At 60.7% G+C, this 53687-nt stretch carries 59 protein-coding genes (1 of these 59 running past the window's edge); 28 read left to right on the top strand and 31 right to left on the bottom strand.

What is annotated here, in order from left to right:
* The first annotated feature begins 346 nt into the window (after positions 1–346).
* From CRO46_RS19040 to CRO46_RS19030, 3 genes are read left to right on the top strand one after another with little or no spacing between them, the layout of a single operon-like run.
* A complete protein-coding gene (locus CRO46_RS19040) occupies positions 347–1330 on the top strand; it encodes a tripartite tricarboxylate transporter substrate binding protein (RefSeq protein ID WP_097109377.1) in 984 nt (327 codons plus the stop codon).
* Between the two features lie 52 nt (positions 1331–1382).
* On the top strand, positions 1383–1862 hold the full coding sequence (locus CRO46_RS19035) for a tripartite tricarboxylate transporter TctB family protein (protein WP_097109376.1): 480 nt from the start codon (positions 1383–1385) through the stop codon (positions 1860–1862).
* A gap of 3 nt (positions 1863–1865) precedes the next feature.
* Positions 1866–3386, top strand: coding sequence for a tripartite tricarboxylate transporter permease (locus CRO46_RS19030; protein ID WP_097109375.1), 1521 nt, complete (start codon positions 1866–1868; stop codon positions 3384–3386).
* Positions 3387–3659: 273 nt separating this feature from the next.
* Here CRO46_RS19030 and CRO46_RS19025 read toward each other — a convergent pair whose 3' ends face one another.
* The 3 genes from CRO46_RS19025 to CRO46_RS19015 form a co-directional block, all read right to left on the bottom strand.
* Complete coding sequence (locus tag CRO46_RS19025) at positions 3660–6092, bottom strand: PAS domain S-box protein (protein WP_097109374.1); 2433 nt, start codon at positions 6090–6092, stop codon at positions 3660–3662.
* Between the two features lie 558 nt (positions 6093–6650).
* Positions 6651–7295: a Rho termination factor N-terminal domain-containing protein gene (locus CRO46_RS19020; RefSeq protein ID WP_097109373.1), complete on the bottom strand. Its 645-nt coding sequence runs from the start codon at positions 7293–7295 to the stop codon at positions 6651–6653.
* Positions 7295–7639 (bottom strand): DUF3140 domain-containing protein, encoded by a 345-nt coding sequence (locus CRO46_RS19015; RefSeq protein WP_097109372.1) that lies wholly within the window; start codon positions 7637–7639, stop codon positions 7295–7297. Before CRO46_RS19015 ends, CRO46_RS19020 begins: the two co-directional genes overlap by 1 nt.
* Positions 7640–7822: 183 nt before the next feature.
* Here CRO46_RS19015 and CRO46_RS19010 point away from each other — a divergent pair, with 183 nt between their 5' ends.
* Positions 7823–8566: a helix-turn-helix transcriptional regulator gene (locus tag CRO46_RS19010; RefSeq protein WP_179759125.1), complete on the top strand. Its 744-nt coding sequence runs from the start codon at positions 7823–7825 to the stop codon at positions 8564–8566.
* Positions 8567–8670: 104 nt separating this feature from the next.
* Here CRO46_RS19010 and CRO46_RS20035 read toward each other — a convergent pair whose 3' ends face one another.
* The 3 genes from CRO46_RS20035 to CRO46_RS19000 all read right to left on the bottom strand — a co-directional run bounded on the left by CRO46_RS20035 (position 8671) and on the right by CRO46_RS19000 (position 10280).
* Entirely contained in the window at positions 8671–8949 is a 279-nt protein-coding gene (locus CRO46_RS20035; RefSeq protein ID WP_179759124.1) for a hypothetical protein, read from the bottom strand.
* A gap of 125 nt (positions 8950–9074) precedes the next feature.
* A complete protein-coding gene (locus CRO46_RS20280) occupies positions 9075–9200 on the bottom strand; it encodes a hypothetical protein (protein ID WP_280176276.1) in 126 nt (41 codons plus the stop codon).
* Between the two features lie 168 nt (positions 9201–9368).
* Positions 9369–10280, bottom strand: a complete 912-nt coding sequence (locus tag CRO46_RS19000; RefSeq protein WP_097109370.1) for a transglutaminase-like domain-containing protein — start codon at positions 10278–10280, stop codon at positions 9369–9371.
* Between CRO46_RS19000 and CRO46_RS18995 the strand changes: the two genes are divergently transcribed.
* From CRO46_RS18995 to tgt, 9 genes are all read left to right on the top strand, one after another.
* Complete coding sequence (locus CRO46_RS18995; protein WP_097109369.1) at positions 10279–10506, top strand: hypothetical protein; 228 nt, start codon at positions 10279–10281, stop codon at positions 10504–10506. The two genes, CRO46_RS19000 and CRO46_RS18995, sit on opposite strands and share 2 nt — an antisense overlap.
* A 152-nt stretch (positions 10507–10658) precedes the next feature.
* Complete coding sequence (locus CRO46_RS18990) at positions 10659–10871, top strand: hypothetical protein (protein WP_097109368.1); 213 nt, start codon at positions 10659–10661, stop codon at positions 10869–10871.
* A gap of 121 nt (positions 10872–10992) precedes the next feature.
* Positions 10993–11133: a hypothetical protein gene (locus tag CRO46_RS20030; protein ID WP_179759123.1), complete on the top strand. Its 141-nt coding sequence runs from the start codon at positions 10993–10995 to the stop codon at positions 11131–11133.
* Between the two features lie 34 nt (positions 11134–11167).
* Positions 11168–11428, top strand: coding sequence for a DUF1488 family protein (locus tag CRO46_RS18985; RefSeq protein ID WP_097109367.1), 261 nt, complete (start codon positions 11168–11170; stop codon positions 11426–11428).
* 85 nt (positions 11429–11513) lie between these two features.
* Positions 11514–12011 (top strand): pantetheine-phosphate adenylyltransferase, encoded by a 498-nt coding sequence (gene coaD / locus CRO46_RS18980; RefSeq protein WP_097109402.1) that lies wholly within the window; start codon positions 11514–11516, stop codon positions 12009–12011.
* 95 nt (positions 12012–12106) lie between these two features.
* Positions 12107–12673 carry a peptidylprolyl isomerase gene (locus CRO46_RS18975; protein ID WP_097109366.1) on the top strand — a complete coding sequence of 189 codons (567 nt, stop codon included), beginning with the start codon at positions 12107–12109 and terminating at the stop codon, positions 12671–12673.
* Positions 12674–12709: 36 nt separating this feature from the next.
* Positions 12710–13225 carry a peptidylprolyl isomerase gene (locus CRO46_RS18970; protein WP_097109365.1) on the top strand — a complete coding sequence of 172 codons (516 nt, stop codon included), beginning with the start codon at positions 12710–12712 and terminating at the stop codon, positions 13223–13225.
* Positions 13226–13294: 69 nt separating this feature from the next.
* Positions 13295–14371: a tRNA preQ1(34) S-adenosylmethionine ribosyltransferase-isomerase QueA gene (gene queA / locus CRO46_RS18965; protein ID WP_097109364.1), complete on the top strand. Its 1077-nt coding sequence runs from the start codon at positions 13295–13297 to the stop codon at positions 14369–14371.
* Positions 14368–15522, top strand: a complete 1155-nt coding sequence (gene tgt, locus CRO46_RS18960) for a tRNA guanosine(34) transglycosylase Tgt (protein WP_097109363.1) — start codon at positions 14368–14370, stop codon at positions 15520–15522. The genes queA and tgt overlap by 4 nt, the downstream gene beginning before the upstream one ends.
* Before the next feature lie 257 nt (positions 15523–15779).
* Here the strand turns inward: tgt and CRO46_RS18955 are convergent, their stop codons facing one another.
* From CRO46_RS18955 to CRO46_RS18915, 9 genes are all read right to left on the bottom strand, one after another.
* On the bottom strand, positions 15780–16112 hold the full coding sequence (locus CRO46_RS18955) for a hypothetical protein (protein WP_097109362.1): 333 nt from the start codon (positions 16110–16112) through the stop codon (positions 15780–15782).
* A 175-nt stretch (positions 16113–16287) separates the two neighbouring features.
* Positions 16288–17664, bottom strand: a complete 1377-nt coding sequence (locus CRO46_RS18950; RefSeq protein ID WP_097109361.1) for a sensor histidine kinase — start codon at positions 17662–17664, stop codon at positions 16288–16290.
* Between the two features lie 8 nt (positions 17665–17672).
* On the bottom strand, positions 17673–18494 hold the full coding sequence (locus tag CRO46_RS18945) for an alpha/beta fold hydrolase (RefSeq protein WP_097109360.1): 822 nt from the start codon (positions 18492–18494) through the stop codon (positions 17673–17675).
* A 928-nt stretch (positions 18495–19422) separates the two neighbouring features.
* Positions 19423–19905 (bottom strand): transcription elongation factor GreA, encoded by a 483-nt coding sequence (greA, locus tag CRO46_RS18940; RefSeq protein ID WP_097109359.1) that lies wholly within the window; start codon positions 19903–19905, stop codon positions 19423–19425.
* Between the two features lie 198 nt (positions 19906–20103).
* A complete protein-coding gene (locus tag CRO46_RS18935) occupies positions 20104–20538 on the bottom strand; it encodes a DUF4864 domain-containing protein (protein WP_097109358.1) in 435 nt (144 codons plus the stop codon).
* Positions 20539–20708: 170 nt separating this feature from the next.
* Positions 20709–21746 (bottom strand): alcohol dehydrogenase catalytic domain-containing protein, encoded by a 1038-nt coding sequence (locus CRO46_RS18930; RefSeq protein WP_097109357.1) that lies wholly within the window; start codon positions 21744–21746, stop codon positions 20709–20711.
* 9 nt (positions 21747–21755) lie between these two features.
* Positions 21756–22721, bottom strand: a complete 966-nt coding sequence (locus tag CRO46_RS18925; protein ID WP_097109356.1) for an NADPH:quinone oxidoreductase family protein — start codon at positions 22719–22721, stop codon at positions 21756–21758.
* Positions 22722–22727: 6 nt separating this feature from the next.
* Positions 22728–23954, bottom strand: coding sequence for an acyl-CoA dehydrogenase family protein (locus tag CRO46_RS18920; protein ID WP_425479323.1), 1227 nt, complete (start codon positions 23952–23954; stop codon positions 22728–22730).
* A 57-nt stretch (positions 23955–24011) separates the two neighbouring features.
* The gene (locus CRO46_RS18915) at positions 24012–24671 is read right to left on the bottom strand and encodes a TetR/AcrR family transcriptional regulator (RefSeq protein WP_097109354.1); all 660 of its coding nucleotides are present in this window, start codon (positions 24669–24671) and stop codon (positions 24012–24014) included.
* Between the two features lie 187 nt (positions 24672–24858).
* Between CRO46_RS18915 and CRO46_RS18910 the strand changes: the two genes are divergently transcribed.
* From CRO46_RS18910 to mmsB, 7 genes are all read left to right on the top strand, one after another.
* Positions 24859–25692 (top strand): SDR family oxidoreductase, encoded by an 834-nt coding sequence (locus CRO46_RS18910; protein ID WP_097109353.1) that lies wholly within the window; start codon positions 24859–24861, stop codon positions 25690–25692.
* Position 25693: 1 nt separating this feature from the next.
* Positions 25694–26719 carry a phosphotransferase family protein gene (locus tag CRO46_RS18905; protein ID WP_097109352.1) on the top strand — a complete coding sequence of 342 codons (1026 nt, stop codon included), beginning with the start codon at positions 25694–25696 and terminating at the stop codon, positions 26717–26719.
* 2 nt (positions 26720–26721) lie between these two features.
* A complete protein-coding gene (locus tag CRO46_RS18900; RefSeq protein ID WP_097109351.1) occupies positions 26722–27498 on the top strand; it encodes an SDR family NAD(P)-dependent oxidoreductase in 777 nt (258 codons plus the stop codon).
* A gap of 113 nt (positions 27499–27611) precedes the next feature.
* Entirely contained in the window at positions 27612–29111 is a 1500-nt protein-coding gene (locus tag CRO46_RS18895; protein ID WP_097109350.1) for a CoA-acylating methylmalonate-semialdehyde dehydrogenase, read from the top strand.
* Between the two features lie 44 nt (positions 29112–29155).
* Positions 29156–30304 carry an acyl-CoA dehydrogenase family protein gene (locus CRO46_RS18890; protein ID WP_097109349.1) on the top strand — a complete coding sequence of 383 codons (1149 nt, stop codon included), beginning with the start codon at positions 29156–29158 and terminating at the stop codon, positions 30302–30304.
* Positions 30301–31323, top strand: coding sequence for an enoyl-CoA hydratase/isomerase family protein (locus CRO46_RS18885; RefSeq protein ID WP_097109348.1), 1023 nt, complete (start codon positions 30301–30303; stop codon positions 31321–31323). The genes CRO46_RS18890 and CRO46_RS18885 overlap by 4 nt, the downstream gene beginning before the upstream one ends.
* Positions 31324–31368: 45 nt before the next feature.
* Complete coding sequence (gene mmsB, locus CRO46_RS18880) at positions 31369–32223, top strand: 3-hydroxyisobutyrate dehydrogenase (RefSeq protein ID WP_097109347.1); 855 nt, start codon at positions 31369–31371, stop codon at positions 32221–32223.
* A gap of 88 nt (positions 32224–32311) precedes the next feature.
* Here mmsB and CRO46_RS18875 read toward each other — a convergent pair whose 3' ends face one another.
* Together CRO46_RS18875 and CRO46_RS18870 are read right to left on the bottom strand one after the other, a co-directional pair.
* Positions 32312–34651: a methyl-accepting chemotaxis protein gene (locus CRO46_RS18875; protein ID WP_097109346.1), complete on the bottom strand. Its 2340-nt coding sequence runs from the start codon at positions 34649–34651 to the stop codon at positions 32312–32314.
* A gap of 428 nt (positions 34652–35079) precedes the next feature.
* The gene (locus tag CRO46_RS18870) at positions 35080–35496 is read right to left on the bottom strand and encodes a hypothetical protein (RefSeq protein WP_097109345.1); all 417 of its coding nucleotides are present in this window, start codon (positions 35494–35496) and stop codon (positions 35080–35082) included.
* A gap of 292 nt (positions 35497–35788) precedes the next feature.
* On the opposite strand from CRO46_RS18870, the gene hmgA reads away from it, so the two are divergent.
* The 6 genes from hmgA to maiA all read left to right on the top strand — a co-directional run bounded on the left by hmgA (position 35789) and on the right by maiA (position 41764).
* Positions 35789–37120 carry a homogentisate 1,2-dioxygenase gene (gene hmgA / locus CRO46_RS18865; RefSeq protein ID WP_097109344.1) on the top strand — a complete coding sequence of 444 codons (1332 nt, stop codon included), beginning with the start codon at positions 35789–35791 and terminating at the stop codon, positions 37118–37120.
* Positions 37121–37291: 171 nt separating this feature from the next.
* Positions 37292–38302, top strand: coding sequence for a fumarylacetoacetate hydrolase family protein (locus CRO46_RS18860; RefSeq protein WP_097109343.1), 1011 nt, complete (start codon positions 37292–37294; stop codon positions 38300–38302).
* Positions 38303–38311: 9 nt separating this feature from the next.
* Positions 38312–39262 (top strand): MBL fold metallo-hydrolase, encoded by a 951-nt coding sequence (locus CRO46_RS18855; protein WP_097109342.1) that lies wholly within the window; start codon positions 38312–38314, stop codon positions 39260–39262.
* 49 nt (positions 39263–39311) lie between these two features.
* Positions 39312–40919: an FAD-dependent oxidoreductase gene (locus tag CRO46_RS18850; protein ID WP_097109341.1), complete on the top strand. Its 1608-nt coding sequence runs from the start codon at positions 39312–39314 to the stop codon at positions 40917–40919.
* A gap of 3 nt (positions 40920–40922) precedes the next feature.
* Entirely contained in the window at positions 40923–41117 is a 195-nt protein-coding gene (locus CRO46_RS18845) for a DUF2783 domain-containing protein (protein ID WP_097109340.1), read from the top strand.
* A gap of 5 nt (positions 41118–41122) precedes the next feature.
* Positions 41123–41764 carry a maleylacetoacetate isomerase gene (maiA, locus tag CRO46_RS18840; protein WP_097109339.1) on the top strand — a complete coding sequence of 214 codons (642 nt, stop codon included), beginning with the start codon at positions 41123–41125 and terminating at the stop codon, positions 41762–41764.
* A gap of 5 nt (positions 41765–41769) precedes the next feature.
* Here maiA and CRO46_RS18835 read toward each other — a convergent pair whose 3' ends face one another.
* From CRO46_RS18835 to CRO46_RS18805, 7 genes are all read right to left on the bottom strand, one after another.
* The gene (locus CRO46_RS18835; protein ID WP_097109338.1) at positions 41770–42363 is read right to left on the bottom strand and encodes an NAD(P)H-dependent oxidoreductase; all 594 of its coding nucleotides are present in this window, start codon (positions 42361–42363) and stop codon (positions 41770–41772) included.
* The gene (locus tag CRO46_RS18830) at positions 42363–42944 is read right to left on the bottom strand and encodes an NAD(P)H-dependent oxidoreductase (RefSeq protein WP_097109337.1); all 582 of its coding nucleotides are present in this window, start codon (positions 42942–42944) and stop codon (positions 42363–42365) included. Before CRO46_RS18830 ends, CRO46_RS18835 begins: the two co-directional genes overlap by 1 nt.
* Before the next feature lie 10 nt (positions 42945–42954).
* The gene (locus tag CRO46_RS18825) at positions 42955–44352 is read right to left on the bottom strand and encodes an FAD-binding oxidoreductase (RefSeq protein WP_097109336.1); all 1398 of its coding nucleotides are present in this window, start codon (positions 44350–44352) and stop codon (positions 42955–42957) included.
* A 3-nt stretch (positions 44353–44355) separates the two neighbouring features.
* Positions 44356–45678 (bottom strand): cytosine deaminase, encoded by a 1323-nt coding sequence (locus CRO46_RS18820; protein ID WP_244577964.1) that lies wholly within the window; start codon positions 45676–45678, stop codon positions 44356–44358.
* A complete protein-coding gene (locus CRO46_RS18815; protein ID WP_097109335.1) occupies positions 45679–46533 on the bottom strand; it encodes an ABC transporter permease in 855 nt (284 codons plus the stop codon).
* A complete protein-coding gene (locus CRO46_RS18810) occupies positions 46520–47305 on the bottom strand; it encodes an ABC transporter ATP-binding protein (protein ID WP_097109334.1) in 786 nt (261 codons plus the stop codon). Before CRO46_RS18810 ends, CRO46_RS18815 begins: the two co-directional genes overlap by 14 nt.
* A gap of 69 nt (positions 47306–47374) precedes the next feature.
* Entirely contained in the window at positions 47375–48376 is a 1002-nt protein-coding gene (locus CRO46_RS18805) for an ABC transporter substrate-binding protein (protein ID WP_244577963.1), read from the bottom strand.
* Positions 48377–48664: 288 nt separating this feature from the next.
* On the opposite strand from CRO46_RS18805, the gene CRO46_RS18800 reads away from it, so the two are divergent.
* Together CRO46_RS18800 and CRO46_RS18795 are read left to right on the top strand one after the other, a co-directional pair.
* Positions 48665–49054: a RidA family protein gene (locus CRO46_RS18800; protein ID WP_097109332.1), complete on the top strand. Its 390-nt coding sequence runs from the start codon at positions 48665–48667 to the stop codon at positions 49052–49054.
* A gap of 19 nt (positions 49055–49073) precedes the next feature.
* Positions 49074–49868 (top strand): creatininase family protein, encoded by a 795-nt coding sequence (locus CRO46_RS18795; RefSeq protein ID WP_097109331.1) that lies wholly within the window; start codon positions 49074–49076, stop codon positions 49866–49868.
* A gap of 47 nt (positions 49869–49915) precedes the next feature.
* On the opposite strand, the gene CRO46_RS18790 is transcribed toward CRO46_RS18795, so the two are convergent.
* The 7 genes from CRO46_RS18790 to CRO46_RS18760 all read right to left on the bottom strand — a co-directional run.
* Positions 49916–50278 (bottom strand): hypothetical protein, encoded by a 363-nt coding sequence (locus CRO46_RS18790; protein WP_097109330.1) that lies wholly within the window; start codon positions 50276–50278, stop codon positions 49916–49918.
* Between the two features lie 326 nt (positions 50279–50604).
* A complete protein-coding gene (hmuQ, locus tag CRO46_RS18785) occupies positions 50605–50919 on the bottom strand; it encodes a heme-degrading protein HmuQ (protein ID WP_097109329.1) in 315 nt (104 codons plus the stop codon).
* Positions 50920–51114: 195 nt separating this feature from the next.
* Complete coding sequence (locus CRO46_RS18780) at positions 51115–52077, bottom strand: energy transducer TonB family protein (RefSeq protein WP_097109328.1); 963 nt, start codon at positions 52075–52077, stop codon at positions 51115–51117.
* The gene (locus tag CRO46_RS18775; RefSeq protein WP_097109327.1) at positions 52074–52478 is read right to left on the bottom strand and encodes an ExbD/TolR family protein; all 405 of its coding nucleotides are present in this window, start codon (positions 52476–52478) and stop codon (positions 52074–52076) included. Before CRO46_RS18775 ends, CRO46_RS18780 begins: the two co-directional genes overlap by 4 nt.
* A gap of 8 nt (positions 52479–52486) precedes the next feature.
* The gene (locus CRO46_RS18770; protein ID WP_179759122.1) at positions 52487–52831 is read right to left on the bottom strand and encodes a biopolymer transporter ExbD; all 345 of its coding nucleotides are present in this window, start codon (positions 52829–52831) and stop codon (positions 52487–52489) included.
* A 31-nt stretch (positions 52832–52862) separates the two neighbouring features.
* Complete coding sequence (locus CRO46_RS18765) at positions 52863–53504, bottom strand: MotA/TolQ/ExbB proton channel family protein (RefSeq protein ID WP_097109325.1); 642 nt, start codon at positions 53502–53504, stop codon at positions 52863–52865.
* A protein-coding gene (locus CRO46_RS18760) for a hypothetical protein (RefSeq protein ID WP_097109324.1) crosses the window boundary here: on the bottom strand, positions 53501–53687 show its end. The gene runs 254 nt beyond the window's last position; 187 of the gene's 441 nt are visible here — the last part of the coding sequence; its start codon lies beyond the right edge, outside the window; it ends in the stop codon at positions 53501–53503. The genes CRO46_RS18765 and CRO46_RS18760 overlap by 4 nt, the downstream gene beginning before the upstream one ends.

Raw genomic sequence — 53687 nt, 5'->3', positions numbered from 1 at the left:
CCACGGCCCGCGAGCCGATCAACAGGCCGGATACATATGAGCGATTTCCGAAATCGTGCCAATTTCTCGATTGCGAACAGCAGCCGGCACATACATGGGGCCGAAAGCACCACTTGCGCGGGGAGGGGACCTTTGCTGCGGCTCTTGGAAACAAAACATCATCGAAGAGCGGACATTTCCGACCTCGTCCAACCCATCCCTGCCACCCGCAAGGGGCAAGTCCCGTCATCACCGAACGACGAAAGCGGATGGATCTGCCCCTGCCTCCGGCCTTCCGACCATCCCCGATATCTGGTTGCAAATCGGCCACCCGGTCATATGATGGAGACCAGATAGGGAGGAAGCTATGAAACTGTCCAAAATCTCGGCATTTGCGCTTGCGGCAATGATCTCTTTCGGTCCTGGTGCTGTCACCGCACAGGAACGGGAACAGGTGATGGACAAGGTCCATTTCCTTATTCCCGGTGGCGCAGGCGGCGGTTGGGACGGAACCGCCCGCGGGGTCGGCGAAGCACTCGTCAATTCCGGCCTGGTCGAGACCGTGACCTTCGAAAACATGTCCGGCGCCGGCGGTGGCAAGGCGCTCAATTACATCGTCGAGAATGCGCAAAGCAACGAAGGCACGCTGATGGTGCATTCCACGCCGATCATCGTGCGGGCACTAAACAAGACCGTAAACATGGGATACCGGGACGTCACCCCGGTCGCCGGCGTGATCGGTGACTATGCCGCCATCGTCGTAGGCAAGGACAGCCCCTATCAGAGCTGGGACGAGCTTTACGCCGCCTATCAGGAAAATCCGGGCGGTGTGGCCATCGGCGGTGGATCGTCGCCCGGCAGCATGGACCATCTTGTCCCGGCGGCCATCATGCAGGCGGCAGGCAGCGATCCGCTGGACATGCGCTATGTCGCCTATGACGCGGGTGGCAAGGCCATGGCGGGGTTGCTGTCGGGTGAGATCGCAGCACTCTCCACCGGCCTGTCCGAAGCCATCGCCCTGTCTGACGCGGGCGAGGTTCGCATCCTTGGCGTCACCGCGCCAGAACGTGTCGATGCGGCCCCGGATGCGCCCACCTTTACCGAACTCGGCGTCGACATGGAGTTCATCAACTGGCGCGGCTTCTTCGCAGCCCCCGGTCTGTCCGATGAAAAGCGCGCGCAGTATGCAGATCTTCTCAAGGAAATGACCACGACGGAAGCCTGGGCCACGGTGCGCGACCGCAATGGCTGGATCGACATCTACAACGCGGGTGACGATTTCACGAACTACCTGGCCGCGCAGGAAGCGGACATGGAAAAGCTGATGAAAGACATGGGCTTTATCCAGTAAGGCGGTCTAGCCTGCTACCGGCCGGATCTCTTTGAGCAAGAGGTGCCTGTTCATGACGCTTGACCGCGTGATCGCGTTGTTCATCCTGCTGGCCTGCCTGGTATACGGCTATTCGGCGTTGTTCATCATGGATGCTCAGATCGCACCGTTCATGGCGCGCAACCCGGTCTGGCCGTCGTCCTTTCCAAAGCTTCTGGCGATCGGCGGGGTGGTTTTTGCCCTGCTGGTCCTGGTCTCACCGCACAAGCCGAAGGACGATCCTGACATCGATCTGTCGCGCTGGTCCGACTACAATTACGGGCAGGCCATCGGCCTGCTGGCATTGATGCTGGCCTATGCCGTGCTGCTACTGCCGCTCGGCTTTCTCGCCTCCACCTTCCTGTTCCTGATCCTGGGCAGCCTGATCCTTGGCGAAAGGCGCTGGGTGACGATGATCCTTGCCGCCGGCATCGCCAGCCTCGGCATCTGGTACCTGGTGCAGGAGGTGCTTGGCATCTTCCTGCGCCCCCTTCCAGCAATGTTCGGAACCTGAGCCATGATCGAAGGCATCCTCATAGGCCTGTCGACCGCGTTTACCCTGACCAACATCCTCATGGTATTCGGCGGGTGCCTGATCGGCACCTTCATCGGCATGTTGCCGGGCCTCGGCCCGATGTCGATCATCGCCATCATGATCCCCGTCGCCATCACGATCGGCGATCCGTCGGCGGCGCTGATCCTGCTTGCGGGGGTCTATTACGGCGCCATCTTCGGCGGTTCGACCTCCTCGATCCTGATCAACGCACCCGGCGTCGCCTCGACCGTCGCCTCCAGCTTTGACGGCTACCCGATGGCGCGCGACGGCAAGGCGGGCAAGGCGCTGACCATCGCCGCCATCGCCAGCTTCTGCGGCGGCACCATCGGGGCCATCCTGCTGATGGTTTTCGCGCCGATGCTGGCCTCGGTCGCATTGCTGTTTCATTCCGCCGAGTATTTTGCCCTAATGGTCGTCGGCCTGTCGGCCATTGCGGCATTTGCAGGCACAGGCAACGTCGCCAAGGCGATGCTGATGACGATTGCCGGTCTGATGCTTGCCACAGTCGGCACGTCGGCGCTGTTCAACGCGCCGCGCTTCACCGCCGGCATGATGGAACTGCAATCCGGCATCGGCTTCATCACGCTGGCCATGGCGATGTTCGCCCTGCCGGAAGCGCTGTATCTCGTGCTTGATCCCGCCCGCTCGAAGCGATCGAGCGGCAACTCCAAGATCACCGAGTTGCGCATCAACCGCGAGGAGGCACGCCAGATCGCGCCGGTTATCGGCCGCCAGTCGGTCCAGGGCTTCTTCATCGGTGTCCTGCCGGGGGCGGGGGCGACAATCGCGTCGTTCCTCGGCTATGCGGTTGAGCGCAACATTGCCTCCGCGGAGGATCAGAAACAATTCGGAAAGGGCTCCGTCAAAGGCCTCGCAGCCCCCGAAAGCGCCAATAACGCGGCTTCCACCGGGTCATTCGTGCCTCTGCTGACGCTCGGGATTCCCGGCTCCGGCACGACCGCAATCCTGCTCGGCGCATTGCTGGCGCTCAACGTCACCCCCGGCCCGCGCCTGATGGTGGACCAGCCCGAGATTTTCTGGTCGGTGATCATCTCCATGTATCTCGGCAATCTGGTGCTTTTGGTCCTGAACCTGCCGCTGATCCCCTATATCGCCAAGATCCTTTCGGTGCCGCGCAACTTCCTGATTCCCTTCATCCTCTTCTTCACCCTGATGGGGGCCTATATCGGGCAGAACAATTCGACGGAGCTCTTGCTGCTGGTGGCGTTCGGGATCATGGCGACGATTTTGAAATTCGCGGACTTCCCGCTTCCACCGTTGCTGATCGGCTTCATTCTTGGCGGCATGCTTGAAGACAATTTCGCACGATCCATGCAGCTCTATGACGGAGCGAGTTTCATCTACCAGCGGCCGATGACCCTGCTCCTGCTCATTCTCGCGGCGGGACTTATCGTGTTTCCGGTCCTGCGCAATTGGCGTGCCCTTTCCAGGCAGCGCCGCGGCGTGTCCACGCCGGATTGATGGTGCCCGCCACATAACCCTTGTGGCGCCGCACCGCCCGAAGCCACAGCACCTGCAATCGGCGTTTGATAACGGCTAATTCCACCGCCAGGCCATAGGCCAGGGGCGGGCCGGACAGCCGGTGGTCCAACCTCGGTGGATCAAGTCGAGCGGGTGCCGCCACCGGCGGCAGTGCACCCCTTCGCTGCACGCCTCAACCGGTTTCGCCACGTGGAAAAGGGAGCGATCCACACGCCACTCAAAGGAGAAATCCCCGAGCCCGAGACACGGCCGTCAATCCGCATCGAGACATTTCCGCAGAGCGAGCTCCAGATCCCGCTCATTATAGGGTTTGATCAATCCTGTGAGCGGCCGCCCGAGATCGCTGCGCTCGGTATATTCACGTGGATCGGCACCAGAGGCGATAATGACCGCGATGTCCGGATAAGACGCCGTCACACGGCGCACCAGATCCATTCCTTGCCCGTCAGGAAGGCCAAGGTCGGCGAGCAAGACATGAAAATCATCCTTGCCGAGGCATTCTGTGGCCTCAGCTATGCTGCCGGCTTCGACCACTTGGCAACCCATGTCGGCCAACATATCCGCAGTCGCCATGCGGATCAAAACCTCGTCTTCCACGAGCAGGACCCGCAAGCCCCTTTGCAGCGCATGCGCGCCATTGACAATGTCGGCGTTTCCTTCGCTGACTTGTTCCCGGGATACCTGGCTTGCCGGCCGGCTCAGTATCTCGTGTATCTTTTGGGCCAGGCGTTCGCGGGTGTAAGGCTTGCTTAGCAGGTCAATTCCGTCATCCAGACGCCCGGCATGGACGATCGCATTTTGCGTGTAGCCGGATGTGAAAAGCACCCCGAGTTCTGGAAGAAGCTCCTTGGCCTTTCGGACAAGCTCGGGGCTGCGCAGGGTACCGGGCATGACCACGTCGGTGAAAAGGACATCGATTTTCACTCCGCTGTTCACGACAACCAGCGCGCTGTCGGCAGTCTCCGCCGTAAGCACAGTGTATCCCAGATCCCGCAGCACATCGACGGCTGCTTCCCTGACGGCAGCATCGTCCTCGACGATGAGAACCACTTCTCCGTGCCCCTTGGGCGTTTCAGTCGTTGGCCTCGCCTGCTGGCTTTGGTCGCTTTCGCGCGTCCTGCGGAGATACACCCGAACCGTGGTGCCATGACCTTCTTCGCTGTAAATCTTGATATGACCACCCGATTGCTTGATGAAACCATACACCATGCTCAGGCCGAGCCCGGTTCCTTCCCCTGTTGGTTTGGTTGTGAAAAACGGATCGAAAACCTTATCGATGATCTCGGCGGCGATCCCGGTGCCGGTATCGGTTACTGCCACCATGACGTATTGCCCCGCGACAACTTCCGGGTGCGCCTCCGCATAGGCTTCATCCAAGGACGCGTTTCCGGCCTCAATAGTAAGCTTGCCTCGATGATTCATCGCATCCCTGGCGTTGATTGCCAGGTTAAGGATTACATTCTCCAATTGCACGGGATCGACAAGGCAGTTCCAAAGTCCCCCCGCTATCACCGTTTCAATTTCGATCGCTTCACCGAGAGTTCGCCGCAGCATGTCGTCCATCCCACGGAGAAGCCGCCCTACGTTGCTCGGTTTGGGTTCAAGAGGTTGCTGGCGTCCGAATGCCAGAAGCTGAGCGGTGAGTTTTGCTCCCCTCGATACACCGGTCATCGCGTTCTCAGCGAACTTTCTGTTTGGGTCGTTTACCGGCAACCCCTTCACCAGAAGCTGGAGGTTGCTGCCAATCACCTGAAGGAGATTGTTGAAATCATGCGCAACCCCCCCGGTCAGTTGTCCCACGGCTTCCATCTTCTGAGATTGCACCAGCTGTGCCTCAAGGAGGTCTCGCTGAGCCAAGGCTTCCTCTACTTTCGCATTTAGCGCCTTGGTGAACTCAGCTTCGGCATTGCGGGCTTTCAATACATCGGAAATATCCCGAACTTCTATGACTGTGCCCACAGTTTTCCCGCTTCCGTCCTTCATGGGGGAGGCGGTAAATCCCACGGGATAGAAACTTCCATCCTTGTGGACAAAGATCTCCTCTCCCTGCGTTTGGTGGTCCTCCGGAAAAGCCCGGTCGATTTCACAATCTTCGATGGGAAAATGCCGTCCGTCGGGATGCGTGTGATGGATGACGTCATGAAGTGGACGGCCTTGCGTTTCCTCGAACGTGTATCCCGTGAGCTTTTCCGCTGCCCTGTTCATGAAAACGCAATGCTGCCGATCATCCATCATGAAAATCGACATCGTGGTATTGCTCAATATGGCATCAAGTCGCGCCGACACCTTCACCAGCGCGGCTGTCGTTTGTTTCTGTTTCGTGATGTCTTGGACCGCGGCGTAGAATACGTTTTCGCCATCAGTGGCAATCAGCTGCAGATGTACGAACACGTCATAGCATGAGCCATTCTTCCTCTGGTGAATGGTTTCGAATTCCAGCGTGGTCTGGTCGCCCTTGATCAGAGGATCGACCAGGCGAAGGAACTCCTGCTGTGAAAACTCGGGCTTGATGTCCCATGGCGTCTTGGTCCTCAACTCCTCCATGGTGAAGCCGAGATTCTTGCGCGCTCCTCCGTTAACCAAAGAGAACCTGAAGTCTTCCACCGAGAAGATGTAGACCTCACTTACCGCGTCTTCGACGATACGTCCCAGACGATCACTCGTCATATTTGCCACGTCTTGCATTTTTTCCCTCGTAACAGGCTGCCTTCTGACGGAAGCACCACGCGCTTTCGATTAGCAGAGAGTTCACAGATTATCTCGTGAAGAATTGGTCAGCAGGCAAAAAATATTCCCCCTCAGAAATCGGCTTTTTCGCGCTCGGTAGCCGACCGAATGTGTTCATCGTCTCCAGTCAAACGTGTTGGTATTGCAATTGTATATCTGGGGGGCAAATAAGTGATCTGGGGGGCTGAGCAAGAACTGGATCGAAGAATATTGTTTGGTTGTGGTTCATACGGGTGCAATGTCATAATTGCAGCATTCTCAGGCCAGCCGCAGCTTCGGGCCGAAAGCACCAGTGAAAACTTGCCGATATGCGGCGAGCAGGCGTTCTTTGATGAAAGCGCTTGAACCATTCGTTGCTTCGCAAAAAGCGCTCACGGCCGTATATCTGAAACTCCGCAGACTTCGCTTTGAACATCCTCGGGTCTCCCGCGAGCCCCGTTGGCAGACGCCGGGATACACGGCAATGGCAGCTCGCGGAGGCCGGGAACGTTCTGCTGTTCCGCTGCCGTCGCGAAGTCATGATTTGTTCGCAAGCGCATCGACCAGATCGTCCTTGCTCATCGACGAGCGGCCATCGATGTCCTTTTCCTGGGCCATCTCGTAAAGCTCGTCCTTCGACTTCGCGCGCAGTGCCGTGACCGAGCCCTTGCCGCGTCCGTTGTCGTCGGTTGCCGCGTCGGTCGCATCCAGCAATTCGTCCTTTGTCATGCTCGAGCGGCCTTCTATGTCCAGATCCTGCGCCCGCTCCATCAGCATGTCCTTGGTGGGCCCGTTATCCCTTATCCGGGCAACCTTCCGCTTCACGTCGTCGGGCTGGTCGACAAACTGCTCGTCGCCCTGTTTCTTCTTCTCGGTCGAGCGGGCGTATTCGTCCTCGGTGAGGATCATCCTGATCTTTCTGGGCAGGTAGCGCTCGCCGCTTTCGCCCGACTTGCCGCCGGATTTCGTGCCCCAGTCCTCCTCGGTCCATTGGTGGAGGTCGGTGTCTTCCTGGTCCGCGCCGTCATCCTCATATCCGCCACCACGTTTCTTGTACTCCTGGACCGCCAATTGGGCCTTTCGCGCCGACCACTCTCCGGGGTCGCCGCCCTTGTCGCTTTCGGTGATCTCCTGCTTCACCTTTTCCCAGAGTTCGGGATCGCTTTTCTTGGCAGACGACATCAGCTGTCTTCCTTGAGTGGGTCATGGCCCCAATTCATCAGCGAGTAGCGCCATGCTGACTCTTCTGCATTGTTGTCCGGGCCACCCTGCGACAGATGCCGTTTGATGTAGCCGACGACGGTCGCCATGTGATCCCACTGATCGTCGCTCAGATCGTCCTTGTTGGTGCGCTTGATCTTGACGATGCGGCGCCCCGATTTGTGACCGGTGCTTTCGTCGTCATCGGTATCGCCGACAGATTTTGACTCTTCCGTTTCAAGCCAGTCTTCCAGTTCCGCTGGCGCCATGTTGACGAGATCGCGCCATTCGTCCCAGATCTCGTCTTTCGATTTTGATGATGACATCTATTTCGCCTTAGAATTGCTTTTGCACGATCTTCTGACCCCTATCCCAACGTCCTGATCTCAAATCGGTTCCGGCGGCCCGGCATTTGTCCCCCGCCGCGGATGCCTGCTTTCCCATGCTGTCACAAACTGTCAGTATGCGGCGCTACGCTCGGCCATCATCATCCCATCCCGGAGTCCGTCTTGTCCCGCGCCGCCCGCCTTCTCGATCTCTTGCAAGTTTTCCGCCGGTACCGGCATCCGGTCAGTGGCGCCGCGCTGGCCGAGGAGCTCGGCGTATCGCTGAGAACCATCTACCGCGACATCGAGGCGTTGAAGGCGCAAGGGGCCGCAATCGATGGCGAGGCCGGGGTTGGCTTCGTGCTCAAGCCGGGCTTTATGCTGCCGCCGCTGATGTTTTCCGAAGACGAGATCGAGGCACTGGTGCTCGGCTCGCGATGGGTGGCAGAACGCGCGGACCAGCCCCTGGGAGCGGCCGCGCGCAATGCGCTGGTCAAGATCGGCGCGGTGCTGCCGCCAGATCTGCGCGCCGGCCTGGATGACTCCACGCTGCTGGTCGCCGGTGGGTCTCCGCTTGCCGCCGGAGAGAGCGAGTTGCCGCGCATCCGCGATGCCATCCGCCGACAGCGCAAGCTGACGATCGCCTATGCCGACGTCAATGGGGCGAGCAGCGAGCGCGTGATCTGGCCGATTGCGCTGGCGTTTTTCGACAGGGCCCGGGTGATCGTCGCCTGGTGCGAATTGCGCAATGATTTTCGGCACTTCCGGGCAGACAGGGTGATCCGCCTGGAGGTCGAAACCAACACATACCCGCACCGACGGGCTACGCTGATGAAACAGTGGCAGGCCAAGGAGGGCATAGCGTTGCGCTCCAGGCAGGAAAAAGAACAATCGATGCTGACAAGAATTGACAGCATCAAACAGTAATCTCCGGCTGTCCAGAAAGACTGGTATTCCCACCAATGACGGAGATACCTGACCTTCAACTATGTGCTGTTGCATGTCGCCGACCCTGTGGCGAGCGCCAGATTCTATTCTGACCTGCTCGGCAAGCCGGTCATCGATTCGACGCCCGGTTTTGCCATGCTGCCGTTGAGCGCGACGGTGATGCTCGGTCTCCTCTTGCCGCCGAGGCTGATCCGGACGGTCTGGCAAGGCCCGGGGCAAGCGAAATCTCGTTTGATGTCGCGGATCAGGCTGAACTTCGCCAGCGTCACCCCGGCTGGGTGGACAGGGGCCTTAGCATTCTGGTCGAGCCGGTTGAAAAACCGTTTTGCCTTATATTTGGCGCGGCAGATCCGGACGGTCATCGCGTCCGCGTGGTTGCCAGCAGCAAGAACTGACGCGCGTGCTTATTGGATCAATCATCCCGGTTCGCGGTCACACCGCGGCCGGGTTATCGCGGCCGGGACGCAAGCAAGTTTCTTTGCTGCTTTCAGCGGAGCCTGGACCAGACCGGATCGGCCGGCTCGTCCGGTGCCGCCCGACGCAGGGCACCGAAAACCAGACCACTGAAGAGCGCGATGATCGTGAAGGCAAGCAAGGCGAGAGCAACTGTCATCACATTTGTCCTTTCGTCACACCAACTCTGATGCAGACATGGTGACAAATCCTCAATGAACCGAAGCTGAATGCATTCATGGCTAACAATTGGTGTTCTGGGCGCATCGGGCCGACCGGGATCAACTGCCACCATCCTGGTCAACAGACCTGGGTTGCTTGGTACCGTTCAGTTCAGATGCACGGCGCCCGGCAGAGCTTGGCCGAAATCCGGTCTGCCGGGGCGGGGCGGCGGCAGAGTCTCAAGCATCGCATTCAGGTCCTGGACGCTGGTGCCGTCGTCAAGCTTTGTGGTCCAGACCCTGAACGAGGACAATTGATAGCTGCCGAAAGAGGTGATCATCGCCACATCAGACGCATCGGCGCCGCGCACCATCAGGATGCGGCCGATGCGGGGCACGTTGTAACGCGCGTCGATCGTGTGCCAGCTGCCGCCGAGGAAGACCTCGAACCAGGCGCAGAAATCGTCAAAGCCGGAATCGGGCACCCCGATGTCGCCGAGATAGCCGCTGGCGTAGCGGGCAGGGATGTTCATGGCGCGGCAAAGGCTGACGCCAAGATGGGCAAAGTCGCGGCAGACGCCGGATTTTTCCTCCAGCACGTCGCGCGCAGTCTTGTCGGGACGGCCGAATTTGTAGCCGAAGGTGACATGGTTGTGGACGAAAGTGCTGATTGCCTGCACCCGCGGCCATCCTTCCGGGGTGTTGCCGAAATTGGCCCAGGCAAAGTTGCCCAGGCTGTCGGAATCGCAATAGCGGCTGGCGCCGAGAAATTCGAGCGTGTCGCTGGGCAGGTCCTCGATCCGGTGTTGAAGCGCGAATGTCGGCCAGATATCGGGTGCGCCGCTGACTTCTGCGACGCAATCGGACCAGAATGTGGTGCGGCCCTGGTCGGCAACGGCGCGGGATATCCGGTTTCCGTAACGGTCGACATAGATCGAAATGGGCGTCATGGCGGTTGTTCTGACGTAGTCAGCGCCAATCAGACGGCCATTGAATTCCGTGTGGGTGGAGAGTGCCAGCAGCATCGGGACCGGTGCGGGGCAGTCGACGATGATTTCAAATCCAAATCTGATCAGCATGGCAACACCTCATGTCGTGAACTGCTGCAACGAAGTGGCCATTGCTTGGTTCCAGTGCCGGTCGCGCTATTTGCGTGCCGGGTGCACGCCTTCGGGCGCGCTCGAACACTATGACATGGCTTTGAAGTCGTGGTTCGATTCTTTTTCGCAGACGCACAATTTGTTGGCCGCGATGGTCATGAAGATGGGCGCGCCGGCAAGAATTGGCTTTGATAAAGCGCAATAAAGGCGTATGAAACAGGTGTAATAATTCAAACATTGCGTGGTTCGGCATGGCTTAGGCTGGCTGTCACCCTGTTTGCATCTCGACCAAGAATTGAAAATAATTGCCCGGGACGCACAAATTCTGCGCCGGGCGCAGATCGTATTGGAATGACCATGAGCAAGAATGTCTTCACCAAGGGGCAGCAGGTAACGCTGCAATCGCGCGTCGGGCTGTCGCCGCGCACTCCCAGGGAATTTACCGTGCTGATGCGGTTGCCGGACAATCAGGGCAAGGCCCAGTACCGGATCCGCAACGAGGAACAGGGCCATGAGCGCGTCGAGCAGGGCAGCAATCTGGAACTTGTGAGTTCCGTCAGCAACGCCTAGCGCCTGACACCGCCGTCATGGTCATGGCCAGGAACGGCGCCGAATTTTCTCTATGTCGCGTAGACCAATCCGAACAGGCCAATCCCGGCCGCCCGGATGCTCCGCCGGAACAGGACCTGTCATGGCCAAGGGCCAAATGAAGTCGAACAAGGAAGTTCGCAAACCGAAGAAGGACAAGGCCGCGGTGAAAGCCACGGCGGCGGTCGGAACCGCGGTCAAGCAGCTGGAAACAAACCCGTTTCAGAAAAAAGCCAAGAAGTGACCGCGCTTGCGCCGCAGCGGTTGCGAGCCCTGCGATGATCGGTTTTCCCAACCAGATGCGCAGTTTTGACGAGGACGCCGGCACGATCCGGTTTTCCGGCTATGACGGCGTGATGGAAGTCCGCTTCGTGCTGGAAGCTCCGGCGCTCGAGCAGATCGCCGGGCTCGCCCGTTCGCCTGATACCGCCTATCTCGAGGCTTTCGACCGCTATCGTGCGCAGATCGAAACGGCGGCCGTGCGCGCCTACAAGAAAACCCGCAAATCTCTGATCTGGTTGTCTTCGGCCGATTTCTGAGCCGGCTTGCCGGCGGTTTCGTCCAATCATCGCTTGAAGCGCTTTCGCTGTCATGACAAAAGGCCTTGCAAAGAAGGGTTTTGTCATGCGCATCGCGTTTTATCCCGGGTCGTTCGACCCCATGACCAATGGCCACATCCACGTGCTCGAGCAATCGCTGGCGCTGTGCGACCGGCTTGTGGTCGGCATCGGCGTGCATCCGGGCAAGACGCCGATGTTCTCGTTCGATGAACGTGCGGCCATGATCACCGACGTGGTGAAGGCGCAGTTTCCGCAGCGCGCTGGCGATGTCAGCGTGGTCTCGTTTCAGAACCTGGTGGTGGAAGCCGCACAGGATGCGGGCGCAACCGTACTGGTGCGCGGCCTGCGCGACGGCACCGATCTCGACTACGAAATGCAGATGGCGGGCATGAACCGGGCGATGGCGCCTGGGATCACCACCGTGTTCGCACCGGCCTGTCCGGAGTCCCGCCACATCACCGCCACGCTTGTCAGGCAGATCGCCAAGATGGGCGGCGATGTCACGCCGTTTGTCCCGGCCGTCGTGCATCAGGCACTCAAAGCGCGGCTTTCGGGAACCTAACAGCCTTCGCCGTGGCGTTGCCAAGCCCGCGGCGGTGTGTCAAACGATTGCCGCCGGCGCGACAAGCCCGGCCGCCGCACTTTAATGGAGCCACCATGCGTTCTTCCCGCCTGCTCATCGCCGCGACCCTGGCCCTCGGCCTGGCCTCGACCGCTTTTGCCAATGCCGCCGAGATGCTGACCATCAAGCTCAAGACGGGCGATGTCGTCATCGAACTTGCCGACGATGTCGCGCCTGAGCATGCGGCGCGGCTGAAGGCGCTGGCGGATGCCGGCGAATATGACAATGTCGCCTTTCACCGGGTGATCGAAGGCTTCATGGCCCAGACCGGCGATGTCCAGTTCGGCGACATGGAAAACGGCTTCGTGCCGCAGCGCGCCGGCACCGGCGGCTCCTCCGAGCCTGACCTGGCGGCCGAATTTTCCGACAAGCCGTTCGAGCGCGGCACGGTCGGCATGGCCCGTTCGCAAGATCCTAACTCGGCCAACTCGCAGTTTTTCATCATGTTTGCGCCCGCACCGCATCTCGACGGCCAGTACACCGTGGTCGGCAAGGTGGTCGAGGGCATGGAACATGTCGACCAGATCAAGCGCGGCAGCGCCAATGCCAATGGCGCGGTGGACAATCCCGACCGCATGCTCGAGGTCCGCTCCGGCAGCTGACCAGATACCCATTTCAATCTGAACAGGAGAGACGCAATGGCGGAGATCAAGGATCCCGAAAACACACTGATCATGGAAACCACCCAGGGTGAAGTGATCATCGAAATGCTGCCCGACCTGGCGCCCGGCCATGTCGCCCGGATCAAGGAACTGGCCCGTGAAGGCGCCTATGACGGCGTCGTGTTTCACCGCGTCATCGAAGGCTTCATGGCGCAGACCGGCGACGTCAAGTTCGGCAAGTCCGACGGGCCGTCATTCGATCCCCGCCGCGCCGGCATGGGCGGCTCCGACAAGGGTAACCTGAAGGCGGAATTCTCCAACATGAACCATTCCCGCGGCACCTGCTCGATGGCGCGCGCGCAGGATCCGAACTCGGCCAATTCGCAGTTCTTCATCTGCTTCGACGATGCCGGCTTCCTCAACCGCCAGTACACGGTCTGGGGCCAGGTGACGTCGGGCATGGACAATGTCGACAAGATCAAGCGCGGCGAGCCCGTCGTCGATCCCGACAAGATCGTGTCGATGAAGGTTGCGGCTGACGCCAAGGCCTAAGTCATTTTCGCGCGGAGTTCCCTGGCTTCAGGCCATGTGAGTTCCGCGCGTTTTTTGTGAGGCCCACCGATGCGCGTAGACCTTTTCGATTTCGAGCTTCCCGACGAGCGGATTGCGCTGCGCCCGGCAGCCCCACGCGACAGTGCCCGGCTGCTGCGCGTCGATGCCGATGGAAGCCTTAAGGATCTTTCGGTCTCGGACCTCGCCGGTCTGCTCGCGCCCGGCGATGCGCTGGTGTTCAACGACACGCGCGTGATTCCGGCGCAGCTTGAAGGCTTCCGCCTCCGCGGCGAGAACCGGCAACGCATTTCCGCCACGCTGCACATGCGCGCGGGCCCCGACCGCTGGAAAGCCTTTGTCCGTCCGGCCAAGCGGATCAAGCAAGGCGACCGGCTGCACTTTGGCGGTGACGGCGCCACCTGTCTTTCGGGCGTGCTCGATGCCACCGCGGGGACACGCGGCGAGGGCGGCGAGCTCGAGCTGATCTTTGATCTCTCCGGCCCGGCGCTCGACGAGGCGATCATGGCCAGTGGCCAAATCCCGCTGCCGCCCTATATCGCGTCCAAGCGCGGCGAGGACGACCAGGACCGCAAAGATTATCAGACCATCTATGCGCGCGAGGACGGCGCCGTCGCAGCCCCCACCGCGGGCCTGCATTTCACTGACGCGCTGTTTGACAAGCTCGATGCGCGCGGCATTTCCCGGCATTTCGTCACGCTGCATGTCGGCGCCGGTACCTTCCTGCCGGTCAAGGCCGACGACACCACCGAGCACCGGATGCATTCGGAAGTCGGCCATGTCAGTGCTAAGACCGCCGAAGCCCTCAATCAGGTCCATGCGCGCGGCGGCCGCGTTGTTTCCGTCGGGACCACCTCGCTGAGGCTGCTGGAAAGCGCCACGTCCGAGGACGGCACCATCCAGCCCTGGTCGGGCCCGACCGACATCTTCATCACGCCCGGCTACCGGTTTCGCGCCGTCGATGTGCTGATGACCAATTTCCACCTGCCGCGCTCGACGCTGTTCATGCTGGTCTCGGCCTTTTCCGGGCTCGAGACCATGCGCGCGGCCTACCGCCATGCCATCGACAATGGCTACCGTTTCTATTCCTATGGCGATTCCAGCCTGTTGTTCCGGAGCGCGCCATGACCGCCGAATCCGACGTCACATCCGACACCTTCCAGTTCAAGCTTCTGGCCACCGACGGCAAGGCGCGGCGCGGCGCGATCTCGATGCCGCGTGGCACCATCCGCACGCCTGCCTTCATGCCGGTGGGCACCGGCGGCACGGTCAAGGCCATGTATATGGACCAAGTCGAGGATCTCGGCGCCGACATCATTCTCGGCAACACCTACCATCTGATGCTCAGGCCCGGTGCCGAGCGGGTGGCGAAGCTCGGCGGCCTGCACGAATTCGGCCGCTGGCAAAAGCCGATCCTGACCGATTCCGGCGGCTTTCAGGTGATGTCGCTGTCGGCGCTCAGAAAGATCAACGAGCAGGGCGTCACCTTCCAGTCGCATATCGACGGCTCGCGCCACGAGATGAGCCCGGAGCGCTCGATCGAGATCCAGGGCCTGCTCGATTCCGACATCCAGATGCAGCTCGACGAATGCGTGCGCCTGCCGGCCGGCGAGACCGAAATCGAGCGCGCCATGGAAATGTCGCTGCGCTGGGCCGACCGCTGCAAGGTGGCCTTTGGCGACCAGCCCGGCAAGGCGATGTTCGGCATTGTCCAGGGCGGCGATGTCCCGAAACTGCGCGAGCGCTCGGCTGAAGGCCTCTCCAGCCTCGATCTCAAGGGCTATGCGGTGGGCGGCCTTGCCGTCGGCGAACCGCAGGAGGTGATGCTCGACATGCTCGATGTCATCTGTCCGCTGCTGCCGGCGGAAAAGCCGCGCTATCTGATGGGGGTGGGCACGCCCGACGACATGCTCAAATCGGTTGGCCGCGGCATCGACATGTTCGACTGCGTGATGCCGACCCGCGCCGGCCGCCACGGACTGGCCTTTACCCGCCACGGCAAGATCAACATCAAGAATGCCCGCCACGCCGAAGACCACCGGCCGCTTGACGAAGAGAGCTCATGCCCGGCAGCGCGCGCCTATTCCCGCGCCTATCTGCACCACTTGGTCCGCTCCAACGAGATTCTGGGCATGATGCTGATCACCTGGAACAACCTCAGCTACTACCAGGACCTTATGTCCGGCATCCGCGCCGCGATCGCAGCACAGCGCTTCGACGACTTCTCCGCCGAGACGCAAGAGCGCTGGGCCAAGGGCGACATCCCGCCGCTGGGGTAGGGCGCCGGTTGCCACCCGGCCGGCTTCGAAGTCATCGAATTGCGGAAGCACACCGTTCTTCAACCTGAACGTGATCCGCACAGGCCGCCTTCCCCTCCGTCATCCCGGCCCACGAGCCGGGATCCAGCGACCCGGCGTCCGCCGGGTCAGAGGAGTCTTCCAGCCAAAGGACTTGGGCTGGCTGGACCCCGGAGCTACGACGTCGCTGTGCTTTTCTGGATCAAGACCTGGGTAACGGCGGTCTGCTGAGCAAACCCTTACGCCGCATCGAGCGTCTTTTCGCAATGGGACGGCCCGCCCTTCGGGTCAATCCGGTCGGACACAGCGCTGATCGAGGTAATGGTGTAATCCTTGGCAACCGAAAGCTCGACCACGCAGGGCCGGCCACCGCGAAAGCCGCCGCGCCAGGTGTATTGCGTCGCGCCGAGCGCCCCGCCGCTGTCGGAAACCGGTGGTCCGTATGCGGCAAAGAAACTGCCTGCCGACTTGCCGTTCCAGCGCTTCTCAAGTGGATTGGAAGCCACCGACGCGGTGGTACAGGCCGAAACGAAAGCGGCGCTGACAACCAGAAGTGCAAGCCGGAATGTCATGGTCAAGGTTCCTCGGAGATCGCGTTGGTAAAGTGGTGAGGGCAGCGTGCACCCGCGCAAGGTCATAGCGGATTTCGCCCAAAGAAGAAATCCGGGGACATGAGAGAACTCCTTGCCACGCACATCGCGCTGCAGGCCGAAGCGAGCCAAACGTCAGTGTCCGAATGCCTGACTCTTAATCCGCTGTAATGTCGCTCAGCTTTGCTTCAAGCTTCCAACGCAGGCCATCCGGTGGATAATCAAGCGACACTTTTCCCTTCACCGAAGCCTCCACCATCCGCCGGAGCACCTTGTTCCCAAATCCTTCTCTGGTGGGGATCTGAACCGGCGGCCCGCCGCGTTCCACCCATTGGATAGAAAACCGGAGATCAGGATCTTCCCGGATCTGCCAACTGATTTTGACGCAGCCTGTGGCATTGGAGAGTGCGCCGTATTTGGCGGCGTTGGTGGCAAGCTCGTGCAAGGCCATGCCGAGGCCTTGGGTGACGTCGGGAGAAATCTTGATTTCAGGGCCGTCAATGAATATCCGGATGCCGATCATGTCGCTGAAATGTGCCAATTGCGCCGACACGAGTTCCGACAGTTCGGCGCCCTGCCAGTTAGACTGCACAAGAAGATCCTGACATGCAGCCAGTCCGAGCAGCCGCTCGGACAACCTGGTGCCAAATGTGGTTGCATCGCTGACACTTGCTGTCTGGCGGGCAACCACCTGAACCACCGAGAGCAGGTTCTTGACCCGGTGGTTGAGTTCGCCCATCAGCAGCCGTTGTTTTTCTTCCGCGAGTTTACGGTCGCTGATATCGCGGAAGATCAGCGATGCAGCGATCACGCGACCGTGGTCATCCACCATGGGCGTGGCCGTGATTTCGACTGGAACCAGTCGACCGTCCTTGTGTTGCCTTGCAGTGTCAGAGAAGGTCACATGTTCGCCGGACCTGATTTTCCTGTACTTTTCTTCCCGCTCTTGCTTCCGGTCGACGGGCACGATCAGATCGTCGACACTGCGCCCGACAGCCTCGGCCTCAGTGTAGCCGAACATGCGGGTGGCACCGGGATTCCAGGTCCGCACCACGCCGTCCAGGCCGGCGCTGACTATGCCGTCACTGGAGGCCTGTACTATCGCGGCAAGTTGCCGTGACTCATTGCGGCCTCGTCTGAGTTCCTGTTCATACTTGAACCGGTCCGTGGCGTCGAAGACGACCGTGCGGATAAGGCGCGGCAGGTCTTTCCGACCTTCGACGACCATGGAATTGAGCAGGACGTGGATCGGCTCCTTGTCGCCCCGTTTGAGCTGGCAAGCAACTTCCTTGACACCTCCCTGCATGAGAAGCAGCGGAGCGAAATGGGTCTCATAGAAAATGCGTCCAGGGACGGTCAGCAACTCCTGAAAACGCTTGCCGTTGTCGATTACATCGGCTGTCAGTCCGGTCCAGTTCAGGAAGGTGCGGTTGACCCGCACAATCGTGCCGTCTTCAAGCGTGGAAACCACACCGCAAGGCAATTCGGCGAGTATCTCGCCGGCGGTTTCCTGAACCTCGATGCGCGTTGCCATCCTATCGGTCACATTTCAGGACGTTCTGTGTTTGCATCCACGTCGAGAAACCGGCGTATTGCCGAAACTGTTTCAGCCGGCGCGCTGAGGTGTGGGCAATGTCCTGTCGCATTCATCACCACCAGCTGGCTTGCTCTCATGTTGTCCTGCAGCCATTGGCCAACGGCCACAGGCGCAACGATATCTTCGCTGCACTGCAGGATAAGGGTTGGTTGGGTCACCTTCTTCACATCCAGGCGGTGATCGGACATGTACGTCACTCTGCCGAAGTGCTGAGCGATGTTTGGATCGGTCCGGCAGAAACTGTTTGTCAGCTCTTCGGCAAGATGCGGTTTGTCCGGAACGCCCATGATAGCAGGTGCCATTTCTCTCGACCAACCCAGATAATTCGTATCGAGGAAATCGAGCAGTCCCTCGATATCTGCCGGCGTAAAGCCTCCAACGTAATCGCCATCATTTATGTAGCATGGTGACGGCGCTACCATCACCAACGACGAAAACAGGTCCGGCTGGCGAATGGCAGCCAACGCAACGGACATTGCGCTTACTGAGTGACCGACCACTATCGACCCCGACAAATCAAGCGCTTCGCAGATTTCAATCAGGTCGGTCGCATGACCTTTGAGCGTGCCGTATTTCTTGAAATCATACGCCGCGAGGTCGGATTTGCCCGAGCCGGTAAGATCATAGAGCACGATCTTGTAGTCTGACAAAAAATCCGGAGTGATCAGGCGCCACATGTTTTGGTCGCAACCATAGCCGTGCGCGAATACGAGCGGTGTGCTTCCTTCGCCGATGACAGTCACATTATTTCGCTTGAGTATATCCATGAGCCAGCCTCAGAGAATCCTGCAACGCCAAATGCGTCAAGTTCGGTCAAACAGGTGACCCTCATCGGCAACCTGCCATCATTTGCTTGTGAGCCTGTCCCGCGATCTTTTATCGAGCAGTCCCAGTTCCAAGGCCGTTTTGGTGGCATCAAACGAATGCATTTTACCTAATCTGGCGCTGGAGTAAACTGATCACCGCGCCCAGCCACCGGTTTGTGAAGCAGGGAATTCAGGCTGGTATTACTGTCGTTTTTTCCCCACCCCCCTATACCCGTGTCACACTATCCGCGCTCCCGCCGCCGGATGGAACATGAACGTGTTGGTCCAGGCGGGAGGAAGGCCTTTCGAAACATGCCGGAACGTGCGGCAGGTCGCGGGAGGAGGCGGAGGCCATCGGGGTTCCGCTGGCGGGCGGGTTCCGTTCGGGACGCGTGCAAAGCCAGCCACCGGGCCGGCTCCCGTTTCGTGGCCGCTTAAAGGCGAAAGCGCGGAGCGGGAAGTGCGGTGCGGGCCTGTGGCGGACATGCGAGGTTTTTGACCTGCAGCGTCCGTGCCGGTTCCCCGAAACCCACCTGCGCGGTCAGTCCAGGCCGTGACCGGAGCAATCCGGGCGGGATCCTGGTGGATAAGCCAGCCCCGAGACGTGCAAGGTGCCGCCTGTCGGATGCGGACATCATCCGGCGATGATCGGGCCGTGCGCAGGTTGCGCCACCCAATTCTTATTTTCCAGAGGCAAAGCCTGCGTGCGGCCCTCCGGACTTGCTGTTTCACACCTCGGCGACAGATGTCGCGCGGCAGCGTTTCCTGCTGCCCGGACGGAGCGCCCTGATAGAATGCGTGTCCGTCATCGCTCGATGAGCTCCGATTGAGCGCGAGATGCCGTCATTCAGCTGCGCTGCGCAGGTCCTCGATGCAGACTTGCCACCGGTCAGGCGATCGCAATCACCTCGAGCTCGTGCCCGCCGGCCTCCACCACATCGCCGACGGTCTTGCCCATCAGGGCGCGGGCGACCGGCGAAGCAAAGGAGAGGGTGCCGGTCTTCGGGTCGGCCTCATCCTCGCCGACAATGCGGTAGGTCTGCGGCGGCTTGCCGTCGCGGCTGTAGGTGACCGTCGACCCAAAGCCGACGGTGTCGTGGGAAATGGGATCTGGCATCACCTGCGCCGTGCGCACCCGCTCGGCAAAATAGCGCGCATCGCGCAACGGGCCCGCCTGCTGGCGCCGCTTCTCGTTGACATCGTCGATGCCGTTGGCCGCCTCGAAGGCGGCGCGCGCCCGGGCGAGCTCCGCCTGCAGCTGCGCCAGTCCACTCTCTGTCACCAAATTCGGGTGCGGGGAAATCGGCCGGTCCGGCAGTTGCGTTTCCGCTGCGGTCTCGGAACTTTCTTCCTTGGTGAAGGCGACGCTCACGAAAAATCTCCGTCTGTTGATGCCCGGTGCGCGAGGCCGATCTATCGGAACTCCGGAACGCCGATCATAGGTGGCACGCCGGCCGGCTGGCAATGCTGGCGGGTCACCATCAATGCGGATTGCAAGGTCTGGCTCCAGCGGTGAGGTTAGCGGGTGCGACAGGAGACATGATCAATCTGTGGCGCACGACGAAGTGACTCAGGTCTGGGGGCCTGCGGCGCGGATCATCTGCACGCCGTTGATCTTGAAGCTGCCGTCGGGCTGGCGTTCCAGCAAATAGAGCGCGGTCCAGTCCTGGCCGGTCGGTCCCTGGATGATCACCTCCTGGACAAAGCGCGCACCGTCCGCCGTCGCCTTGGAACGGCCGAAGGCGAAATTGCCGGGCCGGTAGACCGGCTGGTAGCCGCGCTTGACCATGTCGAAGAAACGGCTTTCGTCGGGATAGAGTTGCTTGATCGAGGGGGCGGCAAAGGAATAGGCGGTGGCCGCATCATCATTGAGGAAGGCCGCGATCTGGCTTTCGATGACGCTGCGGGCGGCGGCCCCGTCATCGGCACGCACCGAGGCCAGACTTGTCAGCACCGCAATCAGCGCTGCTGCGAGGATGAAAAGTATGCGGTGGGGATATGTCATGAGCTGGCCTCTTGCCTTTAAAAGTAGGACGGCGTTGCCGGATGGAAAGTTTCATCCCGCGATGAAAATTTCACCGGAGCTCACACGCCGCTTTAACAGTGGCAGAATATTGAATCAAAACATTAGCTTGAGATGATATGATAATGTAAAGGATTATCGCGCCAGACTGGCTATGGCACGATCATCACCTTGCCGTCACCGGTCTTGAGCGCCTCGGGCAGGTCGCGCATGACATCGGCGAGCCTGACCGTGGCCACCACTTCGGTGCGCCAGCCGCCCTTGATGAAGCGATCCTGCACCGCGCGCAGCGTCTTCAGCTTCGTGAAGATCGAGGCCTGGCGGAACCAGTTCATCAGCCAGTAGCCCTCGATCTTCTTGTTCATGAAGATCAGTTGGCCGGGTTCGCTGAGCGCCGGCGCCTCGGTGTCGAGCTTGCCGTAGACCACCCAGCGGGCGCGCGCCGGCATGGCGGTGAAGATATCGGCGGAGAGCTGGTTGGCGACCGCGTCGAGCAGGATGCGCGGCTTCTCCGACTTCATCAGCGCGGCGAGCTTCGTGGCAAACTCCGGATCGGACTGCACCAGCACGTGTTTCGCCCCGAGCTCTTTGAGATGCGCTGCCTGGCTTTCCTTGCGGATGACGGCAATCATCGCGTAACCATTGTCGCGCGAAAGCCCCGCCATCAGCTTGCCGAGCTGGGAGAAGGCGGCGGTGAAGACGAAACTCTTCGAGCCCGATGCCTTGACTATGTCGAACATGGTCCAGGCGGTGACCGGGTTGACCACGTGACCGGCCGTATCCTCGTCGCGCATGGCCTGTTTGACCACCACGCACATCGCCGCTTCGACGACGATATACTCCGCCCAGGCGCCCGAACCGTTAACGCCGCCGACAAAGGCCACGCGCTTGCCCTTGAGATAGCTCGCGTAAAGCCCCTTGCCGTCGACGACGTCGCCAACGCCCTCGAACCCCGCAGCCGCGCCCTTGATCCGCGGCTGGCCGTATTCGCCCTTGATGAAATAGAGATCGGACGGATTGACCGAGGCCATGCGGACCTTGATCAGCACCTGGCCGGAGCGGGGCTTCGGCATGGGCAGGGCACCATATTCGAGATAGGGCTCCAGCGTGTCGATTGCCGCGCCGGTACGGGTGTTGCCGTATCCGTCGTGCTTGAGGATCAGCGCATTCATGCTCGAAGGCAAAGTCATGGGAAATCCTTACGGTGACAGGATGGTCTTGCCGATGGCGCCACGGTCGAGGATGCGCTGCAGCGCCGATGCGGCCTCGGCAAGCGGGCGCTGCTCGTCGATCCTCGTCTTGATGCGGCCCTGCGCATGCCAGTTAAACAATTCGCGGTTGTTGGCGGCATAGACCTCCGGCTCCCTGGCGACGAAGGCGCCCCAGAAAACGCCGACCAGCGCATATTCCTTGAGCAGCACCAGATTGACCGGCAGCTTGGGGATTTCGCCCGAGGCAAAGCCAATCACCAGCAAGCGCCCGTTGCGGGCCATGGCGCGTGCGGCGACGTCAAAGGCGGCACCGCCGACGGGATCGAAAGCGACGTCGACGCCGCCCGGCGCATGCTGTTTGAGCGCCTCGCGCAAACCGTCATAGGGCAGGGCGATGTCCGCCCCCGCCTCGAGGCAGGCCTGCTGCTTTTCCTCGCTCGACGCCACCGCGATGACTCGCGCACCCATGGCCTTGCCGATGGAGATGGCGGCCAGGCCGGTGGAGCCTGCGGCACCGAGAACCAGAAGGGTTTCGCCTGGCTTCAGTTCCGCGCGCTGCTTGAGCGCATGATGCGAGGTACCCCAGGCGCACATCAGCGCACAGGCATCTGCGAAGCCCATGCTGTCGGGAATCGGAAACGCCCGGTTGGCCGGCGCCAGCACCTTCTCGGCATAGGCACCATTGTTGAGCAAAACCACCGCGCGGTCGCCGGGCTTGAGGTGGCTGACATCGGTGCCCACCGCCTCGACGATGCCACCTGCTTCCATGCCCGGGACAAATGGCGTCTCGGGCTTCATCTGGTAAAGCCCCTGAACCAGCAGCCCGTCGGGGTAGTTCAGGCCGATGGCCTCGGAGCGGAGCACGATCTCGTCGGGACCGGGCGCCGGGTCCGGCATGTCGCGGAACTCGAGATTGGTGAGCGGGCCGTATTCGGGGCAGACGATCGCTTTCATGGCTGGTCACACCTTTTCCTGGGTGTAGCGTTTGAGCTCGTTGCGCGCGACCTGGCGGCGGTGGACGGCGTCCGGGCCATCGGCGAGGCGGAGCGTGCGCAAATGGGTCCAGCTGCGGGCAAGCGGCGTGTCCTGGGAAATGCCCTGGGCGCCAAACATCTGCACCGCCTCGTCGGTCACCTTCAACGCCACGCGGGGGGCTATCACCTTGATCTGGCTGATCCAGGGGGCGGCGGCACGGCCATCACCCTGATCCATCATCCAGGCCGCCTTCAGGCACAGAAGCCGGGCCTGTTCGATCTCCATGCGGCATTCGGCGATGATGTCGTAATTGGCGCCGAGCTGGGCGATCTTCTTGCCAAAGGCCTCGCGTTCGAGCGAGCGCTTGCACATCAGTTCGAGCGCCATTTCCGCCTGGCCGATGGCGCGCATGCAATGGTGGATGCGGCCCGGCCCAAGCCTGCCCTGGGCAATCTCGAAGCCCTTGCCTTCGCCCACTAGCAGATTGCTGGCCGGCACCCGTACATCGGTGAAGCGAAGATGCAGATGCCCGTGCGGCGCGTCATCCTGGGTGTAGACCTGCATCGGCCGGATCTTCTCGATGCCGGCGGTGTCGGCGGGAACCAGGATCATCGAATGGCGGGCATGTTTCTTCGTGTCGTCACCGCCGGTACGGACCATGACGATGTAGATCTTGCAGCGCGGATCGCCGGCACCCGATGCCCACCATTTCTCGCCGTTGAGCACATATTCGTCACCATCGCGCACACAGGACATCGAGACATTCGTGGCGTCGGACGAGGCGACATCGGGCTCGGTCATCAGATAGGCTGAGCGGATTTCGCCGTTCAACAGCGGCTCGAGCCATTGTTTCTTGTGTTCAGCCGTTGAGTAGCGGTCGAGCACTTCCATGTTGCCGGTATCGGGTGCCGAGCAGTTGAAGGTCTCGGCACCGAGATGGGCCTTGCCCATTTCCTCGGCGAGATAGGCGTATTCGACCGTGGTCAGCCCGTCTTTGGCCTGGGTGTGCCACAGGTTCCACAAGCCGCGCGACTTGGCCTTGGCCTTGAGACCTTCGATAATTTCGGTCTGGCGGGCGGTGTAGCTCCAGCGGTCACCCTCCGAGCCGACGGCTGCGAGGAATTCCTCGTCCAGCGGCATGATTTCGTTGCGAACCATGTCGCGCACGGCCTCGAGTATGGGTTCGAGATGCTTGGTGATGCCGAGATCCATCGGCTTTGCCTGTGTCATGAAAATTCTCCTCCAACTGTGTGTGCGTGCAGATGCTGTTCAGGGCATCTCACCGCTGTAGCCAAGAAGCCGCATCGCATAGAGCACACACTCGTCCGCGACCGCTTCGATATCGTGTTCGGCCTGGCCTTCACGCGGGGTGAACCAGACAATGGGTCCGTTTATGCACATGAAGAGCGAATTGAGCGCGATCTTGATCCTGCTGTAGTCGATCGCACCTGCGGCCCTGGCGTCCTCGAGCAGCTTGCTGAAATGCTCCGAATAGGCGTCACGCAACTCTGCCAACTGCGCCAGTTCGGCGTGTTCGTTGGCGGGCATTGTACCATGCCGGAGCATGTCGACGCCCTGAATGACGACGTTCTGGAAAGCCTTGGTCCGGATGACACAGCGCACATGTGCCCCAAGCACTGCTTTGAGCCGCTCGACAGGCGGCATGTCATGCTCAAGCAGCGGTTCGATGGCTTGAAAGTTCATCATCATTCCGGTGCGGTAGACATCGAGGAACAGCTCGGCCTTGGAGGCATAGTGGTGGTAAATCCGGCCCTTGGTCGAGGAGATGCGGGCGGCGACTTCATCCAGGCTGGTCGCGGCATAGCCACGGGATTCAAAGCAAAGGGCTGCGCCCTCCATGATTTCCATGCGGGACAACTCGGTATCGCTTTGGCGACGGTACTTGGTCGATCGCGCGGCGGTCGCCATCTTTCGGCTTGCCCCTGTTCAGACGTGTGGATGCCCGGAAGACTGAGTTGAAGTTTCTTGCCATTCCGTCTTGCAGTTGGCCAAGAGTTGAACATACTATCGAGTATGTTGTCAATTATCGAGACAGCGTTATTGTCAGGGAACGGTGCGGTGGCGGAGACGCTTGAACGCAGCGGGGAGGATTTACATGAGTGAACTGAGCGACGGCTATCTGGGCAGTCTTTTCGGCGTGAGCGGAAAAACGGCGCTGGTCACCGGCGGCGCGACGGGCATTGGCCGGATGATCGCCACGGCCCTGGTCCAGGCGGGTGCGCGAGTGCTGATCGCATCGCGCAAGGGCGAGGATTGCGTCCGCGTGGCAGAGGAAATCAACGCGCTCAGCGCGCCGGGAAAAGCCGAGGGATTTGCAGGAGACGTGGGCACCGCCGACGGTGTCGTCGCGCTGGTGCAGGAGGTGCAGGCGCGCATCGACAAGCTGCACATCCTGGTCAACAATGCCGGCGTCTCGTGGGGAGCACCTTACGAGGAGTTTCCGCACGCGGCCTGGTCGAAGGTAATGTCTGTCAATGTGGCCGGGCTGTTTACGCTGACCCGCGACCTGACGCCGTTGCTGCTCAAGGCGGCGAGCGACGCCGATCCGGCGCGGATCATCAATCTCGGTTCGGTGATGGGAACCCAGCCGGCGGCTGACGGTGCCTATTCCTATTCGGCCTCGAAGGCTGCGGTGCATCACCTGACACGCATCCTGGCGGAGGAACTGGCGTCAAGGCGGATTACTGTCAACGCGTTTGCGCCTGGCCCCTTCCAGAGCCGCATGACGGCCTTTGCCACGGCGAAGGACGAACAGGTGGAGAGGGTCGGCGCCGGGGTGCCGCTCGGCCGTATCGGCGCGCCGGACGACGTGGCGGGCGCCACGCTCTATCTCTGCAGCCGTGCCGGATCCTATATCACCGGCGCCATTCTCCCCATTGATGGCGGGCTGTCGGTGCAGCACGATATCCGCCTGTTCAAGGATGCCTGACATGGAAGACCAACCTTTCGACATGGACGCCCTGGCCGATGAGCTGCACGAACTTGTGCCCGGCTTTTCCGGGTTGCACGCGGTGGAAAAGTTCAACACCGGCCAGTCCAACCCGACCTACCGGGTGGAGGCCGACAGCGGCAAGTACGTGCTGCGGGCCAAGCCACCCGGAACCCTGTTGAAATCCGCGCACCAGGTTGACCGCGAATACCGGGTGATGAAGGCGCTTGCCAAAAACAATGTTCCGGTGCCCAAGGTCTACGGATTGTCGGGCGAAGACAGTGCGATCGGCCGGATGTATTTCGTCATGGAACTCATCGAAGGCCGGATCTTCTGGGACCCGGCCCTTCCTGAGGTCAACAAGCAGGAGCGCGCCGCGATCTATGACGGCATGAACGATGTGCTGGCACGGCTTCACAGTGTCGATCCGGAAGCTGCCGGACTGGCCGATTTCGGCCGCTCGGGAAATTACTTTGCCCGCCAGATCCGGCGCTGGAGCGAGCAATACATCGCCTCGAAAACCGAAGAACTGCCGGATATGGAGCGACTGATGGAGTGGCTCTGGGACAATCTGCCCGATGACGACGGACTGGTCTCGGTGGTGCATGGCGACTACCGGCTCGACAACATGATCTTTGCACCCCACGGCGAAGAAGTGCGGGCACTGATCGATTGGGAACTGTCGACACTGGGTCATCCGCTGGCAGATCTTTCCTACCAGTGCATGCAGTGGCGGCTTCCGCACAAGAGCGGCTTTCGCGGGTTGGGTGGCCTCGACCGCGAGGAACTTGGAATACCGAGCGAGGCCGACTATGTGGCGCGCTATTCCGAACGCAGCGGTATTGCCGTCAACAACTGGACCTTCTGCCTGTCATTCTCCTTCTTCCGTCTCGCAGCGATCCTGCAGGGGGTTTACAAGCGTGCGATCGATGGCAACGCCTCCAATCCCGAGCGCGCCCATGAAATCGGCAAGGCTGTGCCGCAACTGGCATCAATGGCCAACAGCATCATGTCGGGAAAGGCATAGAGATGGCGGATTTTAAAGGACGGGTGGTTCTTCTTACCGGGGCGACCGGAGGTTTTGGCGCAGCCGCAGCTCGGTATTTTTCCAAGGCCGGCGCCAGTGTGGTCTTGAGTGATCTCGGCGCCGACCGTCTGGAGGCGCTGACTGAAGAGCTCGGCGGAAACACGGCCATGCTGAGTGGGGACGTGTCCGATCCAGCCGTCTCCGAACGGCTTGTGGAGCAAGCCTTGTCCACATTCGGACGGCTCGACATCGCCGTCAACAATGCCGGTATCGCGCATGACATGATGCCCTTGCCGAAAACGCCGGTCGATGTGGCCAAAAAGATCATTGAGGTGGATCTTATGGGCGTGTTCTACGCCATGCGGGCGCAATTGCCGGTGATGGAACAACGGTTTCGCGAGACCGGGGAGAGTGGGGCGATCGTCAATGTCGCCTCGGTGGCCGGTGTTGTGGCGGCGCCGATGCTGTCGATCTACGCAGCGGCCAAACACGGCGTGGTGGGGCTGACCAGGTCAGCGGCGATCGAATATGCCCGGCGCGGGGTGCGGGTCAACGCCCTGTGCCCGTCCTTTGCGCGGACACCGATGGCGACGGATTTTCTCGACAAGGCCGGCGACAACCGCGATGCCGCCGAAGCCTCGCTGGTGCAGGCCATCCCGATGCGGCGGCTGGCGGAAGTCGACGAGGTGATCAACGGCTTGATTTACCTTGCCGACCCCGCCTCGAGTTTCGTCACCGGTCAGACCCTGCAGGTCGATGGCGGCCTGAGCGCATCGTGACTGCCGCCTTGAAGGCTACAGTTCGCGCACATCGGTTGAGCGTTCAGGCAGATTGAACATCAAGATCGGTTAGCGCACAGTGGGGTCAACGCAACCATCCCGGAGGCAGGACCATGCAGGAACTCACTCATTTCATCGGCGGCGAGCACGTCAAGGGCAAATCGGGACGTTTTGCCGACGTCATGAACCCGGCTACCGGCGAAGTTCAGGCCAGGGTGCCGCTGGCCTCGAACGAGGAACTGGCAGAAGCCGTGACGGTTGCCGCCAAGGCCCAGGTCGGCTGGGCTGCAACCAACCCGCAGAAGCGCGCCCGGGTGCTGATGAAGTTCGTCGAACTTCTGCACCGGGATATGGACAAGCTTGCCGAGGCGCTGTCGCGCGAACACGGCAAAACCATTCCCGACGCCAAGGGTGACATCATTCGCGGCCTCGAAGTGGCTGAATTCTGCTTCGGCGCGCCGCATCTGCTCAAGGGTGAATTCACCGAGGGCGCAGGCCCAGGCATCGACATGTATTCGCTGCGCCAGCCGCTCGGCGTGGTGGCCGGCATTACGCCGTTCAATTTTCCGGCGATGATCCCGATGTGGAAGTTCTGCCCGGCAATTGCGGCCGGCAACGCCTTCATTCTCAAACCATCCGAGCGTGATCCTTCGGTGCCGCTGATGCTGGCCGAACTGATGAGTGAAGCCGGTGCGCCGGACGGCATTCTCAATGTCGTCAACGGCGACAAGGGCGCGGTCGATGCCATCCTCGATCATCCCGAGATCACGGCCATCGGCTTCGTCGGCTCGACCCCGATCGCCGAATACATCTACAGCCGGGGTTGCGCCAACGGCAAGCGGGTACAGTGTTTCGGCGGCGCAAAGAACCACATGATCATCATGCCCGATGCCGACATGGACCAGGCCGTCGATGCGCTGGTCGGTGCCGGTTACGGGGCGGCGGGCGAACGCTGCATGGCAATCTCGGTGGCCGTGCCGGTCGGTGAGAAGACCGCAGATCTATTGATCGAGAAGCTGGCGCCCCGCGTCGAGGCGCTGAAGATCGGGCCCTATACCGATGGCGATGACGTGGATTTCGGTCCGCTGGTCACGCGTGAGGCACGGGACCGGGTGCTGGGGCTCGTCAATTCCGGCGTCGAGCAGGGCGCCAAGCTCGTGGTCGATGGCCGCAATTTCTCGATGCAGGGCTATGAAAACGGCTACTTCGTCGGCGGCTGCCTGTTCGACAATGTCACTCGCGACATGGACATCTACACCCAGGAAATCTTCGGTCCGGTGCTCTCCGTGGTTCGGGCGCCAACCTATGCGGAAGCCTTGCGCTATCCGATGGAGCACGAATACGGCAACGGCACCGCAATCTACACACGCGATGGCGACACCGCGCGTGATTTCGTCAGCCGGATCAATATCGGCATGGTTGGCGTCAATGTGCCGATCCCGGTGCCGCTGGCCTACCACACGTTCGGCGGCTGGAAGAAATCCGGCTTCGGCGATCTCAACCAGCACGGTCCGGATGCTTTCCGCTTCTACACCCGCACCAAGACGGTGACCGCGCGCTGGCCTTCCGGTATCAAGGAAGGGGCGGAATTCTCCATCCCGACCATGGGCTGAGGAACGAGCGGCAGGCATTTCCCGGATAAGGAGGCGGAAACGGCATGGACTTTGAGCTGAACGAAGAACAGCAGGCGATCTTTGACATGGCGCGGGAGTTTGGTGCCGAAAAGATTGCGCCGTTCGCGGCCAAATGGGAGAAGGAAGAGGCGATCCCGCGCGAAGTGCTGGAGGAAGCGGCAGCCCTCGGGCTGGCTGCGATCTATGTGCCGGAAGAAGACGGAGGGTCGGGGCTGACCCGGCTCGACGCCACATTGGTGTTCGAGGCCCTGTCGATGGCCTGTCCGTCGGTGGCCTCATTCCTGTCGATCCACAACATGTGCACCTGGATGATCTCGTCCTACGGCTCGCAGGAGATGAAGGAGCGGCTGCTGCCCGATCTCATCAGCATGCGCAAGATCGCGTCTTATTGCCTGACCGAACCCGGTTCCGGCTCTGACGCTTCGGCACTCAGGACCCGGGCGGACCGGACCAATGACGGCTACAAGCTCAATGGCACCAAGGCGTTCATCTCCGGTGGCGGATTTTCCGATCTCTATCTGGTGATGACACGGACCGGTGCCGACGGGCCAAAAGGGATATCTGCGGTGGTCGTCGAGACCGGCACGCCGGGGCTGTCCTTCGGTGCGCCGGAGGACAAGATGGGCTGGCGATCGCAGCCGACCTCGCAGGTGCAGTTCGATGATTGCGTGATCCCGGCGGAAAACCTGCTCGGCGAAGAGGGCGCGGGGTTCCGCTACGCGATGAGCGGGCTGGACGGCGGGCGGCTCAACATCGCGGCCTCGGCGCTTGGCGGCGCGCAGTCGGCGCTCGACAAGACACTTGTTTATATGGGCGAACGCCAGGCTTTCGGCAAAACCATCGACCAGTTTCAGGCGCTGCAGTTCCGGCTCGCCGACATGGAAACCGAAATGCAGGCGGCGCGCATCTTCCTGCGCCAGGCAGCGAACAAGCTCGACCGCAAGACGCCGGACGCGACCAAATATTGCGCCATGGCCAAGCGGTTCGTCACCGACACGGCGTTCAAGGTGGCCAACGACGCGCTGCAACTGCATGGCGGCTATGGCTATCTGGCCGATTACGGTGTCGAGAAGATCGTGCGCGATCTCAGGGTGCATCAGATCCTTGAGGGCACCAACGAGATCATGCGGCTGATCGTCTCGCGGGCGCTGCTTTCGGAGCGGGCCGCATGAGCATCCGCATCCGCAAGATCGGGCGGATCGGCCAGATCACGCTCCAGCGGCCCGAAGCCCTCAATGCCGTCACCTACGAGATGGTGCTGGCGATCGAGGCCGCGCTTGATGAGTGGCGCGAGGATGATGAGGTGGCCTGCGTGCTGATCGACGCCGAGGGGCACAAGGCCTTTTCCGCCGGTGGCGATTTGCAATTCATGTATGACACGGCCTCGAAAGGCGATTTTGACGCCGGCCGGAACTTCTGGCGCGACGAGTACCGGCTCAATGCCAAGATTGCCGGCTACCCGAAACCCTATATCGCGCTGTGCCAGGGCTTCACCATGGGCGGCGGTGTCGGTGTGTCGCTACATGGCTCGCACAGGGTGGTGGGCGAAAGTTCGAAAATCGCGATGCCTGAATGCGCCGTCGGGCTGGTGCCCGATGTCGGCGGCAGCCTGCTGCTGGCACGGGCGCCGGGGCGGCTGGGCGAGTATCTCGGCGTCAGCGGCTACCGCATGAACGCGTCGGACGCGATCCTTGCAGGCTTTGCCGACTATTTCATTCCCGAAGCCGAATGGCGGGGGCTCACGGAAACGCTGATCGAGACCGGTGACTGGTCCGCGGTTACGGCACTGGCGCGCGATCCCGAGGATGGCCCGCTGATGGCGACGCGGGAACAGGTGGATGCGCATTTCGCTGCCGATACGCTCAGCGATATTCTGGCGTCTTTACCGGATGATGACTGGGGGCAGGCGACGGCCAAGACCATTCGCGCCGGATCGCCACTGTCGACGAACTGCACCATCGAACTGGTGCGGCGGGCGCGTGAAAGCGATGAGATCCGCTCGGCCTTGCAGCAGGAATACCGGTTCACCTCGCGCAGCGCCTCGGAAGGCGATTTTGTCGAGGGCATCCGCGCGGCGATCATCGACAAGGACCGGACCCCGCGCTGGCGCCATGCCGGCATCGGGGATGTGAGCGCCGAGACCGTGGCAGCGATGCTGGCGGAACCGCCCGGCGGCGATATCGGGTTCTAGTCGCGGCACGCGCTCGGTTTTGCGAATGGAGTTTGGGAGGACGTCATGAAGATCGGATTTATCGGACTGGGAAACATGGGGGCGCCGATGGCGGCGAACCTGATCAAGGCCGGGCATGAAGTCACAGGCTTCGATGTCGCGGGCGTCACCGTCGAAGGGGCCGCCAATGCAGGGTCCGCAGCGGAAGCAGCCAGCGGTCAGGACGCGGTGATCACCATGCTGCCCAATGGCGAGATCCTGCGCTCGGTCTATGCCGAGATTGTGGCTGCGGGTTCAAAAGGCTCGGTCTTCATCGATTGCTCGACCGTAGATGTCGACAGCGCCCGTGCGGCGCATGAGCTGGCGGCGGCAAACGGGCTACTGTCGGTCGATGCGCCTGTGTCGGGCGGCGTTGGCGGGGCGGCAGCCGGAACCCTGACCTTCATGGCCGGCGGCAGCGACGAAGCCTTTTCGCGTGCCGCACCGCTGTTCGAGATCATGGGTCAGAAGGCAGTACATTGCGGCGCTGCGGGTGCCGGACAATCGGCAAAGATCTGCAACAACATGCTGCTCGGGATTTCGATGATCGGCGCCTGCGAAGCCTTCGCGCTGGCCGAGAAGCTGGGACTGTCGGCGCAGAGCCTGTTTGACGTGGTTTCGACATCGTCGGGGTCCTGCTGGTCGGTCAACACCTATTGCCCGGTGCCCGGCGTCGGACCGCAAAGCCCGGCCGACAATGGCTACAAGCCCGGCTTTGCCGCCGAGCTGATGCTCAAGGACCTGAAGCTCAGCCAGCAGGCCGCGGAGAGCGTGTCGGCCCAGACGCCGATGGGCGCGCGGGCCACGGAACTCTATGACGGGTTCGTTGCCGGAGAAGGCAAGGGCCGCGATTTCTCGGCGATGATCGAAAAGCTGAAATAGAGCTCTCCAGCCTGCTTCGATGTCATAAGCAAAGAAGGGGCCCGAAGGCCCCTTTTTCTGATCGATGGCGATGTCTCGCACCTGCGGCTCAGAACTCGCTCCAGTCGGCAGCGGCTGCGGCAACGCTTCCGCCGGAGCGCACGCTGGCTGGCGCTCTGGTGGGCGCTTTCGGCGCCGCCGGGGCAGGGGCCTGGTCCTTGCTGCGCATCCGTGCCGCCATTGCGCCGAGCTCCGATACAGCCCCGTTTCCGGACACCCGGAAATTGGAGACGAGTTCGCCCAGGACATTGGCTTCGTTGTTGAGCGCCATGCTGGCGGCTGTGGTTTCTTCCACCATTGCCGCGTTCTGCTGCGTCACCTGGTCCATCTGGTTGATGGCCGCGTTGATCTCCTTGATGCCGACAGCCTGTTCGGACGCCGATTGGGAGATGTCGCGGATCAGGCTGTTGATCTTGACGACTTGCGAGGAAATGCCCTTGAGCGCTTCGCCGGTCTGGCCGACATACTCGACACCCTGATCCACCTGGCTGGCAGACGTCTTGATCAGGGTGGCGATTTCCTTTGCGGCCGCAGCCGAGCGCTGAGCGAGTTCCCGCACTTCCTGTGCAACCACGGCAAATCCGCGGCCGGCTTCACCGGCACGCGCTGCTTCGACGCCGGCATTGAGTGCGAGAAGGTTGGTCTGGAACGCGATTTCATCGATCACGCCGATAATGCGGCTGACTTCACGGGAGGACTGCTCGATGGCGGTCATTGCTTGAACGGCCTTTTCCACCACGACACCAGACTGGGTCGTGCTTTCATTGGTGTCTTCGACCGCCTGGGCTGCCGATTTGGCGTTTTCCGCACTGGCATTGACCTGGGAGGTCAGTTGATCCAGCGCAGCAGCGGTCTCTTCCAGGCTTGCTGCCTGCCTCTCGGTGCGTGACGAAAGGTCGTTGGCAGCTGTGCTCATCTCGCCGGTGCCGGAAGTGATATTGACCACCGATGCATTGATCGTCTTGAGGGTCTGCTCGAGGCTCTGCATGGCGGAATTGAAATCCTCACGCAGCTGCGCATATTCGCCGGGAAACTCTTCGGTGATCCGGTGGGTCATGTCACCGGCCGACAGACGCGACAGACCGGCGCCGAGGCGGGTCACGATACGCTTCTGCAGTGCGGCAGACTTGGCGCGCTCGCCTTCGCTTGCTTCCCGCTCACGTTCGACGGTCTGGCGATCCGCTGCCGCCCGGGTTTCGAGCTCATCGGATTCCGCAAGACGATGACGGAAGCCTTCGAGCGCACGGGCAACTGCACCGGTTTCATCGGAGCTTGCCTGACCGCTGATCGGTTTGCCGTACTCACCCTTGCTGAGAACCGCAACATCGGCAACCAATCCGTCAAGCGGACGCTTGACCATGCGGTTGACCGAGACGGACAGGCCGAGCAGCACGGCTCCGAGCACAATCAGACCCCCGATCAGCATCATGAAGGTCTGCTGCATGACCGGGCCTGCAATGGCAGCTTCGGGGACATCGACCAGAACCACCCAGCTTGCGTTTACACCGGGAAGCTCAAAAGGATAGACGAAACGGTGAATCGTGGCGCCGTTCTGGTCGGCAAGGTCGCGGATAGTGCTCGATACACCACGATCCAGTGCGGCCTGAAGTTCTGCCTTCCCGTCGGCATCAAAGTCGGTCATCATCGCTTCCGGCGAGGGGCCGACCAGCCATTTGCTGTTTTGCGATACCAGCATGACGCGGCCGGTGTCGAACGGCCTCATTTTCTCAAGCTTTGACGAAAGCGAGGCCAGCGAAACGTCGATTCCGGTAACGCCGATAAGTTTTTCGCCGGATTTGACCGGATAGGTAATGGAGCTCAGAGTGGTCGGAACCGCAGTCGCCTCGGCCATGTATGGCGGCGTGATGGCACCCTTGCCACTGGTCGCCGACATTGCGAACCAGGCGTCGGCTGGATCGATGTCGAATGTGGAGAAATGGATGTTGCCGGATTCGGTCTTGGTCCAGTAGGGGCTGAAAGTGCCCTTGCTGTTGCCGGCCATTTCCTTGTTGTCGATATAGTCTGCTTGCCGGCCATCGAACTGGTTCTCGGCTTCAGCAAACCAGGCGCCGAAGGCCATCTCGTGGGTCTGCATGGTGGCCTTGACCAGGTTCATGATCGCCGTGCGGTTGAGGTCCCCTGCATTGTGACCGCTTCCGGTGATCGATGCCATGGTGGCGGCGGCGGTCGCAAGGCCACCGATTTCGCCGGCGATATCGGCAGCAATGGATTTTGCTTCGACCTGGGCCTGCTCGAACACCAGCGCTTCGACGCGTTGCTGGCTGCTCGATATCAGGACATAGTTGGAGATGAGGAGGACAGACGCGACTGTCGCGCCCGCCACCGCAATGAGTTTGGTAGAGAGGGATCTGTTGGTGAAGCCGATCATGCGACTTGTCCTTAAGAATGGGCATCCGCATGGAGAGGGATGCGAACCAAGAGAGTTGAAGGATCCATCATGGACATGGCGGGCCTGGTCACAAATCGTAGTCAGGAACTACCGGCCTCGAATTTATCCTTTGCGCCCACAAGATTGCTAAAGCATGAATCAAATTGGTGCCTTACCGAGATTATCTGCACTGGCGAAAGACGGTGTCGTTTTCCACGTCGAAAAGTCCGTTTTCAGACCATGAACCCTGCAAGGACACTTATTTTGCTCTTCACGTTCCGACGCGCTCGCGATGTTTTTCTACGAACGCCGACCGGTGTACGAGTATCGGGCTCGTCATCTACCTGGCTGCAGATATAGGCACAGGTCGAGATCGGTCAGTCATGATCGAGCGGCTGAAGTGAATGCCGGTCAAGCGTCAGCTGATGTTATCCACCCGCGGACGGAAAGCCCTGTTTGAGCGCGCGCCGCAGGCGTACTTTCACCGAGGCAGCGGTTTCGCTCTCCTGGGCGGTCTCGAGAGCCACACGCGCCTGATCACGGTATTCTGGATGAGCAAGGGCAAGCTGGTGCAAGCCGGTATAGGCCCAGGCGCGGACGAACTTGTTGTCGTCCCTGCTGCAGGCAAGCACGAAACCCAGGATCACATCGCCAGCATCGCGCGGCAGGTCGACATCAGGGAAGACCTGGAGACAATGCAGCCGGGCCTCCCAGCCTGACAGCTCCGGGAGCAAGCCAATCAGTTTGCGCGTCTGTGGCTTATCGAGCTTCGCATGGTTGTGTTCCAGCTGATGCTTGAGCAACCAGGTGGCGCCGGTTTCGAGCTCGGGTTTGCCTGCCAGCACGAGCTATTGGTCAATGAGATCCGGCTTCGCCGCATGGGTGGCGTGAATTTCCGTGATCGCCTTCGCAGGCTTCTGGTCCCAGTCTCTTATCTCGGCTTCCAGACTCACTGATGGGCTCCGTATCTCAGATTTCAGTGCGCGTAGACACTATCAGGAAGCGCCCGCTAGTCACAATCGCCGACTGGAGACGCCACGTTACGGTCTTTCGCACTATCGCAAATGGTACTGTTGATAGTTACATTTACAACTGATTTTATGCGGCCAGGATTCAATCACATATCGGAGTGCTCCAATGTCGCTTGCCTATATGCCGGGTTTTGGAAACGACTTTGAAACGGAAAGCTTGCCGGGCGCTTTGCCACAGGGCCAGAATTCGCCACAGCGTTGCGCGTACGGACTCTATGCCGAGCAGCTGTCCGGCTCTCCGTTCACCGCGCCGCGCGGCACCAATGAACGCTCCTGGCTGTACCGGATCCGCCCCACGGTACGCCATACCAACGATTTTCGGATCGTCGAACGGCCGCACTGGCTGTCGGCGCCGCGCAACGAGCCGGATATTCTTTCCCTCGGCCAACGCCGCTGGGATCCGCTGCCCTATCCTGAAGGGAAGGTGAACTTTCTTGATTCGATGCGCACCATCACCACTGCCGGTGATGTGGTCGGACAGGTGGGCATGGCGACGCATGTCTATGCGCTGACGGCCGACATGGAGGACGACTACTTCTTCGATGCCGACGGCGAGTTGTTGATCGTACCGCAAGAAGGCGCCTTGACGATCTTCACCGAGATGGGCCTCATCGAAGTGGGGCCACTGGAAATCGCCGTACTGCCACGCGGCATGATGTTCAAGGTGATGCGCGGAGAAGGCGTCGAGCGGGCTCGCGGGTATGTCTGCGAGAACTACGGCGCAAAATTCACGCTTCCCGAGCGCGGCCCGATCGGCGCCAACTGTCTGGCCAATCCGCGCGACTTCAAGACCCCGGTGGCAGCCTATGAAGACAAGGAAACCGACTGCCTGGTGCACATCAAGTGGTGCGGTGTCTTCCATGTCACCGCCATTGATCACTCGCCGCTCGACGTGGTGGCCTGGCACGGCAATTACGCACCTTACAAATATGACCTGAGAACCTATTCGCCGGTAGGCGCGATCGGCTTCGACCATCCGGACCCGTCAATCTTCACTGTGTTGACGGCGCCATCGGGCGAGGCGGGGACCGCGAACATCGATTTCGTCATCTTCCCGCCGCGCTGGATGGTGGCCGAGCACTCGTTCCGTCCGCCCTGGTATCACCGGAATATCATGAGCGAATTCATGGGCCTGATCCAGGGGCAGTATGATGCCAAGGAAGAGGGATTCGTGCCGGGCGGGATAAGCCTGCACAACATGATGATGCCGCACGGGCCGGATCACGACGCCTTCGAAAAGGCCTCGACGGTGGACCTGAAACCGGTCAAGCTGTCGGACACGATGGCGTTCATGTTCGAAACCAGGTTTCCGCAGATGGTCACGCGTTATGCAGCCGAGCTTGATACGCTTCAGACCAGTTACGTCAATTGCTGGGAGGGGCTTGAACGCAAGTTCGACGGCACGCCGGAAGCCGGCGGCTGGTTGGGCGGCAAGTAGACATCGGCCGAACGGCACCGGACCCACGCCGAGCCGGATGGCAAGTCAGGCGTGGCCGGGCCGAGCGGCAATTTTGAACGCGAGGGCAAGAATGCCGGGTTCAGATAGAATAAACAGGGAGAGGCGGGCTGGATCTTCAAGTCCGTCGGACAAACCACAGAGGAAAATTGGATGAAACTAGCCACACTTCGTGACGGCAGCCGAGACGGACGTCTTGTCGTCGTTTCGCGTGATCTCACCCGCGCCACCGGTGTACCGCACATTGCGCGGACGCTGCAGGCAGCACTTGACGACTGGCAGCATGTCGGTCCGAGGCTTCGAGATGTGGCGGCGATGCTCGAGACCGGCGCCGAACCAACCGAGCGGTTTCACGAGCGTGACGCGCTGTCGCCGCTGCCCAGAGCCTACCAGTGGGCCGACGGATCTGCCTATGTCAATCATGTTGAACTGGTGCGCAAGGCGCGCGGCGCGGAAATGCCTGCGAGTTTCTGGGAGGATCCGCTGATGTACCAGGGCGGCTCCGATTCTTTCCTGGCGCCGCGCGGCCCGATCCGGATGGCGGACGAAGCCTGGGGCATCGATTGCGAGGGTGAAGTGGCTGTCATCGTCGGAGATGTGCCGATGGGTGCGGATATCGACACCTGCCGCGAGGCAATCTCGCTGGTGATGCTGGTCAATGATGTCAGTCTGCGCGGCCTGATTCCAGCGGAACTCGGCAAGGGGTTCGGGTTCTTTCAGGCCAAGCCGTCTTCGGCGTTCTCGCCGGTGACGGTAACACCCGACGAGCTGGGCGACGCCTGGGACGGCGGCAAGCTGAGCCTGCCGCTCGAGGTGGATCTGAATGGCGAACCTTTCGGACGCGCCAATGCCGGGGTCGACATGACCTTCGATTTTCCGCAACTGATCGCACATGCAGCCAAGACCCGTCCTCTGTGTGCCGGCACCATTATCGGTTCGGGCACCGTGTCCAACAAGGGCCCCGACGGAGACCCGGGCAAGCCGGTGAGCGAGGGCGGCGCGGGCTATTCCTGCATTGCCGAGATCCGGATGATCGAAACCATCAAGTCGGGCAAGCCATCGACGCCTTTCATGCGTTTCGGCGACACGATTCGCATTGAAATGAAAGATGCCGATGGACATTCGATCTTTGGCGCAATCGAACAAACTGTTGAAAAAGCTTAGGACTTCTTAATGAGCAAGCAATTCGCATCCGCCGGCGACATGGCGGAAAAGAAGATCTCGTTCACCGAGATCGGCCGTGATCTTTGGGCATTTACCGCCGAAGGCGACCCCAACTCCGGCGTCATCATCGGCGATGACAGCGTGATGATCATCGAGGCCCAGGCGACGCCGCGACTGGCCAACAAGGTCATCGAGAAGGTGCGGTCAATCACCGACAAGCCGATCACGCATCTTGTGCTGACGCATTATCACGCAGTCCGCGTTCTCGGCGCATCCGCCTATGGCGCGCAGCAGATCATCATGAGCGAGAAGGCCCGGTCAATGGTCGCCGAACGCGGCCAGGAAGACTGGGATTCGGAATTCGAGCGTTTCCCCCGGCTGTTCCAGGGGCACGACTCTATTCCCGGCCTGACCTGGCCGACAACGACATTCAACAAGCGGATGTCGGTCTATCTCGGCAAGCGCCGGGTCGACCTGATGTTCCTCGGCCGTGCCCATACGGCCGGTGATATCGTGGCTTACGTGCCGGATGAAAACGTCATGTTCACCGGTGATATCGTCGAGTATCACTCCGCCTGCTATTGCGGCGACGGGCATTTCCACGACTGGCCGGCAACGGTTGAAAAGATCCGGTCCTTCGACGTCGATGCGATTGCGCCGGGGAGAGGCGATGCGTTGACAGGCAAGGCTATGGTCAATGCCGCCCTTGATTCAACGAGCGATTTTGTCCGGTCGACCTACCGGCCGGTGGCCCAGGTTGCGTTGCGCGGAGGATCGCTGAAGGAAGCCTGGGATGCATGCCGGGCGGAGTGCGACCCGAAATTCTCGGACTACGCGATCTATGAGCACTGCCTGCCGTTCAACGTGGCCCGGGCCTATGACGAAGCGCTCGACATCGACACGCCACGGATCTGGACCGCCAAGCGCGACGCGGAAATGTGGGCGCAGCTGCAAGGCTGAAACGTCTGGAGGAGCGGCCGATAAAGCCGCTCCTTTTTCGGGAGGTGGTATGAGCAAGATCTTCGAGGTTCCGCTGTATCCCTATCAGCGTTCGCCGGACCAGGATGCCAGGGCACCGGTGCGCCACAAGGTGGTGGTGGTCGGCGCCGGGCCGGTGGGGCTTGCGCTGGCGGTCGATCTTGCGATGCAAGATGTGCCGGTTGTCGTTGTCGACGAGAACGACAAGGTGAGCTGGGGCTCGCGGGCGATCTGCTTTGCCAAGCGGCCGCTTGAAATCCTCGACCGGCTGGGCTGCGGCGACCCGATGGTCGACAAGGGCGTGGTCTGGAATCTCGGCAAGGTGTTTTTCGACAAACGGCAGGTGTTCGACTTCAACCTGTTGACCGAACAGGGGCACAAGCGTCCGGCCTTCATCAATCTACAGCAATATTATCTCGAGCAGTATCTGGTTGACCGGGTGCGCGAACTCCAGGCCGAGGGCAAGCCGATCGAGCTGCGCGGCGGCTCGAAGGTGCTTGATGTCAGCCAGGACGAAAGCGGCGCGGAGTTGACCATCGACACCCCGGACGGGCCGTACCGGATCTCGGCTGAATGGGTGGTTGCCTGCGACGGTGCGGCGTCACCGATCCGGACGCTGCTGGGGCTCGAATTCACCGGCAGGGTGTTCGAGGACAATTTCCTGATTGCCGACGTGGTGATGGAAGCCGACTTTCCGACGGAGAGATGGTTCTGGTTCGACCCGCCCTTCAACCGGGGCCAGTCGGCGCTCCTGCACAAGCAGCCCGATAATGTCTGGCGCATCGATTTCCAGCTTGGCTGGGACATCGATCGCGAGAAGGAGCTCAAGCCGGAAAACATCGACCGGCGGCTCAAGGCAATGCTGGGCGACGAGATCAGCTACCAGCTCGAATGGAGCTCGATCTACACCTTCCAGTGCCGCCGCATGGAGCGGTTCCGCGAAGGGCGGGTGCTGTTTGCAGGGGACTCGGCGCACCAGGTTTCACCCTTCGGGGCGCGAGGCGCCAATTCCGGGCTTCAGGACGCCGACAATTTGGCATGGAAGCTCAGATTGATCATGGATGGTAAGTCACCGCTTACTTTGCTTGACAGCTACGATGCCGAGCGGGTGCATGGCGCGGATGAAAACATTCTCAACTCCTCGCGCTCGACCGATTTCATCACGCCGAAATCGGAGATCAGCAGGATCTTCCGCGATGCGGTGCTCGACCTCTCCGAACGCTACGAGGCGACTCGGCCGATGGTCAATTCGGGCCGGCTGTCGGTGCCGTGCACCTATGACGGCTCGCCGCTCAACGGCCCTGATTGCGCCGCGATGCCCGAGCGCACAAGGCCCGGATCGCCGATGGTGGATGCGCCGGTGCCCGGCGGCTGGCTGCTCGACCGGCTGGGTTCGGCTTTCCATCTGCTGACGATTGACGCCGAGGCGCCGGATACGGTGTCCGTCGACGGTGTAGCATGCCAGAGGCTCGCTCTTTCCACGAGCGACGATCATGATGGCTATCTTCGGCAACGCTATCTCGGGAATGCTGCGGCAGGGGTCTATCTGGTGCGTCCGGATCAGCATGTGGCGGCACGTTGGGACCATTACGACGCGGCCGCAGTGAAGGCAGCACTAGGCAAGGCCATGGGGCGATAGACGATGAATTCTCTCAACACCAAGGCCAATATCAAGTCCCCGGACGAATTCTATGCCGAGTTGCTTGCGGTGCATGAAGGGCTGAGCAAGGCGGAGAGCGATGCGCTCAACGCGCGGCTGATCCTGCTCCTGGCAAACCATATCGGCGACCGGCAGGTGTTGTCGGAGGCCCTGCAGGCGGCTAGGCGGAAGGACTGAACCAGATGGCAGAACAGAAACCGGTTCTTTATGACTATTGGCGTTCTTCGGCGAGCTATCGGGTACGCATCGCGCTCAACCTTGCCGGCATCGACTACACACCGGTGGTGATCAATCTGCTCGATGGCAGTCATCGCGCCGCGCCGCATCTCGAGCGCAACCCGCAAGGCTTTGTTCCGGCGCTTGAAATTGACGGCCAGATGCTGACGCAGTCGCTGGCAATCATCGAGTATCTGATCGAGACAAGGGGCCTGCCGCTGTTGCCAGACGACCTGCCGGGGCGGGCACGGGTGCGGGCGTTGGCCCATGCTATCGCCATGGATATTCACCCGGTGTGCAATCTTTCGGTCGTGGCCCATGTGATGGAGATCACCGGCGGTGGCGCCGAGGCGCGCTCGGACTGGATGCAGCATTTCATCTCCCAGGGGCTGACGGCATTCGAGGCTATGCTGACCAAAGAAAAGAGCGGCAAGTTTTGTCACGGCGACACGCCGGGGCTCGCCGATGTCTGCCTGATGCCGCAGATCTACAATGCCGAGCGCTGGGGCATCGACCTGTCGGCGATGCCGAGGATCCGAGCGGTCCGCGAGGCCTGCGATCAGCTGACGGCCTTTGTCAGAGCGCATCCGGACAACAACAATTTCTGAGCGCCTCAGCCCCTGATTCTGGCAAGCCGTTTTTCCACCGCGGCCAGATAGGTGGCGCGGCTTTCCGGTGTCGATTTGTCCATCAGGTAATGGGCCATGAACAGCCGCTTGCAGGACTTGCCGCACAGCGCCCGCATGCCGCGCAGGATGGTGCGTTTGCCCGGGTGTGCGACCAGATAGGACCACCAGCGCGGTGCGCCACAGGTGGTGATCACGCCAAGCAGGTTGATATGGGTCATCAGCGGCTTGATCGGGCCGGGGCCATCGGGGATCTGAAAGGTCAGTTCCGGTGTCCAGACCCGGTCGAGCCAGCCCTTGAGCATGGCCGGCAGCCCGTACCACCAGGTTGGATAGACAAACAGCAAACCTTCGGCCGCCTCAAGCCGTTCGGCATGGTCCGGGCAGGGATGATCGGTGCGCTGCATCCCGTTGTAGCGGCGGCGTTCATCAGCCCGCATCACGGGGTCGAAACCCTCGGCATAAAGATCCAGCAAATCGACCTCGTGGCCAGTTTTTTCAAGGGTTTTGACGGCAGTGTCACTAATTGCGGCGCAGAAACTTTCGGGCACCGGGTGGCAATAGATCAGAAGAATACGCATCAGAATTTGTCCAAGGCTCTTTCCACTCTGGACATGAAAGATTGCCGTGTCTGCTCAGTGGATAGGTTCATGTCATAATGGGCGAGGTAAGTAACAGGCGCGCCGGGCCTGACGGTGGCGCGCAGCATGCGGTTGGCGATCTTGCGCGGAGGGTCGCCCATCAGCCAGGAGCGGAACCGGGAACCGCCATAGGAGGTGACGACCAGGAGCCGGCCGATGTTGTGCAAAGTCGGGCGGACCTTGCCATCGACCAGTCCGAAGGACACGCCGGGCAGGAACACCCGATCAAACCAGCCCTTGAGGATGGCCGGAAAGCCGTAGTTCCAGACCGGATAGACCAGCACCAGGGCTTCGGCTGCGAGCAGCCGGTCGACATGGCTCTCGACCGGTTTCCGGTTGGTTTCGAGATCATGGTAACTCAACCGCTCGGTCTCGCTCATGACCGGGTCAAAACCTTCCTGATAGAGATCAATGGCATCGACCCGATGACCGTTTGCAGCAAGCCGTTCGACGGTGAGGCGAAACAGGCTGGCATTGAAACTGGCAGCGACGGGATGGGCGTGGACCACGAGAATGCGCATGGACTGGGCCTCAGCTTGCCTGCTTCAAGCCCTTGAACAACCATGTCTCTCCAGAGCCAAAATCATAGTCCGGATCATCCCAGGCAATCATCTTGCCCGGATTGAGCAGGCCTTTGGGGTCGGCCTGGCGCTTGAATGCAAGCTGGATCTCATCGGTCTGCTTCATGCCGCCTTCTTCAAGGGTGAAGCGGTGCGGATTGAACACCGGGCAGCCGTTCGCGTGATGCAGCTCGACGATTTCATCGAGCCGTTCTTCGGTGGTGAAGCGGATCAGCGGCAGACCGAAACAGGTGATGTCGCCGTCAAAACGGACAAATTCGAGATGCGAGATCATCTCGCCCGGGAACATCCGTTCCATCTTGGCCGCAAGTTCGATCTGGTTGGGGAAGGGGTAGAGCGACTGCAGATAGGTCCAGGCCGGATCGACCCGAAGGGCCCGCAAGGTGGTATGGTTCCAGGCGAGTTCGAACACCGGCGGCAGGCCCTTGAGGTCTTCCACCATGCTCGCATCGAACACGACTTCGCCGCTGTGCCTGGCGGTAAAGGCCTTGAAGGCGTCATGGCTGTGCGGTGCGACCATGACCAGAACCACGCTCTGGCCTTCGGTGAGGAATTTTTGGTGGCGCTTGAAATAGTCGAACGGACAGGGCGCTGCCACCACCGTGATCAGCTTGGTCAGGATGCCGTCCTGACGCGCCAGCGCATTGGCATAGAGTGTTGCGTCATCGAAACTGTCGAAGCCGACGATTGCGTCGACCCAGTCATAGGCAGGCGCCAGGGGCATTTCGACCTCGGTGATGATGCCATTGGTCCCATATGCATGGGTAACCTTGTGCAGATCCTCGCCGGTGAGTTCCAAGATCTGCGGCTCTTCCTCCATGGTGACGACGCGCAGCCGGATGACATTGCCGAAATCGCGCAGACCGCCCCAGTTGATCGAGCCGACACCGCCCGAACCGCCGGCGATAAAGCCGCCGACGGTCGCGGTGTGATAGGTCGAGGGGTGCATTCTCATTTCCTGAGAAGAATGCGCCCGCGTTGCCTTGTCGAGGTCGGAACAGATGACGCCTGGGCCGCAGATCACCCGGCCAGGCGAGATCTCCCTGATTTCATTCATGTCGGCGAGGCTGAGAACAAGCCCGCCGGACAGTGGCATGGCCTGGCCGTAATTGCCGGTGCCGGTGCCGCGCGGGGTGACAGGGATGTCGTGGGCGTAACAGGCCTTGAGGACGCGGATCAGCTCCTCTTCGGTCCTGGGCGAAGCCACCAGATCGCCAGTCACATGGTCGAGCTGGCGCTTGAGCACCGGCGAGTACCAGTAGAAATCCCGGCTTTTCTGCTGAATGATCTTGTCGTTCTGCTCGAGGCGGATGCCCACCAGGTCGGCGATCAGGGCGGTCATGTCCATGGCTCAGGGCTCCATCAAATCATCTAGGTCTTGGTAATCGGGGACAGTCGCGTCAATGAGCTTTCCTGCACGGATAAGTGTTCGGCGGCTTTCGGGGCGAGAGAGAAGTTCGGTCAGGCTGCGGCCGCGAAACAGGATGAGATCCGCAGCGGCGCCGGGTTTCAGGATGCCTGGATCGGCAAGGCCCATGGCTTTGGCCGGGTTGGCGGCGACGGTCGCAGGCCAGGCGCCGACCGGATGATCGAAGTGCAGGATGCGGGTGGATTCGCGGTAGACTTCGAGCACATCAAGATCACCATAGGCATAGAAGGGATCTCGGGTGTTGTCGGAGGCAATGCAGACATTGATGCCGCGCTCGGCCATCTCGTGCAGCAGCGTGACGCCGCGCCAGCGTGGCGTAGTTCTGTCCGTACGCCGGTCCTGCAGATACATGTTGCACATCGGCAGGGAGACGACCGAGAGGCCCGCGCGAGCCACCTTGTCGAGGGTCGCCTTGATCATGTCATCAGGCTGGCGTGCCAGCGAGCAGCAATGGCCGACGAGGATCTTGCCCTCAAACCCGTGTCTCAATGCAGTGTCTGCGATACGATCCAGCGAAACGGCGTTGATGTCATCGGTCTCATCGGCATGAAAATCCAGATCGAGGCCGAACTCCACGGCCGCGGTGAACATGCGGTCCAGCAATGCGTCGAGATCTGGCACAATGTAGGTGACGGCACCGAGGATACCGCGATGCCGGGCCACCAGATGCGCCAGCCGGTTGAACCAGGCCTCGTCCCGTGCCTGATCGATGCCGAACAGGCAGGCAGCCTGCAACTCGATGCGGCCTTTCCAGCGCTCCCGAATGGACTCGAAAACCGGCCACGAGATGTCTTCCTGCGGCGGCAGGGAATCGAGATGCGTGCGCAGCGCCCTGGTTCCGTGGGCATAGGCACATTGCAGCGAAAACTCCATGCGGCGCTCGACATCATGTGCTGACCAGTTGGCCTCGCGGTCCTCGCCGACCGCAGTCAGTGCGCCATCAAAGCTGCCGTCGGGGTTGGGCTTGCGGCCCCAGATGTGGCCCTTGTCGATATGGGTGTGGCAATCCACGAATGCCGGGAATGCAATGGCGCCCCTGCAATCGATCGGATCGGGTGCATCGACCATGCCGGATCCTGGATCAATGGCCGTGATCTTGCCGTCTGCAACGGTGACCGACGCAAGCGCAAAGCCTTCGCTGCCGAAGGCAAAACCGGCGGTCTTGTCCAGGTGGGATCGGTGCAGCCTGAGATTGGCGAGTGTATAGGACCCGGAAGCGGGAAGGGCGATGGGGGGCTGTGTCACTTACTGCTCCTGCTTCAGCGCGCTCTCGTGCCAGCGATGCAGCGCGAGGTGGGATATCCACGAGAGCAGCAGAAAGATGATGATGCCGGTGAGCGAGATCAGGATCAGTGCTGCAAACAGCCTTGGCGCATTGAGCCGGTAGCCGGCCTCGATGATGCGCGAGGCAAGGCCGGAGGACTGGCCGGCGGTGCCGGCAACGAATTCGGCGACCACGGCACCGATGAGCGCCAAACCGCCGGCGATCTTCAATCCACCCAGAAAATAGGGCATGGCGGCGGGCAACCTGAGGTGCCAAAGGGTCTGCCAGCGGCTGGCACCATTGAGCCTGAAATAGTCGATCAGATTGCGGTCAACCGAATTCAGCCCCAGCGTGGTGTTGGACAGGATCGGGAAGAAGGCCACGATCCAGGCGCAGAGCAGCAGCTTGGTGGTCTGGTCGTCGACATAGATGTTGATCAGCGGGAAGATCGCCACGATCGGGGTGACCTGAAGCACGATCGCAAAAGGGAACAGGCTCATTTCGATGAAACGGGACTGCGTGAACAGAACCGACAGTCCGACGCCGCCAATGACGGCGAGGGCGAGCGACAGTACCGTGATCCTGAGCGTGACCAGAAGCGAGGAAAAGAGCAGGCCCGCATCCTCGATCATGGTGGTCAGAACCACGCCGGGGCGCGGCAGGATATATTGCGGGATACCGTTCCAGACGCAGATCCGGTCCCACAGCGCAATGGCCGCAACCATGATGATCAGCGGCAGCAACCAGCTGCCGGTGCGCTCGATCTTGCGCCGTCTTATCCGGCGGGCTTCGTCGGCATCGATGACAATGGGTTGGGCGACTTCAATGGACGGCATCGGCAGTCTCCATTCCCATGGCCCGCGACAGCGTGTCGGACGTGTTGCGGCACAGTTCGGCATATTGTGCCGAAGTGCGGAAAGCTGCGTCGCGCGGATAGGGCGCGTCGATTGGGAGCTGGTCGAACACCCGGCCGGGATGGGCGGCCATCACGGTGATGCGGTTTGAGAGGAAAACGCTCTCGAAGACCGAGTGCGTGACAAACAGGACAGTAAAGCCGCGTTCCTGCCAGAGTTCGAGAATATCGTTGTTGAGCTTGAAGCGGGTGATCTCGTCAAGCGCCGCGAAGGGCTCATCCATCAACAGGATGCGTGGCCTGGTGACCAGGCCGCGGGCTATGGAAACGCGCATCTTCATGCCGCCGGAAAGCTCCCGCGGCACGGCGTCCTCGAACCCGGTCAGATGCACCCGTTCGAGCACTTCCGCGATTTGCGGTTCGGCCTGTTTTCGCGACACGCCGCGGAGCCGCAACGGCACCCAGACATTGTCGTAGACGCTGGCCCAGGGCAGCAAGGTCGGTTCCTGGAAGACGAAACCGATGTCGTTCTGCTGAAGCGGTGCACCGCGCCAATCGACCACGCCGGATGTCGGTGACGACAGGCCGGCAATGATCCTCAGTGCCGTGGATTTGCCGCAGCCCGACGGGCCGAGAAGGCTCATGAAGTCGCCTTCATTGACCGTCAGATTGACATTTTCCAGCGCCGTGACGCCGGATGCGAAGGTCTTGCCGATTGATTGCAGAATCAGGAAGGGGCTTGTCCGGTCGGGCATGGGTATCCAGAAACTAAAGGTGATCACAAAGATCCGCCCGGAAGGCTGCCGTCCGGGCGGGAAAGTGCATTAGTTTTTCAGCTCGAGGCCAAGGCCATTGTTGACATAGTCGAGCGTATAGGAGGCCTTGATGTCGATGCCTTCCTTGGCGACGCCGGACTTGACCATCTTGTCGTAGAAGCTCTGCATCCGTTCGTCGGTCATGGCACCGATGCCCATGGTCTCCGTGTCACCGGAATCGACGATGCCGTATTCCTTGAGCTTGCCGATCGAAAAGGCGATCTGTTCATCGCTCATATCCGGATTGTCTTTCTGGATCAGCGCATTGGCGGCGGCATTGTCGCCATAGAGGTAATTGTACCAGCCCTTGATGGACCCCTCGACGAAACATTTCACCACTTCGGGCTTTTCGTCGATTGTCGCCTGCATGGTTTCGATGGTGGTCGAGTAGGTGTCAAAGCCGTGATCTGCGACCAGAAACAGGTTGGGCTTGAAACCGCCTTCACGTTCGACGGCGAAGGGTTCCGAGGTGATGTAACCCTGCTGGGTGGATTTCGGGTTGGCAATAAAGGGAGCAGGGTTGAAGGTATAGGGAACCCGCTTGGATGCATCGAAACCAAATTCGGTGATCATGTACTGGTAGTAACTCTGGAAGCCGGCGTCACCGAGAATGAACTGCTCGGCGTTCTTGAGCTCTTCCCAGGTGTCGAGGCCCTGACCGGGATGGGTCATGAGCACCTGCGGCTCTTTCTGGAAGGACGCCGCGACCACCTTAACCGGAATGTTCTGTTCAACCGCCGAGAATGCCTCGAGCATATTGCCGCCCATGTGGAACTCGATCTTGCCGGCGAGGAGCAGTGCGCGGTTGTTCACCTGCGGGCCACCCTGGGCAATGGTCACATCGAGTCCGCAGTCCGCATAGGTGCCATCGGCCACAGCTTGATAGAAACCGCCGTGCTCGGGCTGGGCCAGCCAGTTGGTGCCAAAAGTCACCGATTCAGAGGCGAGTGCCTGCGAGCCAAGAGCCAAAATGCCCGTTAAAGCGGCCGATGAGCGAAGAAGAAGCGTCATGTGCACCATCCCTTGGTTTGATCGGGGTATTGGGTCACCCCATTGATTTTGCCAACTAACCAATCCTGCAATTGCCATGCCAGAAGAGGCTCAAACCGGCGCGCCGCGCGGTTGCGGTGCAGACGTTCCGCCTCCAATTCCAAACTGCCTCATATGCGACCACAATGCCCAATAATGTGACTTTGCCGGTCGGCAAGCAGAAGATTGGACTATTGCGAACCGGTTTGGAATAGACGGCGCGAACTTTGTGGGTTTAATGGGCGCGACCGAACTTCATGCCGGGACAGATTGATGAAGTATCATACGCCCAAATCCATCCGGGCTCCGTTTGCCCGTTACAGCCACGGCGTGGAAGTGCCTTCCGGACACCGGCTGGTGCTGTGTTCCGGACAATTGTCGATCACCCCCGACGACCATATTCCTGAGAGTGCAGAAGAGCAAACCGAGCTGTGCTTCAGGAATGTCGAGGCTGTTCTGAACGCCGCGGGCATGCAGCTCAAGGATATCGTGCGGATCAACGCCTTTGTCACGGATCGGGCCCATTTGCCCGGTTACATGAAGGTCAGGGACCAGTTGTTCGGCGATCCTGCGCCGGCTTCCACGCTGATGATCGTTTCCGGTTTCGCGCGCGAAGCGTTCAAGGTTGAGATCGAAGTGATTGCCGCAACGCCGGACTGAAATTTGAAGGAACATTGTGATGGCACGAAAAATTTGGTGGGGCGATTTCACGACCGAGGAGTTCCAGAGACTTGATCCGGAACGGACAATTGCCGTGCTTCCGATTGCCGCCATCGAGCAGCACGGGCCGCATCTGCCGGTCTCGACAGATAGTTCCATCATGCAGGGCATGCTCGAGACGGTGATCGAGAACGTACCTGACGATCTCGATATCCGGATCCTGCCGATCCAGTGTGTCGGCAAGTCCAACGAGCATCAGCATGCCGCCGGTACGCTGACCATACCGGCGACGACCCTGATCGATCACTGGGTCGAACTGGGCCATTCGATCGCCCGCGCCGGCATCCGCAAGGTGGTGCTGGTCAATTCACACGGCGGCAATGAAGAGATCATGGGTATCGTCGCGCGCGAATTGCGGGTGAGGGCGCGCATGTTGGCGGTCAAGACCTCCTGGATGCGGTTCGGTCTGCCAGCCGGTCTCTACAGCGAGACCGAGACATCCTACGGCATCCATGGCGGCGACGTCGAAACCTCCCTGATGCTGCATTTTCGCGGAGATCTAGTCGCAATGGACAAGGCAGAGTCCTTCGTCTCTGCCGTGACACGGGCAGAAACCGAGTTCGACCTTCTCCGCCACACCGGAACACATGCCTTTGCCTGGATTGCCAGCGATCTCAATGCCGCGGGTGCAGTCGGCGAGGCAGCACTGGCGACCGCGCAAAAAGGCGAAGCGACCGCGCAGCACCAGGCCAGGGGCTTTATCAAGCTGATGTCCGATGTCCGCTCCGCCAAGCTCGATGACTGGCTGGCGTGAGCATTCTCGTTAAAGTTCGCCTCGGCGGATGATTTCGTTTTGGACACCTAGGGCTTCGGAATCGTCTTGATGCGGGCCACCACGTCGACGGTTTGAACCTTTAGAAGTTTGGCAAATCGCACATTGATGGTGAATTTACCCTGGGAGCTGATCCTGCCACGGACCGGGGTGCTGATGCCAGGAATGGTGAGGTGGACCTCGTCGATCTTGCGTGGGAAATGATCGGATGTCAGCATGCAGCCTTCTTCACACAGATTGACCAACCAGCAGGGCACGGATACCTGTTCTTCCCGCCCACGCTGTCGGACGCGGGCGATGACAGGGCAGTTTGCGTCTCGGCGAGGGTAAACGCGCCGGGTTTCCTTGAGCTCTTCACCCGACCGGGTCAGCAGGTAATTCTTCGGCTTCATGGCGGTATTCCTCACTTAGCCGCTGGCAGCAAAGTAACAGTTTTGCGCCAAGGAAGCTAAATAAGCATTGTATAATTCATTAGATATCGATGGGTTGGCCTTGCGGCTGAATAAAATCACCTACCAGACTGGCAAAAAGAGTACGCACACCAGCTGTTGTCTACACCAGAAGAGCTTCGGCCGGCCGCTGGTTTTCTCGCCTGATCGGAGTACCAGGTAGATTTTTGGGCCTGATTGACTGCATTCGACAGGTGTTGCCGACAGCACAATGCGCCAATGGCCGGGCGTGGTACGCTCCGGCCATCGGCACGCGTGTGTGAAACCCTTCATGCGTCGAGAACGGATTCGAAGCCTTCGAAATTGGGGTGGCCGGCATACATTCCCTTGTTGTAGCCGGCATTCTTGTGCGCGTTGCGGAAATTTTCCGATTTTGTCCAGTCGACGAAATTCTCGTGCGTTTCCCAGACGGTGTGCGACGCGTACAGGGTCTGTCCGGTTTCCTCGTTCCTGGGACCCTTGAGCAGGTGGAATGTCCGAAAGCCGGGCACCTGCTTGAGGCTGGAGTCGCGGTTGCGCCAGACGTCTTCAAATGCGCTTTCGTGGCCCTCATTGATGATGAAACGGTTCATTGCAATATACATAGGCTGGTCTCCTTGGTGTCTCGCCGTGTCGATAGTCGAAGTGCCCGGATGATAGACGACTTCGGGGCTAATGGGGCTGAAGATGTTTTCGTCATCTCTTCTTGGTTGATTGTCTGGACTTGTCAGATGGTCGTCAGGCGTTTGTTTGCGGGCAAGCCTGTGCAGACGGAACCGGACATCTGACCTGGATGCTGCTTATCTCCTGAACTCGATGGGAATGACGAAGCGCGTCTGCGCCCCGGAGGGTGGTTTGGGGAAGGGCGAAGCGCGTTTGACATGGGCAACCGCCGCACTGTCGACCCGTGCGTTGCCGGAGCTTCTGGCGACCGAAATGCGTACCGCCTGGCCGCTGGGGGAGACATTGAACCGGACCTGCACCACGCCCCTGCCGCCGGCATTTCGCTGCCGTGTGCGGGCGATCCTGGCGTAGACCTTGCCCGCATAGTTGGAGGCTGCGGCATTGCCGGCATTCAGGAAAGCGGATTTCTCGATGCTCTTGCCGCTCATGGCGGCCTTTGCGCTCTTCTGCCCGTCCTGCTTTCCGGACTTGTTTTTGACATTGGATTTCGCCTTACGCGTGCCGGCGCTCGTCTTCTTTGGCTTTTCACGCGGCTTCTGCCTTGGCTTGGCGACCGGTGTGGGAATGTTTTTGAGCTCTTCGAGCGGCGTCACCGTCTCTGCCGTCTCGACCGGCTTTATGGCTTGTGCCGGTTCGGGATCCACCGCCTTAGATCGCTCTGCCGGCGATTGCACAGCGGCGGCTTCAGGTTTGACTGCTTCCAGCTTCTCAGGCGCGGCAGGCGGGACCAGCCCCTCTGCCTGGGAGGGTTCGACCCTGAATTCAGGTGCCGGGACCGCCGCTTGGGAGGCCGGTGAGACCGGCTCGACAGCACTGGTTTCGACGGGCTTGACCGGTGGTGTGGCGACCGGTTCGCTGAATTCGGTCTGGTCGGTCTGCAAAGGCGAGAGTTCATCGCCGGCCTTGACCAGGTCAGCAAAATTGCTTCCGAGCGCCGCAGACTGCTCGGTTTTGCTGCCTGCGATGCTGACCTCGGTGGAAATTTGCGGTGCAATGGCCATGGCGCCGACATGCAGCAATGACGATGCGAGCACTGCCACGACCGCAGCCACGCGCAATCTGGAGGCCGACGTGATCACCGGGCTAGCCCCTGTTCGGTCACGAGCATGATCTTCTCGGCACCGAGGCCGCGCAATTCATTGCCGATTTCGATAAGCTTGACGGCCGCCAAGTCGCGATCCGGCACCAGCCGGATAGTCTTGAGACCTTCGGGCGCGGATTCCTGCTTGATGATGACGTAATGGGCCGGCGTCACCAGCGCGCCGCGGTATTGCATCAGGCCATCGGGCATCACCACGAGCGCGTCGGGCGGTTCGCGGTTCTCCAGGTCCGCGGTGGAAACCAGGTTGAGATCCCCCTCGAGCGGCGGCGCGATCTGGGCTGCGACGATGAAGAAAATCAACATCAGGAAAACGATGTTGATAAGCGCTATCGTTGGCTCGGGCTTCGAGCGCTTCGGCGATTTCGGTAAAAAGCGCATCCGTAGACCTATCGCACAATCTGAACGTCGATGCCGGGCAGTCTGCGCAGGATCAGCAACATGTCGACGAGCTGCTGGGCGTTGGCTGCTTCGTCCACCGACATGAGGATGGCATTGACACGGCTGGAGGCCTGCAGGCGTTCGATTTCGTCTACAAGCGCGTCCTTTTCGAACTCCATGCCATTGAGCAGGACACGGTCTGCCGCGAGTTTCACAAAAGCCGGCACCATTGTTTGCGCGGAGGCGCTCTGCCCGCCCGATGCACCCAGTTCAACATCCGCAAACTTGGAAAAGGTGGAAGTGAGCATGAAGAACAGCAAGAGCAGGAATATCACGTCGATGAGCGACGTCATGGAAACCGGACGCCGCCAAAAGCCGGTGGATTCAAGCCGCATCGGCGGGAACAGGCCACGCGCCTGCCTTGGGTGCGTGGCCTTGAACCTCCTCGAAGGCAGCCTGAGCCACCGGATTGAGAATGCGTGTCACAGCTGCCTCGATGGCTGTCTGGTGCCGCTCGACCCGGCTTTCGAAATAGGTCAGCGCAATGCTGGTGGGCATGGCCACCGCAAGGCCGACTGCCGTCGTCAGCAGCGCAACCCAGATGCCGCCGGCGAGGATCGATGGATCGACGCTGTTGCCGGACTGCTGCAAGGCCTGGAACGCCGTGATCATGCCAAGCACGGTGCCGAACAGGCCGATCAGTGGAGCAATCTGGGCGATGGTGTCGAGAACCCGGAAACCGCGCTGCAGCTGCTTGATCTGTGCATTGGCGGCGACTGCCAGCACATCCTCGAGATCACCGCGGCTCGGCGAGCGGCCGGCATGCTGGCGCTTGAGCCGGACGGCCAGCGAGATGATGGTGTGAAGCCCTTTCTCGGTGCCCAGCCTGAGCGATTTGAACTGCCACAGCTTGAACAGGGCTACCGACAGGGCGATGACCGAAAGTATGAGCAGAAGCACGACCACGGGGCCGCCGATATCGACGAACTGCTGGATCTGGGCGATGGGGTTTTCAAACAGGGTCATCCGACAATCTCCGTCCTGGAGGAGCTCTTGAGTTCAAGGTGTTCGATGCACTCGATGCCCTTGAAGGACGGGCCCTTACACGAAGCCGCACCGTTGATCAGGATCCGTCCGATGGCGCCGCACCGGGTCTCGGGCAGATCGAACTGGCGGACCCGGGTCTTGCCGACGGGCAGGTCCTTGAAG

This window comes from Parahoeflea halophila (assembly GCF_900220985.1).
Classification (GTDB): Bacteria; Pseudomonadota; Alphaproteobacteria; order Rhizobiales; family Rhizobiaceae; genus Hoeflea; species Hoeflea halophila.
This window is presented reverse-complemented; position numbering and strand designations above follow the sequence as displayed.

What these genes read in the sequence shown, in the direction of transcription:
- CRO46_RS19025 (WP_097109374.1), bottom strand. Translation starts at nt 6,092, where the DNA reads ATGCAAGACGTGGCAAATATGACGAGTGATCGTCTGGGACGTATCGTC.
- CRO46_RS18950 (WP_097109361.1), bottom strand. Translation starts at nt 17,664, where the DNA reads ATGGCAACGCGCATCGAGGTTCAGGAAACCGCCGGCGAGATACTCGCC.
- CRO46_RS18835 (WP_097109338.1), bottom strand. Translation starts at nt 42,363, where the DNA reads ATGCGTATTCTTCTGATCTATTGCCACCCGGTGCCCGAAAGTTTCTGC.
- CRO46_RS18860 (WP_097109343.1), top strand. Translation starts at nt 37,292, where the DNA reads ATGAAACTAGCCACACTTCGTGACGGCAGCCGAGACGGACGTCTTGTC.
- CRO46_RS18920 (WP_425479323.1), bottom strand. Translation starts at nt 23,954, where the DNA reads ATGGATCTCGGCATCACCAAGCATCTCGAACCCATACTCGAGGCCGTG.
- CRO46_RS18805 (WP_244577963.1), bottom strand. Translation starts at nt 48,376, where the DNA reads ATGACGCTTCTTCTTCGCTCATCGGCCGCTTTAACGGGCATTTTGGCT.
- CRO46_RS18970 (WP_097109365.1), top strand. Translation starts at nt 12,710, where the DNA reads ATGGCGGAGATCAAGGATCCCGAAAACACACTGATCATGGAAACCACC.
- CRO46_RS18930 (WP_097109357.1), bottom strand. Translation starts at nt 21,746, where the DNA reads ATGACTTTGCCTTCGAGCATGAATGCGCTGATCCTCAAGCACGACGGA.
- CRO46_RS18775 (WP_097109327.1), bottom strand. Translation starts at nt 52,478, where the DNA reads ATGCGCTTTTTACCGAAATCGCCGAAGCGCTCGAAGCCCGAGCCAACG.
- CRO46_RS18910 (WP_097109353.1), top strand. Translation starts at nt 24,859, where the DNA reads ATGAGTGAACTGAGCGACGGCTATCTGGGCAGTCTTTTCGGCGTGAGC.
- CRO46_RS18765 (WP_097109325.1), bottom strand. Translation starts at nt 53,504, where the DNA reads ATGACCCTGTTTGAAAACCCCATCGCCCAGATCCAGCAGTTCGTCGAT.
- tgt (WP_097109363.1), top strand. Translation starts at nt 14,368, where the DNA reads ATGACCGCCGAATCCGACGTCACATCCGACACCTTCCAGTTCAAGCTT.
- mmsB (WP_097109347.1), top strand. Translation starts at nt 31,369, where the DNA reads ATGAAGATCGGATTTATCGGACTGGGAAACATGGGGGCGCCGATGGCG.
- coaD (WP_097109402.1), top strand. Translation starts at nt 11,514, where the DNA reads ATGCGCATCGCGTTTTATCCCGGGTCGTTCGACCCCATGACCAATGGC.
- CRO46_RS18905 (WP_097109352.1), top strand. Translation starts at nt 25,694, where the DNA reads ATGGAAGACCAACCTTTCGACATGGACGCCCTGGCCGATGAGCTGCAC.
- CRO46_RS18985 (WP_097109367.1), top strand. Translation starts at nt 11,168, where the DNA reads ATGATCGGTTTTCCCAACCAGATGCGCAGTTTTGACGAGGACGCCGGC.
- CRO46_RS18850 (WP_097109341.1), top strand. Translation starts at nt 39,312, where the DNA reads ATGAGCAAGATCTTCGAGGTTCCGCTGTATCCCTATCAGCGTTCGCCG.
- CRO46_RS20035 (WP_179759124.1), bottom strand. Translation starts at nt 8,949, where the DNA reads ATGACCGTCCGGATCTGCCGCGCCAAATATAAGGCAAAACGGTTTTTC.
- CRO46_RS18915 (WP_097109354.1), bottom strand. Translation starts at nt 24,671, where the DNA reads ATGGCGACCGCCGCGCGATCGACCAAGTACCGTCGCCAAAGCGATACC.
- CRO46_RS19030 (WP_097109375.1), top strand. Translation starts at nt 1,866, where the DNA reads ATGATCGAAGGCATCCTCATAGGCCTGTCGACCGCGTTTACCCTGACC.
- CRO46_RS18790 (WP_097109330.1), bottom strand. Translation starts at nt 50,278, where the DNA reads ATGAAGCCGAAGAATTACCTGCTGACCCGGTCGGGTGAAGAGCTCAAG.
- CRO46_RS18945 (WP_097109360.1), bottom strand. Translation starts at nt 18,494, where the DNA reads ATGGATATACTCAAGCGAAATAATGTGACTGTCATCGGCGAAGGAAGC.
- CRO46_RS18815 (WP_097109335.1), bottom strand. Translation starts at nt 46,533, where the DNA reads ATGCCGTCCATTGAAGTCGCCCAACCCATTGTCATCGATGCCGACGAA.
- hmuQ (WP_097109329.1), bottom strand. Translation starts at nt 50,919, where the DNA reads ATGTATATTGCAATGAACCGTTTCATCATCAATGAGGGCCACGAAAGC.
- CRO46_RS20030 (WP_179759123.1), top strand. Translation starts at nt 10,993, where the DNA reads ATGGCCAAGGGCCAAATGAAGTCGAACAAGGAAGTTCGCAAACCGAAG.
- CRO46_RS19015 (WP_097109372.1), bottom strand. Translation starts at nt 7,639, where the DNA reads ATGTCATCATCAAAATCGAAAGACGAGATCTGGGACGAATGGCGCGAT.
- queA (WP_097109364.1), top strand. Translation starts at nt 13,295, where the DNA reads ATGCGCGTAGACCTTTTCGATTTCGAGCTTCCCGACGAGCGGATTGCG.
- CRO46_RS18810 (WP_097109334.1), bottom strand. Translation starts at nt 47,305, where the DNA reads ATGCCCGACCGGACAAGCCCCTTCCTGATTCTGCAATCAATCGGCAAG.
- CRO46_RS18795 (WP_097109331.1), top strand. Translation starts at nt 49,074, where the DNA reads ATGGCACGAAAAATTTGGTGGGGCGATTTCACGACCGAGGAGTTCCAG.
- CRO46_RS18825 (WP_097109336.1), bottom strand. Translation starts at nt 44,352, where the DNA reads ATGGACATGACCGCCCTGATCGCCGACCTGGTGGGCATCCGCCTCGAG.
- CRO46_RS18995 (WP_097109369.1), top strand. Translation starts at nt 10,279, where the DNA reads ATGGCAACACCTCATGTCGTGAACTGCTGCAACGAAGTGGCCATTGCT.
- CRO46_RS18975 (WP_097109366.1), top strand. Translation starts at nt 12,107, where the DNA reads ATGCGTTCTTCCCGCCTGCTCATCGCCGCGACCCTGGCCCTCGGCCTG.
- CRO46_RS18885 (WP_097109348.1), top strand. Translation starts at nt 30,301, where the DNA reads ATGAGCATCCGCATCCGCAAGATCGGGCGGATCGGCCAGATCACGCTC.
- CRO46_RS18875 (WP_097109346.1), bottom strand. Translation starts at nt 34,651, where the DNA reads ATGATCGGCTTCACCAACAGATCCCTCTCTACCAAACTCATTGCGGTG.
- CRO46_RS19035 (WP_097109376.1), top strand. Translation starts at nt 1,383, where the DNA reads ATGACGCTTGACCGCGTGATCGCGTTGTTCATCCTGCTGGCCTGCCTG.
- CRO46_RS20280 (WP_280176276.1), bottom strand. Translation starts at nt 9,200, where the DNA reads ATGACAGTTGCTCTCGCCTTGCTTGCCTTCACGATCATCGCGCTCTTC.
- CRO46_RS19000 (WP_097109370.1), bottom strand. Translation starts at nt 10,280, where the DNA reads ATGCTGATCAGATTTGGATTTGAAATCATCGTCGACTGCCCCGCACCG.
- CRO46_RS18830 (WP_097109337.1), bottom strand. Translation starts at nt 42,944, where the DNA reads ATGCGCATTCTCGTGGTCCACGCCCATCCCGTCGCTGCCAGTTTCAAT.
- CRO46_RS18935 (WP_097109358.1), bottom strand. Translation starts at nt 20,538, where the DNA reads ATGACATATCCCCACCGCATACTTTTCATCCTCGCAGCAGCGCTGATT.
- CRO46_RS19040 (WP_097109377.1), top strand. Translation starts at nt 347, where the DNA reads ATGAAACTGTCCAAAATCTCGGCATTTGCGCTTGCGGCAATGATCTCT.
- CRO46_RS19020 (WP_097109373.1), bottom strand. Translation starts at nt 7,295, where the DNA reads ATGTCGTCTGCCAAGAAAAGCGATCCCGAACTCTGGGAAAAGGTGAAG.
- CRO46_RS18895 (WP_097109350.1), top strand. Translation starts at nt 27,612, where the DNA reads ATGCAGGAACTCACTCATTTCATCGGCGGCGAGCACGTCAAGGGCAAA.
- hmgA (WP_097109344.1), top strand. Translation starts at nt 35,789, where the DNA reads ATGTCGCTTGCCTATATGCCGGGTTTTGGAAACGACTTTGAAACGGAA.
- CRO46_RS18890 (WP_097109349.1), top strand. Translation starts at nt 29,156, where the DNA reads ATGGACTTTGAGCTGAACGAAGAACAGCAGGCGATCTTTGACATGGCG.
- maiA (WP_097109339.1), top strand. Translation starts at nt 41,123, where the DNA reads ATGGCAGAACAGAAACCGGTTCTTTATGACTATTGGCGTTCTTCGGCG.
- CRO46_RS18770 (WP_179759122.1), bottom strand. Translation starts at nt 52,831, where the DNA reads ATGACGTCGCTCATCGACGTGATATTCCTGCTCTTGCTGTTCTTCATG.
- CRO46_RS18925 (WP_097109356.1), bottom strand. Translation starts at nt 22,721, where the DNA reads ATGAAAGCGATCGTCTGCCCCGAATACGGCCCGCTCACCAATCTCGAG.
- CRO46_RS18845 (WP_097109340.1), top strand. Translation starts at nt 40,923, where the DNA reads ATGAATTCTCTCAACACCAAGGCCAATATCAAGTCCCCGGACGAATTC.
- CRO46_RS18900 (WP_097109351.1), top strand. Translation starts at nt 26,722, where the DNA reads ATGGCGGATTTTAAAGGACGGGTGGTTCTTCTTACCGGGGCGACCGGA.
- CRO46_RS18955 (WP_097109362.1), bottom strand. Translation starts at nt 16,112, where the DNA reads ATGACATTCCGGCTTGCACTTCTGGTTGTCAGCGCCGCTTTCGTTTCG.
- CRO46_RS18990 (WP_097109368.1), top strand. Translation starts at nt 10,659, where the DNA reads ATGAGCAAGAATGTCTTCACCAAGGGGCAGCAGGTAACGCTGCAATCG.
- CRO46_RS18855 (WP_097109342.1), top strand. Translation starts at nt 38,312, where the DNA reads ATGAGCAAGCAATTCGCATCCGCCGGCGACATGGCGGAAAAGAAGATC.